Source organism: Dyella tabacisoli, assembly GCF_003350925.1.
GTDB lineage: Bacteria > Pseudomonadota > Gammaproteobacteria > Xanthomonadales > Rhodanobacteraceae > Dyella_C > Dyella_C tabacisoli.
Map to the genome: position 1 here is coordinate 130,519 of NZ_KZ857179.1, position 57,671 is coordinate 188,189.

The following is a 57,671-nucleotide window of genomic DNA, read 5'->3' on the forward strand; positions in this document are numbered from 1 at the left end:
TTGGGCTGAACGAAGTGATGCCCAACAACATTATTGGCGCCATGTTGGGGTTCGCTTCGCTCACCACCAACCTACCGGACGTTGAGGCGGTTTGGACGGCCATGCCGGCGCGGTGCGGGGTTTTGTTCAGATTAATTCGGGTAGGTGATGATTATGTGATTATCACCTAAAAATAATAAAAATTATAAATGTTGGCCGCATAACCCCCTCCTATGTCGAATATCGATGACGTTATAGTAAATAACGGAAGACTTGTTGATAGCTTCAGTAACCCGCGACTAGCGGCGATGACTGTTGGGGATCGATCGGTAACTTCTCTGCGAGGAGCAGGCCAATGCGTGCTTTAACTCGTTCTTTAGTGCTGCTTTCCACCTTCTCTTGTATCTGCTTGGCGGGCGAGCTGCCGGCACCGCCGGATGAGCTTAAATATCCCAATATCGTCAAGCCTACCTATGAATACAAATCATGGGGTTATGCAGAGGCTGATCTCAACGATCCCTACACCTGCAGGCACACGCCGCAAGGTCAATTGCTGATCTCGGATTTCGAGAACAATGCCGTCAAGATTTTCGATTTCTCGACGCATAACCTGAGCGTGAAGCATCTCTACGATGAGAAGGGCATTGCGCTATCAAAGATGCTGCCCTTCTCAGCAGCAATGAGCGACGATGGCCATATCTTCGTCGTTGATCGTCATTCGGAGCGATTGCTGGAATTCGATGCTGACGGGCATCTTCTTAAACGCTTTGGTGGCGACAAGGCCAATGAAAAGCTATTCGATGGCGGCAAAATCGCCCTTGCCGGCAATCTGATCGCGGTTGCCGATTCGGGGCATAACCGCGTACTGGTTTATCAGCGTGACGGTACATTGGAACGCATCATTGGAAAGTACGGGCGCAACGAGGGTGAGTTTGACAGCCCAGAAAGCGTTGCTTTCGCCCCCAATGGCGACCTGCTGGTACTCGATACGTATAACAATCGAGTGCAAACCTACGACAGCCATTTTGCGAAGAAGGCGGTCTGGGGATCCTGGGGGTCATTCAAGGGTTTTCTCGCCAATCCCAGTGATATCGCGGTTGGACCGGATAACACGGTATATATCACCGATCTATTGAACCATCGTATCGAGGCGTTCGGCCTCGATGGATCCTTCAAGTATCAATTCGGCCGCCACCCACCCACGGCGCACGAGGGGGCGGGGCGGGTTCATTACCCCACCAGCATCTCGATATCGCCATCCGATGGCAGTCTGGCCGTATGTGAACCTTTCGAAAGTCGTTTTCAGCGCTTTTCGCTGAGTGGCGTATCGGAAGTGCGCAACGTCAACGATTCGGCCTGGTGGGAGAAAGGCACCAAGTTCCACTATGGCTCCAAGGCATCGGCAAGCGCATCGCTTCTCGCCGTTTCCGAGCCGGACACACACGCCATTCTGCTATTTCATTTGGATGGCCAGACAACCTCACTCGCCGAGATCATCGGTGGCGAGGGGCATCTTCCCGGCCAGTTCACCCGGCCATCGGGTCTCGCGCTCGACGAAGCTGCGAACCGGCTACTGGTAAGCGATTCGGGCAATCATCGCATCCAGGAGTTCTCGATCGACACGGCGGCCGTGGACAGGGGCGCCAAGACCGCCAAGGCCAATATCAGCCCGACGGGTAACGTGCTATCGGGTACGCCGAATGCGCCGCAATCTTTGAAATTTGTGGCAAGTCATCAGATCGCCATGAAAGCGGACCCACGGATGGAGCGGATGGGGAGACCGGCGGTCGAACCGGTTATTGAACCAAGCGCTATTCGGGTCGGCCCGGACGGCCGGCTGTTTGTCGCCGATCCCGAGAACAACCGCATCTTGGCGCTCAATGCGGATTACTCGATCAATGCCGTCATCGGTGGTACCGACAAAGCCTCTGGAGGCCTGAGCAATCCGCTTGATTTCTCGTTCTCCAAGGACGGCAAAGCCATTTTTGTCGTGGACCACTACAACTACCGCGTCGTTAAATTTTCCATCGCCGGAAAATTCTTAATGCAAATCGGCGGCGCGGGAAGCACGCCAGGCAAGTTCGTATTGCCCTTCGGGATCTGCTCCGGTCATGACGGCTACCTCTACGTGTCTGATGTCGGTGGGCAGCGCATGGAGAAATTTACCGAACAAGGCCAGTTCATCAAACAATGGGGACGCTGGGGCACCGGCCCTGGTGAGTTCTACAAACCCAAGGGTGTCGCGCAGTTGGCCGATAACACGTTGGTGGTGATTGATTTCGGCAATCATCGCGCGCAGATGTTCGATCCCGAAGGCCAGTTCATTAAAACGTTCGGAATCGAGAATGCCGTCGTCAATACAGTCCGGCCATGACCTTTCGCGCCATGGTGGCGATAGGCACGATGTCGCTGTTGGCGACGACAGCAGCGACATCCATCAGTGCGCAGGCCATGCAGGTGAGTTCCAGCGATGGTGTTTGGACCGTTGGATTCGGTCCATCCACGGACTTTCGCATCGGTAGGGAAGGGGCGTTGGATGTACGGCTGACACCAAATAGCCAAGGTGCTTGCGCGCAAGTGACGGAGGCCGTTCTGGAGATGCCGCAACACGGACACGGTGCCGACTCTTCGCCTCGGGTGATGGCTAACGGACTCTGCCAGAGTCGCGTCGAGGGCATTGCGCCGACCATGCGCGGAAGGTGGCGCCTGCGACTTATTCTGGGCGCAGGTAATCAAACCAGCGTTGCCGATATCGGGATCGAGGTGCAATGACATCGTTTCGATGCCATGCCTGGCTGTTGGCGATAGGGATGTGCTTCTTCGCCGGCCAGGTGGCGGCACAAACCGCCCCGTTGAGCGACGTGCTTAATGCCCTGGGCTTGACGAAGGATAATGTGCCCGCCCTGCGGCACGATCCGGTTGCCAGAGCCGGCCCGTTCTTCGATGCGCGGTTGTCCGCAGACGCCAAGCGATCATGCGCAAGTTGTCATGAACCGGGAAAGGCGTGGACAGGGTCGGTTGTTGCGGCGGCTGCCGGCGAGCCAGACAAGCGCGCCGTGCCAAGCCTCAACGCCGCCGGCCAGGCGAGTTTCTTGTTCTGGGACGGCCGCGCCAACTCACTCGAAGCCCAGGTCATGGAGGTGCTGGAGAATCCCGTCGAAATGAATGGGTCGCGCCTGCTCGCGGTCAAGTTCAGCGCTAATCCCGATTCAGGCGTTACCGATTGCCGCCCAGATACTCGGTTGCTGAGCGAGTTGAACGATATCGGCAACGAGCAGTTGTCCAGCCGTCGCTATCGCTCCATCTATGAGCGTATGTCGCTGGACGACCGGCGCGCGGTAGATCGAAGTTTTGCTTGCGTGGCTCATGCGATCGCGCAATTCGTTCGGGCGATTCCGTACCCGGAGAATCTTTGGTCGGCGGCTACCCTGGGTCAGCGCGATCCGGCGAAGGAGAATCCCGCGGCTTTTCGTGGCGCCATCGTTTTCGCCGGTAGTGGCCGATGCGCCACCTGCCATTACGGCCCGTACATGACCGACAATCAGTTTCACAACATCGGCATCGGCGATCTGAAGGAGGCCGACATCTCCGATCCAGGCCGGTATGGCGCCGTCAAAGCCATGGCGAACAATCCCTATAACCAGTTGGCGACATCCAATTATTCACCCACCGGGGCGATTACCCGCTTTCGATTGTCCGAGGAAATGTGGGGCGCATTCAAAACCCCTTCGCTGCTGCAACTCAACGAGATCGGCCCTTATATGCATAACGGCAAGTACAAATCCATCGAAGAGGTGGTGGACTACTACGATACGTTGCGCGGCTCAGTCGCCCCTCCGCATCATTACAACGGTCTGATCGTGCCCTTGCATCTCTCGCCGACAGAGCGTGCGGATCTGATTGCATTTCTAAAGTCGCTTTAGGCGCTGGCTTGAAATAGAGGTGATGCCTCACGTGGCGCAACGTTGGGGTTCGCTTTGCTCACCCCAACCTATCTTCACCCCAATGTGTGCGCCGCGAATCCACGTCATATGCCTGGGCTATCATCGGCGGTTCACGATGTTGAGCCGATGCAAAGGGTTGTCTGATGAATCATTCGTTGCCGCTTGTGCGCCGTAGTTTGTGGGTCGCCGCTGTTGCTTTGTTGAGTGCCTGCGCCAGTCAAAGTGGTACTTCGCCGGTGGCGCGCACGGCATCTATCGATGTGCCGACTATCCAGCGACCGGGTGGCGAGACGCCGCAATGGTGGTTCCGTAATGGCGCGGCGCAGGCGGCGCTGGCATCGACGCAGGCGAATACGCATGGGCAGCAGGCGAAGAACGTGATCGTTTTTCTCGGCGATGGCATGAGCATTCCCACTATTGCGGCGGCGCATGTATTGGCCGGTCAGCGCAAGGGTGTGGATGGCGAGAGTTATCGCTTGAGCTTCGAGCAGTTTCCGTTCAGCGCGCTGAGCCGCACTTATGAAACCGATCAGCAGACGCCGGATTCGGCCGGCACGATGACGGCGATCATGACGGGTGTGAAGACGCGTGCTGGTTTTATCGGCGTATCGCAGCTACCTAAGCGTCAGGATTGTGCGGCCAGTCGCGGGCAAGAGTTGGTGACTACGCTGGAGCTGGCGGCCAATGCCGGCATGAGCACCGGCGCGATCACCACCACACGAATCACTCATGCCACACCGGCGGCCACCTATGGCCATCTGCCTGAGCGCAATTGGGAGGTGGATGCCGAATTGAGTGCGGCGGCGAAGGCGGCCGGCTGCAAGGATTTCGCCGCTCAGTTGATCGATTTCCCCTCGCGCAACGGGCTTACCGTGGCCATGGGCGGCGGCCGCACGGAGTTCATGTCGGCCGGCGAGTCCGATCCGGGCTATCCGAATAAAGTCGGACAACGTTTGGATGGCCGCGACTTGCTCGCCGAATGGAAGGCCAAACATCCCGATGGCGCTTATGTATGGAATGCGCAGCAACTGAAGGCGCTGGATCTTTCGCGCACGCCGCGCTTGCTTGGTTTGTTTAACCCATCGCATATGAGCTTCGATCATGAGCGCATCGAGAAAAAAGCGGATGAGCCCAGTCTGGCCGAAATGACGAGTAGCGCGATCGAGGTGCTTAAGCAGAATCCGAATGGTTTCTTCTTGATGGTCGAGGGCGGCCGTATCGATCACGCCCTGCACGCGGGCAATGCCTATCGCGCCCTGGATGAAACGATTGCGTTCTCGGATGCGGTGCAAGCAGCGCTGCAAAACACCGACCCGGCCAATACCTTGATCGTGGTCACCGCCGATCACAGCCACACGATGACCTTTGCCGGCTATCCGCGTCGTGGCAACGATATCCTCGGGCTGGTGCAGGGACATACCGATAGTTATGACGAGGAGGGTGGTGCGGGCCTCGCTCACGATGCCACCGGCAAGCCTTACACCACGCTGGGGTTTGCCAATGGTCCGGGCTATACCGGCGCCAGCGACAAGCAGCCAGAGGGCGCCAAGCGCTATCCGCATAGTCCCAGTGAATACCAGGAAATCGTCAAAGGCCGCCCCGATCTGCACAAACACGATACGACCGAGCCGAACTATATGCAGGAGTCCATCGTGCCACTGAAGTCGGAAACGCATGGCGGCGAAGACGTGGCGATCTTCGCTAACGGGCCGGGTGCGGCCGCGTTCCATGGCGAGCTAGAGCAAAACGCGATCTTCCACATCATCGTGCAGCATGCACCGCGCCTACGTGCCGAGTTGTGCCAGCTAGGTAGTTGCAATGCCGAGGGTGTGCCGGTGGATCGGCCGACGTATGAGGCATGGCTGCAGCGGGCGAGTGTGCCGGCGAAGCCTTGAGATTGACTCCCTCCCCTGCGAGTCCCGAAAAAGGGACTCCCTTCGGTCGCAGGGAGGGTTGGGGAGGGGTGAAGGCTTGCGGCAAGGTTGCACCCCCTCCCAGCCTCCCCCTGCAAGCAGGGGGAGGAGCACAACGCTCGCTGCTTTTGACGTTGGTTTTTGACCTTGGGGCCCCTGTGCGTCGGTGAGGGTTGGACGACAAGGCCCGCAGGGGCATCGACATGGATGTCGATGCCTTTTCGCCAGGGCAGGAAGCCCTGTCGAAAAGCCCGGCCGACCCTCACGTACCCGAAGGGCGACTCACCGGGGTGGCCTTCTCTTTGGTTACTTTCTCTTGGCCACTCAAGAGAAAGTGACTCGGACCCCGGCAGGGGTTCGAAAGCCCGCCGCAGGCGACCAACCTAGCCACACCCCCCCACAAGTTTCCAACACGAAACCAAGCCCCACACCAACCCGTAACCAAAGTGTCAAAGAAAAGACATGTGAAAATTTCATGATGCTGAGCTATCCGCACGTACTTACGCCGGATTCTCAGAGCTTCAGGAGCTTCACGTGATACAGAAAACCATGCTTGCGGCCGCGATGGCCGTGGCTTTCGCCACCATGAGCTATACGGCTGCGGCCACCGAAGTCGATGCGCCGGTCGCTGCCGATGCCGCGCCGGCCAAGACCGATGCTGCAAAAAATCTCGAAACCGTATCGGTGATCGGCCAGGGCGAAACGCGGCAGGTGCAGCGTATTACCGTGAAAGATGTCGCCGTGTTGCCGCCGGGTGCCAGCATCCAGAAAGTGCTTAACCGCATGCCCGGTGTGAACGTGCAATCCAACGATGCTTTCGGCGCGAACGAAGAGTCGCAGACGATCAGCTTGCGCGGCTTCAATGGCCAGCGCCTGGGCTACACGCTGGACGGTCTGCCGCTGGGCGACAACGCCTACGGCAACTACAACGGTCTCAATATCAGCCGTGCCTTGATTGCCGAAAACTTCGGCGGCGCCGAGCTGGCGCAGGGCATCGGCGGCCTGGGTACGGCATCGACCAGCAATCTGGGCGGCGCCATTCAGTATTACTCCGATGATCCGGCGACGACCTTCGGCGGTCGTTTCGGACAGACCTTCGGCACCGATCAAAACCGCCGCACCTATCTGCGCCTGGATAGCGGCGACTACCACGGCTTCTCGATGTATCTGTCGGCCATCCGCGCCACCGCCGATATGTGGGCGCAGCCGAATTCGCCGACGTCGACCAAGCAGTTCAACGCCAAGGGCGTGTATCAGTTCGATGGTGGCCGCATTACCGCGTTTGCCGATACCTCGCGCACCTCGCAGGCCGACTACGCTTACTTGTCCAAGAGCGGCATGTCGCGCGGCCTGGGCTGGGACTGGAATCTGTATGCGCCCGATTGGAAGCGGGCATTGTCGGCGGCTTATTGCGCGCCGGTATACACCATCAAGGGCAAGCAGGATGCTCGCTGTGGTTTTTCCGGCGGCGTCGACAATATCGATGATGCTTACTATCAGAGCCGCGCCTTGCGCAGCGATGATTTGTATTATCTCGCCGGCGATTTTTTCCCCAGCGACGGCGTCACTGTGCATGCGCAGGTGTATCACCACGAGAACGCCGGGCAGGGCCATTGGTGGTCGCCGGGACAAAAGTCGTATCCGGGCACGCCGCAGGAATTGCCGATCTCGATCCGCAGCACCAACTACAAGATCAACCGCAACGGCGCGATCGCCTCGCTGGCGTGGGAAATCGGCGGCCATCATCTGGAAGGTGGCGTGTGGTACGAGCAGAACCATCACAACGTCGAGCGCAATTTCTACTGGATCAGCAGCCCGATCAACGACGACACCTATCTGAGCGATCCCAACCGGCGCCTATTCAGCCAGGCTTATGTCATCACCACGCGCCAGGCGTATCTGCAAGACAGCTTCAAGCTGTTCGACGATAAGCTCAGTGTGGACATCGGCGTGAAGAGCCCGCACACCACGATGACCGCGCGCAATGCGGGCAACATCATGGCCGAAGCGCCGGTGGCCAATGGCACGCTCAAGGCCAGCAAGACTTTATTGCCGCAGATTGGCCTGGGCTACAAGATCGACGATAAGCAGGAGCTGTTCCTCTCCTACGCCAAGAACATCGCGGCGTTCCAGGGCGGCGGTGCCAGTGGTCCGTTGCTGGTGACCCAGGCGGCCTACGATGCGACCAAGGGCAACCTCAAGCCGGAGCAATCGCGCACGATCGAAGGCGGTTATCGCTATGTGCAGCGTGATTTCGAGGCATCGGTGGCCTTGTATGACGTGAAGTTCGACAACCGCCTACTTTCGCTCAACCCGTGCCCGAGCATTCAGCAGGGCACCACGCCGGCGTGCACCACGCGCTTCTACAACGTGGGTTCGGTGAGCAGCCATGGCGCCGAGTTCAGCTTTATCTGGAAGCCGCTTGAGCATTTCGAGTGGTACAACTCGGCCTCGTTCAACCGCTCCACGTACGACAACAACTTCACCCAGAATGGCGTGGTGATTCCGACCCAGGGCAGGGTGACGGTCGATACGCCGCGGCGCATGTTCGCCAGCGAGATCAACTGGACCTATGGCCCGTGGAACGTGAGCCTGCGCGGCAAGTACACCGGCGGTCGCTACTACACCTACACCAACGATCAGGGCTTTGGCGGCTACACCGCGTTCGATTTCGGTGCCGGCTACGATTTCGGTGCGGTCAGCTTTGCCAAGGACGTGCGTTTGTCGTTGAACATCACCAACCTGACCGACAAACGCTACGCTTCCAACCTCACTGCGTTTGCCAATATCGATCCGAACGGCCGTCAGTTGGCGTTTCATGCAAGTGCCCCACGGCAGAGCTTTCTTACGTTGGACGTGAAGTTCTAAGAGCTGACCCCTCCCCAACCCTCCCCTACAAGTAGGGGAGGGAGCTGACTGAGGCGAGCTCTGGCTTTTAGCTCCTCCCCCTGCTTGCAGGGGGAGGCTGGGAGGGGGTAAATCTTGCGGCAAGATTTGCACGTCCATCACTACGGAATCACCCGATGAAACCTTTAAGCTGGCTGGCACCACTTCTCGCGATTGGATCGCTGGCCATGGCTGCTCCCGTACACGCAACCGATCATTCCCTCGACGTCAAACCGCTGGCGCGCAAAGTGCTGGTGATCGGCCACCGTGGCGCCAGTGCGCTGCGGCCGGAGCACACGCTGGCCTCGTATGGCCGGGCGATTGCCGATGGCGCGGATTTCGTCGAGCCCGATCTGGTGATGACCAAGGATGGCGTGCCGGTGGCACGCCACGAGAACGAGATCAGCGGCACCACCGATGTCGCCAGCCACACGGAGTTCGCCGGGCGCAAGGCGACCAAGACCATTGACGGTCAAAAGGTCACCGGCTGGTTTACCGAAGACTTCACCCTGGCCGAATTGAAGACGCTGCGCGCGCGCGAGCGGTTACCGCAGTTTCGCAGCACGCAATACGACGGCGAGTTTCAGATTCCCACGCTGGAAGACATCATCGAGTTCGTCGCCACCGAGTCGGCTACGCAAGGGCGTGTCGTCGGCATCATTCCCGAGATCAAGCACGGTACCTATTTCCAGAAGATCGGCTTGCCGATGGAAGACCGCGTGCTGGCCATTCTCGCCGCCCATTCGTACACCCGCACGGCGCCGGTAGAGATTCAGTCGTTCGAGATTGCCAACTTGCGTTATCTGCGCGGCAAGCTCGGCAAGGATCATCAGAATATCCGTCTGCTGCAGCTTTACGGCGACGTCAAAGAGCAGCCCTATGACGTGACTGCCAGCGGCGGCAAGCTGACTTTCGGCGAGATGATGAAACCGGCCGGGTTGCGCGAAGTGGCGACCTATGCCGATGCGATCGGGCCGAATATCCGCTCGATCATTCCGCTCGCCGCCGACGGCACACTGGGCAAGCCGACCGCCCTGGTGCGCGATGCGCACGCGGCCAAGCTGGAGCTGCATCCGTATACCTTCCGCCCGGAGAATTACTTCCAGGCGAAGAACTTCCAGCAGGGCAGCGATCCGAAGACCTTTAACGAGGCCGGCTCGATTGCCGAGATCCGCGCTTATCTGGATGCCGGTATCGATGCGTTCTTTACCGACGACCCGGCGCTTGGACGCAAAGCGCTCGATCAGCGCTGAACCCTGGTGTCGGACCATCTTGAGGGGGAGGGGCGTCAGTTGCGGCTGGCGCTCCTCCGCCAATCATTTACAGCATGAGTAAACCTATGCGCCATTCGATGCGTCGCCTCGCCATCGCTGTTCTTGCCCTCGCTTTTGTAGCCTCGGCGAGTGCTACACCGGTGCTGCTTATCTCCATCGATGGTCTGCGCCCGGCCGATGTGCTGGAAGCAAAAAAGCATGGTTTGAAGTTGCCCAACCTGGAGCGCTTTCTCAGCCGGGGCGCTTATGCCAGCCAGGTGCGCGGTGTGCTGCCGACCCTGACCTATCCCAGCCATACCACCTTGATTACCGGTGTTTCGCCGGAGCGCCATGGTATCGGCGGCAATCTCACGTTCGACCCCACCAACAAGAATCAGCAGGGCTGGTATTGGTATAGCAGCGATATTCGCGTGCCGACCCTGTGGGACGCGGCGCATGCGGCGGGTTTGAGCACGGCGAATGTGCATTGGCCGGTGAGCGTGGGCGCGACGGTGGATTGGAACCTGCCGCAGATCTGGCGTACCGGTTTGGCCGATGACCGCAAGCTGCTCGCGGTATTGGCCACCCCCGGTTTACTGCCGGACATGGAGAAAGATCTCGGCGCGTATGCCGATGGCATGGACGAGAGCATGGCCGGCGACGAGACCCGCGCGCGTTTCGCCGTGCAATTGCTGCAAACCCATAAGCCGCAATTCATGACGGCTTATTTCACCGCGCTCGATCACGAGCAGCATATGAGCGGACCCGATACACCGGCCTCGCGCGCCGTGCTGGAGAAGATCGATGGCTTGATCGGCAACCTCGTGACCACCGCGCAGCGCGTGCATCCCGATGGCGTAGTGGCGGTGGTCTCCGATCATGGTTTCTTGCCGGTGCAGCAGGACGTGAATCTGTATATGCCTTTTATCAAGGCAGGTCTGATTACTTTGAAAGATGGCCTGGTTACCGATTGGCAGGCGATGCCGTGGAACGACGGCGGCAGCGCAGCGATTGTATTGCGCGAGCCGGACAATGCCGAGTTGAAGGCCAAGGTGTTGGCCTTGCTCTCGCAGTTGCAAGCTGATTCGGCTTACGGCATCGATCGGGTACTCGATCACACTCAATTGGTGGCGCAAGGCGGCACGGCGCAGGCGAGCTGGTTCGTGTTGTTCAAGACTGGCTACGAGATGGCTGGCAAGCCGGATACGCCGCTGCCTTCGCCCAGTCATTACCGCGGCATGCATGGTTACGATCCGGCGCTGCCGGCGATGCGTTCGACCTTCTTGCTCGCGGGCAAGGGCGTGCCTGCCGGGAAAAATCTCGGTGAGATCGACATGCGCGATATCGCGCCGACACTGGCGAGCTTGCTGGGTGTGAGCCTGCCGCAAGCACAAGGCAAAGCCCTGCTCTCGCCATGAGATGGCGGCGCGTTTCAAGCGCGTTGCGGTAAATGTGAAAAGTATGTTTACGGTTGACACACGCGAGTAAAGAAACTTTCACAAAACCCCTCCATCCTTGTGCGAATGGCCTTGGGGTGGCCTTCGATTTCTCTCACTAAATGTCGTGGCGTGCCGCGAATGCGGACGGCTGCGCGAAGGATAAGCATGTCTGCTCGTAGGATTTTCATACGTAAAACCGGCCTCGCTTTGGCGCTGCTCGCCGCGTTCAACGGCGTGGCGCTGGCTGAAGACAACGTCCCCGCTGGTGCAGTTGCTCCGGCTGGCGCCGCTGCTACAGCGGACACCGCAGATGCCGCGGCCGATAAGGCCAAGACGCTTGAATCTGTGTCGGTAATCGGCCAGGGCGAGTCGCGCCAGGTGCAGCGCATCAGCGCCGACGACGTGAAGATCTTGCCGCCGGGCACCAGTCCATTGAAGGTGTTGCAGAGCAAGCCGGGCGTGCATTTCGAGTCGGCCGATCCGTTCGGTGCTTATGAGTGGTCCACGCGCATCAGCTTGCGCGGTTTCAATCAGAGCCGCCTGGGTTTCACCCTGGACGGTATTCCGCTGGGCGATATGAGCTATGGCAATAACAACGGCCTGCATATCAGCCGCGCCTTGATCTCGGAGAACCTCGGCAGCATCGAGCTGGCCGAAGGTATCGGTGCCTTGGGCACGGCCTCCACCAGCGATCTGGGTGGCGCGGTGCAGTTCTACTCGTCGGACCCGACGCCGAACTATGGCGTCACCTTTGCGCAGGGCATCGGCAACGACAGCGCCAGGCGTACCTTTGTGCGCGTCGATACCGGCGACCACAATGGCTTCGCCATGTATGTGTCGGGTGCTTATTCCACGGTGGACAAGTGGAAAGGCGATGGCGCGCAGGAGCAGATGCAGTTCAACACCAAGGCCGTATACGACTTCGGTGATAACCGCATCGGCGCGATGCTGACCACCTCGGACCGCGACGAGACCGACTATCAAGATTTGTCGAAAGACATGCTGCATCGGCTGGGCTGGAACTGGGACAACTACGCGCCGGATTGGCAGCGCTCGGTCAATGCGGCCAAGGGCATCTACACCGGCGGCGTGAATAACCCCGACGACGCGTACTTCGCCGGCCGTGGCGTGCGTAAAGACCGCATCGGCAGTGTCTTCGGCGACTTTGCGCTGGCCGAAGGCCTGCGCTTTAAGGCCACCGGCTACTACCACACCGATCGTGGCCAGGGTCACTGGTTCACGCCGTATCAGGCGTCGTTTCCGGGCACGCCGCAGGAAGTGCCGATCTCGTTGCGCACCACCGAGTACGGCATCGACCGCGCCGGTGTCACCGCCGCGTTGAACTGGGAGATCGGCGCGCATCATGTGGAAGCCGGCGTGTGGTACGAGGACAGCAACCACAACGTGCAGCGCAACTATTACTTCGTCAACGGCCCGATCGATGATCGCAAGTTCATGACGAACCCGGACATCCGTGTGTTTTATCAGCACTACGAAACCACGACCAAGCAGTTCTACATACAAGACAACATGAAGTTCATGGATGACCGTTTGTCGGTGGATGTCGGCTTCAAGGCGCCGGACACCACGGTCAAGGCGAAAGCGCTGGGGGGCACGGTCAAGAGCTATGCCAATGGCGAGTTGACCGCCAAGAAGAACTTCCTGCCGCAGGTCGGCGCCAGCTATAAGCTCGGCGATGGCTACGAAGTGTTTGCCTCGTACGCGAAGAATATTGCCGCGTTCCAGGCCGGCGTTAACGGCCCGCTGGCAACCACCCAGGTGGCTTTCGATGCGTTCGGCAAGCAGCTCAAGCCGGAACAGTCGCGCACGATCGAAGGCGGCGTGCGTAGCGTCAGCGACTTCTACGAAGCATCGCTGGCCGTGTATGACGTGAAGTTCGACCATCGCCTGCTGACGATTTCGCAGTGCGCCGGCATTGTCGGTTGCGCCAGCGCCTACGCCAACGTGGGTTCGGTGACCAGCCGCGGCGCCGAGCTGGCGGTCAATTTCAAATTGACCCAGCAACTGCGTTGGAACAACTCGATCTCGTACAACCGCGCTCGCTATGACGACGATTATTTGAATGGTGGCGTGGTAGTGCCGACCAAGGGCAAGACCGTGGTCGACAGCCCGAAGCAGTTGTTCTTCACCGAACTGGCCTGGATGTCCGGTCCGTGGGATCTGCGCATGTCGGCCAACTTCACCGGCAAGCGCTACTACACCTATACCAATGACGCTTCGGTGCCTTCGTTCTGGACCTTCAACGCGGCGGCGGCTTACGATGTGGGCAAGATCGGTGTGCTGCAGGATCTGAAGCTCGCGCTCAACGTGACCAACCTGGCGAACAAGAAATACTTCGGTTCGATCGGTACCAATGGCTTTATCGCCAACGATCCGCAGGGCCAGTTCGCCACCTTGCAGGCCGGCGCACCACGTGCGGCGATGCTGACGGCGACGCTGCGGTTCTGAAGCATCTGAAAGCGTGGGGCGGGGCTAAAAGCACCCCTCCCCAACCCTCCCCTGCGAAGCCGGGGAGGGACCCAATGAGGCGAGCTGTTGGCCCCTCCCCCTACTTGTAGGGGGAGGTTGGGAGGGGGCGCTCTTGCCGTAGCGTTACTATGCTCGAAAGATCCTTTTTCACAGGCATCGCGCATGGCGACAACGCAAGTCACTCAATCGACCGCACAACGCCCATGGCTTGCGGCGGCCACGATCATGACAGCGGCGGGGGCCATCCTTGGCGCGCTGCTGACGAGTTCCGCTGCAGACGGTTGGCAGCTATTGCACTGGCTGTGCAAGCCACTGACCACCGCGCTGATTTTTCTGCTGGCCTGGCGAACCGTGTTGCCCATATCGGTGCGTTACCGGCGCTTTATTCTGGCGGGCATCGGCTTCTCCTTGCTCGGCGATATCTTTCTGATGCTGCCGCAAGACCTTTTTATTGCCGGCTTGCTCAGCTTTTTGCTGGCGCATGCTTGTTTCATCGCCGCCTTCGCCGGCGGTCTGCCGTTCACCACGGGGCCATGGCAAGGAGTGCTGTGCCTGGCTTATGGCGCGCTGGCGTTATGGATACTGTGGCCATCTTTGGCGACGCCGCTACGCGGGCCGGTGATCGTCTATATGGCGGTTCTATTGACCATGTTGGTGCAGGCCCTGGCGCGTGCCGTGCGATTGCGCGAACGGGGCGATCCGCTGGCGGCGCCTGCGCGACTCGCGGTTATCGGCGCGGTATTGTTCGTCATCAGTGACAGCTTGCTGGCATGGGATCGCTTTCGCGCGGCGTTGCCGTTGGCGAGTTTATGGGTGCTGAGCAGTTACTGGGCCGCGTTGTGGCTGATCGCACGCTCGGTGTCGCGGCAGAGCCAGCTTAAACCGATATGAATACACCCGAGCTCATCATTACCTTGGCAACGCCGGTGTTCTTTGCGTTGATCGCGTTGGAACTGCTGGTAGCGAAACTGCGCGGGCGCAAGGCGTATCACGGCAGCGATGCCATCAACAGCATCGGGCTGGGGGTGATTTCGCAGATCGTCGGGGTGTTCGCCAAAGTGCTTTCGCTGGGCATCTATGCATGGTGCGTGGAGCATCTGGCGCTGTTCACGTTGTCGCCCGGCAGCCTCTGGGTATGGGCAAGCGGATTGCTGCTGTATGACTTTCTTTACTACTGGCTGCATCGCTGCGGCCACGAGGTGAACATCTTGTGGGCCGCGCATGTGGTGCATCACCAGAGCGAGGACTACAACCTGTCCACCGCGTTGCGCCAGACCAGCAGCGGCGCACTGCTGGGTTGGCTGTTTTATTTGCCGATGGCGTTGCTCGGCTATCCGCTGCAAGTGTTTGTGGTCGTCGCGCTGATCGATCTGCTGTATCAGTTCTGGGTGCATACCGAGATGGTGGGGCGATTGGGCTGGTTCGACCGCGTGTTCTGCTCGCCCTCCAATCACCGCGCTCATCACGCGGTGAACGATCGCTATCTGGATCGCAACTACGGCGGCATCCTGATTCTGTGGGACCGGCTGTTCGGCAGCTTCGTCGAAGAAGACGACAATGATCCGCCGCTGTACGGCACCCGCTCGCCGCTGCGCAGTTGGAACCCGCTATGGGCCAATGCCGAGGTTTACTGGGCCACCCTGCAAGACTGCTGGCATGCGCGGCGTTGGCGCGACAAGCTGTTGGTGTGGCTGAAGCCACCCGGCTGGCGGCCGGCCGATGTGGCCGAGCGCTATCCGAAACCGGCATTCGATCTTCGCCGCAAGCGCTTCGAGCCACCGATATCGCGCGCGCTGATAGGGTATTGCCTGGTGCAATTTGCGCTATTGCTGGCAATGGCGACGCAGTTTCTGCAGATGGCCGGCAGTGCGGGCATGCCTACGTTATTGGCCTATGCGGGCTATCTGGTATTTAGCCTGTGCGTGCTTGGTGCGTTGATGGAAGGGCGCCGGCAAGCGTTCTGGCTGGAAGGCGTACGCGTGCTGGCAACAGCTATCGTGCCGCTGGCCAGCGGGCGCTGGTTCGGGTTGGAGCACCTGGCGATGCCGCTGGCTGTCGCTTTGCTTCTCGTGTTTGCGCTAAGCGCAACAGCGTTACCGTGGCTTCGTAGGTTGGGGTGAGCAAAGCGAACCCCAACGTTGCGCGACGTTGGGAATCACCGTGATTCCCAATGTTGGCCGTGTTGGGAGTCATGGCGAGTCTCAATGTTGGCCGTGTTGGGTATCACCGCGAACCTCAACGTTGGCCATGTTCGACGTCGCCGCGAACCTCAAGGTCTCGCAACGTTGGGGTTCGCTTTGCTCACCCCAACCTACCGCTTGTTTGTGCTCAACGCGGGGGCGTTGCGCATGTCACGTTGTTGATCGAGCGATGCCGGGAGTGTTTTAAAACTTGGCGCGTAGCTCGATGCCCCACATTCGCGGTGGGGTGATGTTTTCCGCATAAGGCGTACCGAGCAGGGCGGTGACGTTGTTGATGGTGCCGACATAGCGTTGGTTGAACAGATTGTTGACGTAGGCGCCGACACCCCAGCGGTCGTTATTAGACGTCCAATCGAGTCTAAGATCGGTGCGTCGGCTGGCCTCGCCCAGATCGAACGCCGTCGTCGGCACCGCGCATTTGCCTTGATAGATCGAATCGGCATTGCAGCGTGTGCGGCCGCGATAGCCATATTGCGCATCGAAGGCCAGGTTGCCGCCGATCACGCCATGCCAGGTAAAGCCTGCACTGAGCGTGTAAGAGATCTTCGGCTCATCCACCGGCTGGCCGGAAATATCGATGCCGCTGGCGGCGATGGCATGACGATATTTGGAGTCGATGTAGGTGCCGTTGAAGCCTAGCCGCAGGTCGTCCAATGGATGCCATTGGGCTTCCAGTTCCAGGCCTTTCGCTTCCTGGTTGGTATTGCTGACCCGGTATTGCGGAATGCCGGCACCACCGGTGTGCGGCACCAGTTGCAGGGTCTGGCGGTTGTTGTAGCGGTAGTAGTAGATCGATGCGTTGAGCAGCAGATGCTGGTCCGGGAACACGCTCTTTACGCCGGTCTCCAGGTTCCACACTTTCTCTGGCGAAAACTCGGAATTGACTTGCACGCCGTTATAGCCGCCGGCCTTGTAGCCTTTGGCCAGCGAGGCGTAACCCATCACGTCGGGGGTGAATTTGTAGTCCAGCACCAGTCGCGGACTGACATCGCTCCAGCGATTGCGGCGCTGTACTTGTTGGCCGATGGCGTCGGTAAAGACCAGGTTCTGCGACAGGCCTGCGCGCAATCGCTGCGGCGTGGTGCCAGCCAATTGCGCCGCGAGTGCCAGCACACCGGCCTGGTCGAGCTGGTCTAGCGTGTGGTCCAGCGCCGGTGCGTAGCGCGACGGGGTGTACCAGTCGAACGATTTCTGATCGCGGGTGTAGCGCAGGCCGGTGGTGAGGTTCAGACGGTCGCTGAGATGCCAGATCACATCGCCATAAGCGGCATAGGACTTGAAGTTGCCGTGGTTATAGACGCTTTCGGTCCACGGGTCGCCGAGTAGCCGGTATGGCAGGCCGAACGAGCGCAGCAATGAGTCGAAATAACCGAACACACTGCCGTCCGGCGTACCTGTAGGCAGGCCGCTATGGATAGCCAGCGTATCGACCGTGTCGGTGGTGGCGCGCGCCAAACTGGTTTGCCGCGCTTGCTCCTGGTAGTAGCTGACGCCGCTGACCCAGTCGAGCAGATCGTTGTTGCCGGTCAGTTTGAACTCCTGGTACCAGGTATGGCCGCTGCCGAGTACGCCGGTATCGAGATGGCTGACGATGTGGTCGGTGCCGTCGCCGTCTTCGATGTGCGACATCCGGTAGCCGGTCCAGTTGGTGGTGGAGGTAAGGCTGCCCCAACCGAAACTGTGATCGATGCTGAGCGTGCCGGAGTTGAGTTGCCGCGCCTCGCGGCCGTCGCCGCTGTCGTTGTAGAACGGAGCATGCAGCGGATCGAGAAAATTGGCCGGGTTGGCGGGAAAGGGCGGACGCTGATGAGTATCGCGCGACAGCGGGATCAGCCCCATATCGATGCGCGAGGGCTGTTTGAGCCGGTCGTGGTCCCATGACAGCAGCACGCGCGTATCGGGCGTCAGGTTCCAGCGCCATACCGCACGGGCGCCCCATTCGTCGTCTTTGCCATAGTGCCGGCCGGTCGCGGCGTCGCGCAGCCAGCCGTTGCTCTGGTTATCGAGCACGCTCAGGCGAAAGGCCATGTCCTTGCCCATCGGGGCGTTGAGCAGCGCGTCGGCGTAGCGCCGCCCGTACTCGCCGAAGCGAATCCGTGCCTTGCCTTCGAGTTTGTCGGTGGGCTCGTTAGTGATGATCGAAATGGCACCGGAGGCGGTGTTGCGGCCGAACAGCGTGCCTTGCGGGCCTTTCAATACCTCTACCCGTGCCACGTCGTTGAGCGCCATCAGCGCGCCACCGGCGCGGGTTTGATACACGCCGTTGACGTAGATGCCGACGGCCGAATCGGTGCCGATGCCGAAGTCATTGGTTTCGATGCCGCGCAGGCGGTAAGTCGGCTGGGTGGGGTCGGTGGCATCGACCACCAGGCCCGGCACGAACAGGTTCAGACGGCTGAGATCGGTGGCCGCGACGGTGTCGATGTTTTGGGCGGTGAGGATGTTCAGCGCGATCGGCACCTGCTGCATTTCCTGCGTGCGGTTTTGTGCGGTCACGGTGATCTTGCCCAGCTCGGTCGGCTTGGCCGGTGTCGCTGAGGTAGTGGGTTGCGTACCGGGTTGTGCGGTGTCTTGCGCGGTGCCATGGGCCACGGCATGACTGGACCATGCGCTGGCACATGCCAAGCCGATGCAGGCGGCAAGCCTGCCCGTAGGAAACTTGCTCACGAGAATAGTCATCTTGTGCTGCTCCTCCTTAGCTAGCGATGTCTGAGTGGCGCTCTTATGCCGGGCGCCAACGCACCTGACCGCGACCGCCGTTTCCCCTGCCGCGCATGGTGCGGCATGCATACGCGCGCGTCTTGGCGCGCTGCACAAGCGGCCATCGCGGCACGCCGCGCTGCATTCGCTATGATCGCGGCTCGTTTCTCGGGGATTACTCAATGACTTTGCTGAGCAGGCTGATACGCCACAAGTCGGTCGAACAGTTGCAATCGGAGGTGGGCCGGCGCGGCGATTTTCGTCGAGTGCTTGGTTTGTGGCAGCTCACGGCCATCGGCATCGGCGGCATTATCGGTGTGGGTGTGTTCGTGTTGGCCGGTCAGCAAGCGGCGTTGAACGCCGGCCCGGCGGTGGCGTTGTCGTTTCTGATCGCCGGTATCGCCAGTGCGGCGGCGGCTTTGTGCTATGCCGAGTTCGCCGGGTTGATCCCGGTGACCGGCAGTGCCTACACCTATGGTTATGCGGTGCTGGGCGAACTGGCGGCCTGGTTGATCGGCTGGGATCTGTTGCTGGAATACGCACTCATCGTGGCGGTAGTGGCGATTGGCTGGTCGGGTTATGTGCAGTCGCTACTGGCGGCGGCGGGCATCACCTTGCCGGTGTGGGCGCAGGGTGCCCCACACACGGGTGAGGGGCGCGTGTTCAATGTCATCGCGGCACTTATCACGCTGGCGGTGGCCACCTTGCTCACCATGCGCACCGAATGGGGTGCGCGCCTGAATACCTTGATCGTCACCGTCAAAGTGATCGCCGTGGTGCTGGTGATCGGCGTGGGCGTGTTCTATATCGATCCGGCCAACTGGCATCCCTTTATTCCCGCACGAGTGGTCGGCCCGGATGGCGTGGGTCATTTCGGATTCAAAGGCGTCACCACCGCTGCCGCCGTGGTGTTTTTTGCCGTGTTTGGCTACGACACCCTGACGACGGCCGCCGAAGAGGCGAAGGACCCGCAGCGCGACTTGCCGCGTGCGGTGCTGTTGTCGCTGGGTGTGGCGATGGTGTTGTATCTGGCGGTATCGCTGGTGCTTACCGGCATCGCGCACTATCCGACGCTTAACTCCGATGCGCCGGTGGCCGATGCGTTCAAGGCATTGAACCTGCACTGGGTGGCGGTGGCGATTTCAATATCGGCGGTGATCGGCATCGCCAGCGTGTTGTTTGCTTTCATGCTGGGCGCGGCGCGTATCTGGTTTGCGCTGTCGCGCGACGGATTGTTGCCGGGCTGGTTCGCCAAGGTGCATCCGCGCTACGGCACACCGCATCGCCCGACCATCGCGCTGGGTGTGTTTACCGCCTTGGTGGCGGGTTCGCTGCCGTTGGGCGAGGTGGCGAAGCTGGTGAATATCGGCGTGCTGTCGGCCTTCATCGTGATCTGCAGCTCGGTGATTATGCTGCGTATCCGCAAGCCCGAATTGCCGCGCTCATTCCGCACGCCGTGGGTGCCGTGGGTGCCGTTGATCGGTATCGGTTTTTCGATCTGGCTGTTGTCTGAGCTGGCGCTGGTTACCTGGGGTGTATTCGTGGTCTGGGTGGGCCTGGGGCTGTTGGTTTACTTCGGCTACGGCATCCGGCACAGCAAGCTGGAAAAGCAGGGCTGAAAAGACGCATGGAAATGATGAGGCCGTGGACGCGACGGGCCATACGATGGATGTCGGCAGTCCTGTTTTCCTGCCTGCCGGTCTTGGCGGCCCATGCCAAAGAAGATGCCGCTGACTTCATCGGCATCTTCGCCCCCAACGATGAGATCGAACCGATCTTTAAAGTCGTCAGGGAAAATGGACGGCTGCTGGTATCCATCGAAAAAGACGACGAGTCTTGCGGCTGGCTTCCGCTCATCGATGCCGATGGCAACGTCGAGCAGGCCCGGCTGGCTGATCGTGCTGAGTTGAGCAAGCTGCTTGGCCGGTCGGCCCCCGAGCAAGTGCAGGCGATCGTCATTGATGGTTGGGGGGTGATCTATCACGCGCCGAAAGGCTGGCGGCTCAATGGAAATTTCGCCACGCAGACCGGCTTCTTTCTCACGTTCAAATCCAGTGGCGAAGGTATGTCCAGCCCCGGCGATTTCCACAAAGTGAGCCCGGAATCGGTCTGCCCATAGCGATGCCCCATCGATAGGGCCTGAAAAAACAACGGCCGCACAAGGCGGCCGTTGTCGATCATTGCTATGAAGCGTGCAGCTTAGAAGCGGTATTCCACCGAAGCGGAGTACGTTGCCACGTTGACGTTGTCCTGCGGCAGGTTGGCGCCGCCGCGGCCGTACTTGACGTGGTAATTGTCGTAGTTGATACCGAGGCTGACGTCTTTGGTCAGGTTGTAACCGACGCCCACGCCTGCGTACCAGCCGTTGTTCCAGCTCTTCTCGCTGATGCTGGAACCGCCGGAGACGAGCTTGGCGTCGATGTGCGAACGCAGGTAGCCGCCGTGACCGGTGACATACCAATTCTGATAGAAGTCGTACTTAGCGTTGACGCCGATGGTGGCAGCCTGGGTCTTGGCCGAGAGCGTGGTGATGCCGTCCGAGGACTTCGGGCGGCCGAGGTAGGCGTAGCCCACTTCCGCGCCGACGATACCGTTCCAGCGCCAGCCGAAACGCACGTTCTGGAACACGCTGTTCTTGTGGTCGAAGCTGGTGCGGAAGTCCGACTTACCAAGGTTGCCGGCAACGAAGAAGTTGTCGAGCTGGTTGTTTTCGCTCGCCGCAGCGGCAAACGAAGAAACGCTAGCAACGGCCAAAGCGGCCGCAATCAGGGTCTTTTTCATGGATAGCTCCATTTCTTATTTGGGGTTGCCTGGCGCGACACCATGGGGATGGCAAGGTCGCGGCGGCCCGCGTCGGGGGAACGCGGAATGCCTAGGATAATGGCAATTGTCTTGCGATGGTCTTTCTGCGCCTAGCACAAGATTGTTGCGGTTCAGTGAGCATCTGTATGCGTTAGTACTGCTCCATGACCTCTGGCATGGTGTGATGCGCGGCACGGCGTTCTAGCATCATGTGGTCAGCTCCCGTACAGCGAAGCAGCGTTGCACGGCATATTCCACAGGAGACCGCTTTGAAAGTTTCGCGCCTTGCTTCCGCCATGTTCGTTTCGGCCTTAGGGTTGAGCAGCTTTGCCGCCATCGCCGATGTACCGGCGCCGCAGGATGTGCCTTTCGATGGCACTCTGAAAATCAACGTCGACGCCACCGACCTCGCCCGCCGCGTGTTTCGCGTGCACGAAGTGGTACCGGCACAGCCGGGCACGTTGACTTTGCTGTATCCGCAGTGGTTGCCGGGTAATCACTCGCCCAGCGGTCCGATCGACAAGATGGCTGGCCTTAAGGTGAGCGCGAACGGCAAGACGCTGGCGTGGAAGCGCGATCCGCTGAACGTCTATGCGTTTCATGTCGAGGTGCCGCAAGGCGCGAGCAGCGTGGAAGTGGAGTTCCAGTTTCTGTCGGCGCAAGACCCCCGCCAGGGCCGTGTGGTGATGACGCCGGAGATGCTCAATCTGCAGTGGAACACGGTGACGATGTATCCGGCCGGTTACTACACCAGCCGCATCAAGGCCGAGGCCAGCGTGAAGTTGCCTGCCGGCTGGCAGTTCGGCAGCGCGCTTGAGGTGGCTACGCGCGAGGGCGACACGGTGCATTTCAAGTCGATCGACTATGACGATCTGGTCGATTCGCCGATCTATGCCGGTCAGTATTTCAAGCGCGTCGATCTGGATCCGGGTGCGAAGACGCCGGTGTTTCTTAACATCGTCGCCGACGAAGCGAAGTACCTGGAGATCAAGCCCGAACAGTTGAAGCTGCATCAGAATCTGGTGCAGCAGATGTACAAGCTGTACGGCGCGCATCACTACGACCATTACGATTTCCTGCTCTCGCTGAGTGACAAGATGAGCGGCAATGGTCTGGAGCATCACCGCTCCAGCGAAAACGGCGTCAGCCCCGGTTACTTCACCGAATGGGAGAAGGGTGCGCTCGGCCGCGATCTGCTGCCGCATGAGTTCAACCATTCGTGGGACGGTAAATACCGTCGTGGCGCCGATCTGGCCACGCCCAGTTTCAACGTGCCGATGCAAGACAGCTTGTTGTGGGTGTATGAGGGCCAGACTCAGTTCTGGGGCAATGTGATGGCGGCACGCTCGGGTCTGGTCAAGCCCGAAGAAGCACGCGACATGCTTGCCTTCGTCGCCGCCAGCTACGACAAAGGTCGTCCGGGCTTGCAGCAGTGGCGCAATATTCAAGACACCACCAACGATCCGATCATCGCCCAGCGCCGGCCGCTGCCCTACAGCAACTACCAGATGAGCGAGGACTATTACTCCGGCGGCCAGATGATCTGGCTCGATGTCGACGGCAAGCTGCGTCAGCTCAGCGGCAACAAACGCACGATTGACGATTTCGCCAAAGCCTTCTTCGGCATGGAGAACGGCAAATGGGACGTCAACCCCTACACCTTCGACGACGTGGTCAAGACCCTCAACGATATCCAGCCCTATGACTGGGCCAACTATCTGCGCGAGCGTTTGGACGGCCATGGTCCGCTGACCGGCGGTATCGACGCCAGCGGCTGGAAGCTGGTCTATACCGACAAGCCGTCCGATGCGATCAAGGCGATCGAAATGCGCCGCGGCTTTACCAGCCTGACCTATTCGCTGGGCATATCGATAGCCAAGGCCGGTGAAATCTCCGACGTGTTGTGGGACGGCCCGGCCTTCAAGGCCGGTGTGTCGCCAGGCATGAAGTTGATCGCCGTCAATGGCAAGGAGTTCTCCGGCGACGCGATCAAGGACGCCGTGACCGCCGCCGCGAAAGACAAGAACAAGCCAGTCGAGCTGCTGGTGAAAAACTTCGACGAGTACAAGACCCTGCGCATCGACTATCACGATGGCTTGAAGTACCCGCACCTGGAGCGCGACAGCAGCAAGCCGGATCGTTTGGCCGAGTTGCTCAAGGCACGTTGATCCCCAGCACCGCCCTCTCCAGAAGCGCTTTCTCAAGGACTCACCCCTCCCCTGCCAGCAGGGGAGGGAGCGAACCACACCAGTGAGCTATGGAATGTCTAGAGACGCTCAGTGCGCCGGCACGAGAATTTTTTGCCCCGCACTGAGTGTCGGCCAGGCGTAGGACGCATCGGTGGGTATATCCGGGTTCGCGCGCACCAGCGCCACCTCGGTTACGCCATTTTGCGCAGCGATGTTGGCGCGGGTCTCGCCGGCAACGACCCAGTGTTCGCGGCAACCGGTGAGTACGGCGGTTGCCGGCAAGGCATCGGTGATACCTGCGTTATCTCGCTCGATCGTTGCGCGCGGGACGCCACTGCGGCTCGCCAGATCGTCGAGGCCTGCCATGCCCGGTCGTATGCGCGTCTGCACGGGAGCACCCGCCGCCGGCAGTGTGGCGAGCGGAGTACCCGCTGGCGCCAGGCCCAGATATTCAACATGGCCCTCGAAGAACGCCGCACGTACCGCCGACTCGCCGACGCCGCTATGCGCCGGGCCACCGGGCGGAGTACCGCCGTCGCGGATGCGCTCGGCTTCAGCGCGTGGCTCGGCATACTGCGATGGACTGACTCGGTCGGTAATCAGGGTCGCGTCGGGAGCGGGCGTCGATTGCGCGCCTTCGACGGTGCGCCGCAGCGGCTCGACACTGCCGGAGCGCACGCGGGGCAGTACATCGGTATTGAGTGTCGAGACGGTGAACATCTCGGTGAAACCTTCTTGCATGGAGCCACGCCCTTGTATGGCGTCAGTGAAGGCCGGGTGCGTGCGCAAATGCAGGCTCTCGTGAGTGGCGGATTTGAAGACCTGCCACCGTTGTTGAAGCTCCGAGGTGCTCGGATTGGCGCCAGGAGTAAACCCTGATTGCAAGGTGATGCCGCGTTGTCCCTCTTCGCTCCACCCCGTCATCCGATAATCGATGAGCATGCGTTGATTATTGGGATGGCCGATGGTCTGGGCTGCGGTATAGGCGTTCGATACCGCCCAACGGAACGTGTTGCCAGGATCGTCTTGCGGTGTGTAATGGTGTGAGGCGAGGATATCCGTAGCGAAATGCCGCGAACCGGCGGCGCCGGCCGTGCCACCGGGAAGATCATGCTCGAACAACCAATAGGGGACGCCATGGGCCAGATTCGCATCGCCCACGAGGGTGCTGCGATCCGCTTCGCTTGATGCATCGAAGAGGTTTTGTCCTGGCCCTGGGGTAGTCACGCGGGCGCTACGCTTACTTACTTGTGCGGGGCTGGACGTCGCCGCGTCCATCGACGTGCCATAGCGTGTTTCAAGTACCGCACGGGCCTGATTCGCGATATCGACGACACCGGTGCCCGCAGGGGCTCCAGCGGCGGCTCCGGGTGCTGGGGCTGGGGTGTTGAAGGAGACGTGCTGCTGGGATAGTGCAGCGACTGTCTGCGGGCGAAAAGCAGTTATATAGGCATCGAAGGCGTGGAATAGCTGGCTCTGCAACGTCGCGCGTGCCGCTGCTTCATTGGGCGCGCCGGCCTTGCCGTCCCATACGACAGGAGCCGGCGGCGCTGCGGCGGCCGGTGCCGGTGGTGCAGCCCCGCCCGCTGGCGCCGCGGGTGCGGCCGGTGCCGCAGGCGGTGCGGGTGCCGGGCGGCTATTGGGCTCCAATTCGTAGCCGATCTGCTGCGCGGTCGGGGCGTCGGGCAGTGCCGCCACCGGGCCGGGAGCTATCGCGCGTTGATCCGCGCCAGCCGGTCGTGAGGCGGTCACAAAGTTATTCATGGTGAGCTGGTCGGCGGCAGGCAGGCCAGAAGCCGTGATGGTTGCCTGGGCCGTGCTGAGGTTAGGCATCTGCCGCACGACCTGCATCGCCGTGACCAGTCGAGTCTGGTTGAAAGCCCTGGCCGCGCCGGCATTTGTGATGAGTGATTCGAGCTGGAGGCGGCTGCTCAGCTCGGCCAATGTGGTCATCAGTTCGTTAACCGACAAACCATCGAGAATGCGAAAGGCTGCCGTATAGTCGCCAACCCCGGCGACGGGGCTGACCACCGCGAGCGCTTGCATCACTTGCTCTACGGCCGCGCTGGCGGGTAGCCCTTGCCGCTGGATGACTCCGCTTGCAGTAAGCGGAGCGGTACTCGCGCCGACGAAGCTTTCGGCATGGTCGCCGGATGTGTTTATCGCCCGCCTGCCGAACGCATCGGCCTCCCGCTCCAGAGCCGGGTCGTTATTGAGTCCGCTGCCGCCGAGTTGCGATGTCGCGCTGACGCGGCCGCTGCGTTGTTGCAGCACATGCCCGAGTTCGTGCCCAAGCAATTGCTGTCCTTTTGACGTATCGGGCGCCCAATAGCCCGGCGCCATATGAATGTCGCGTCCTTCGGTGAAGGCTTCTGCCTGCAGATGCGATGCGCGGGTGGAGTTTGCGTGCAATCGCACGTCGGAGAAATCGGCGTCCAGCGCGTACTCCATCTTGGCGCGCAGGTTGCGTGGTATGCCGGTGGCATCGGGCAGACGGAACGAAAGTGAGTGCGCCGTCGCGAGCGACGGCTCGGCCAGCTCGTGCTCATGTTCTGCTGTGGGCGGAGCGGCGGTCGCGCAGGCTTGATGAAACAAGGGTATCCGGCTGAAATCGTGAGCCATGCCCGGCGAGCGCGGCGGCGCTGTATTTCCCGCTGCCGGTCTTGCCTGGGCTTCATGGCTGGTCGGCTTCGATGAGGTATGCGCGGCGGATACAGGCTCAGTCTGCGCCTGCGGCTTCTGGGCGAAAGTGCGCATGCTCATGCTCCTCCCCTCTGACCGGCGCAGCCTACACCCAGGACTTGGCAAAATCTGGTCGTGAGCCGGCCGGGGAGCGTGAACGGGTTCTTCGCCTTTCATGCCTGGGGTGGCGCCTGCGGGAAGCTCCGCTATACTGCGCGTCCGCCGTCGCCTTACACCGCACGGCCGGCACGCATCATGCGCCCGTAGCTCAGCCGGATAGAGTAGTGGCTTCCGAAGCCATTGGTCGGGGGTTCGAATCCCTCCGGGCGCGCCACTCAAGCCTTAAATAACCGTCAATGTGCGTTGATAAGGCGCGCGTGGCCATGCCTTGTTGCCCGCAGGGCGGCGTTCCATACTGACCCGGCATGAGGGAGCCTGGTTGCGGGGTCAGGACAGTCGCACCGGCGGCGTTGTGTAACTCGGCGAAAGGGGAGTTCGACGTGGACCATATATCTGCCTTCGGCTCGCTGCTCAAATACGGATTGCCTGGATTGGCACTGGGCCTGTTTCTCGGTGCGATCGCCGGCATCGTTGCCAAGAACCTCACTTCTTTGACGGTCGATGCGCTCAAGGTCTGCTTTAAATACGCCACGATTCTGTTCGCGCTGACGTGTGTGGCCAATGTCGTTCCGCTGTTTCTGGATTACCTGTCCGGGCAAAGAAATTCGCGCATGACGATCGCGGTCAACGTCGAGCCTTCATTTGGCGAGAAGTATCCGCAAGCCGTTGCGCATATGAAAACAGACCTGACGCCGCACCCCGCCGACAATCATGTGGATGTGTCGACGCACGGAACGAACAGCACGGTGTATGTCGACGTGACGGCGATGGGCGATGTCATGGATCAGTTATTGCACAACAATGTTGATCTCAAGACGCAGGTTTCCATGTTGCAGAAGGGCAACGATGAGCGAGCGAAACTTTACGCCGCCATCGTGCCGGCGCCACAAGCCGTACGAGACACCGTCGACAAGGTCATGAACGCCGCCGACAGTTCGGCGGTGGCAACCGACACCTGCCGCAAATCCAATGCTGCGTTATGCGGATGGGCTCACCTGGCGGCGGGCAACGCCCAGGCCGCGCAGGTGTCCTTTACGGCGGCCGCCGGAGACCCGGCGGTGCCGAAGGAGCAGGCCGCCTCGGCGCAAAACGGGCTCGGATATACCTATCTGACCGAAGGGCGGACCGTTGAGGCGATCCAGCAGACCAAGAGCGCGGCGGTCGCTGGAGACCACGGCGCGTCAGTGCAGTTACAGGCGATCAAGCGAACCGTCAAAGGAATCTGATAGTGCGGCCTCGCGGCTAGAAGTGATCCAGGTCATCATTCTGAACAGGTGCAGCCATGCTTGCTCCGTCTGTCGAAAAGCGAAAGTCAGCGCCGCCACAACGCTTGGTTATTGCGGAACAACGGCCCAGGCCGGCTATGGTGCCCCTTCGAAGCGGTGACCATCGGGCGACGCTCCAGGAAGCGGCGCCACCCTGGGACTTGAGCAGGATCCCGGTATTTTCGCCTGACCGGGCAACGCCAGGCCAAGCGCAACCCGCGCTCAACGCGCTGCTGCCTGGTGTTTCGCAGCCGAAGCTCGCAGGCACCGATGTCAACGATCCGCTTGAGCATAAGGCGGACCATGTGGCAGACCAAGCGGTCAACGGCGGATCGAACGTTCCCGATGCTATGCGGCGACCGCTTGAGGCAAGGCTCGGCCACGACTTTGCAGATATCCGGGTGCATGCCGATGAACATGCGCACCGATTCACCGAGCGGCTGGACGCGCATGCGATCGCTCTGCCGGGCCACGTATTCGTCAACCAAGCAGATCTCGCGCGCGATACGCCGGCTGGGCGCTGGGTGATGGCCCATGAGCTTTCTCACATCGCGCAAATGCGCAACGGATCGGCTGGCCAGACGCAGCAAGTCGCGAGCCTAGAAAAAGAAGCATCGAAGAATGCAACGCTTGTGTCGCTGGGAATTCCGGCTCCTGTCCGGCTTGCATCGCGCCCGCAGGCACTGGCGCTCGGTAAAGCAGAAGCCATCACGGTCGGCGCCATCGGCGGCTTGGCCGTCGCTGGGGTTGGGTTGACGATTGCGGCGCTGGCGGGCGCCGTCCCCGGACTCGGCATCGTTGTCGGTGCCTTGGTGGGGGCGGGCGCACTAGGTGCCTTGATTGGAGGTCTCGCGGCGAGCCCCGATATCCCGAAAGAGCCGAAGGAGCGATATGCCTATTTTTTGCGCGATGGGGCGGAGCGACTGGCAAGCGCGCAGTTCGGTCAGCCGTTGGGCTCGGATTTCGAGGACAAATTCGATCACGAATACTGGGAGTGGGACAACGATCCCAAGTTCTCGCGGCGCCTCAAGCTCAAAGAGGGAAAGAAGCCTTCAGCAGCCATCAACGCGCTGTTTTCTCACCTGAGCAAATGGCGTGTCGACTGCGATCACCTCGTGCAGATCGCGCATCTGTGGGCCCAGCTCAACACCTTGGGAGAGAGCGAATTCGACCAGCGCAATACGCCAACGCTGGAGCTTCGTCCTCGCGAGTCATCGACGCTGAAGACGAAGGAGCATTACGGCCGCGTGGGCCCGAACGACTATTGGAAGGTCATCGTGGAATGGCGGCCACCCAATAACCCGCAATTCGATCCGCGCGACACCAAAAAGACGACAGAAGAGCTAGTGCAAACAGCGCCTGTCGGGAGTCGGGTACGTTTTACCAACCGTCATGCACAAGCATGGCATCCGTTCTGTCATGAAAACACCCTCAAAGTAGGCAACGACCTTTTTGCGGCGGGTGGGATGACGACGATGTTGGGCCGTAATACCTTCTCTCAGCTTGAGGTCGAAACGAACCTCGCGAAATATACGAATCCAGACGCCAATCCGGCCTATATCCGCGAAGCTATCTATATCGACGAAATCGAGATATTCGATACGCCGGATGCGGCATCGCGCCCCTCTGACAAGCATTGATAGGCGAGGTGGTGTGCGCTGGGGCTGCGCTGTAGGTAGTGATAGTCCAGGCATAAAAAAAGGCGCCCGGAAGGCGCCTTTTTTGTATCGAGGGCGAAAGACGATCAGCCCTTCTTGATCTCGAAATTCTGCGTGGTGATCGACTTGCCGTCGAGCGAAATCTCGACCTTGTACTTGCCTTCCGGCCACGGGTTCGGGTTCACCACTTTGAAGGTGGTGGTTGCGGCACCTTCGGTGGCGATCGACTGGCTGGTGTTGGTAATCAACTGGCTTTTATCCAGGTAGGTCCACTTGGCGCTGAGGGTGGCGCTGCTGGTGCTGCCTTCGGTGCCGACGCTGGCGTAGATGGTTTTTTCGTTCGGCGCGAAGCTGTTCTTGGCCTTGCTCACTTTGTGCTCGGCGTTGACGGCATTGCCGAGAACCACGCCGGCGATCTTGAAGCTGGTGTCGGCGGCGGCGGGTGTTGCCGGTGCCGGTGCGGCAGGCGCCACGTTGGCGGCGGCAGGTGCCGCTGCAGTGCTGGCAGTGGCCGGGTGAGCCGCGGTGCTGGCCGGTGCCGGCGCCACGGGTGCGGTGGATGCGGGTGCGGGTGTCGGTGCGGTGCTGGCGGCAGCCGGTGCATTGGCCGGCGGCTCGTTCTTGCCGCAGGCACTGAGCATCAGCAGGCCGGCGAAGGTGGCGCTGTACAGGGCGGCGGAGCGTGCGGAAAGTTTCATGATCGGAATCCGTTATCGGCGATGTAGTTCGGTGTGATGCAGTTCGGCGCATAGCGCAAGGTGCAAAGCCTAGCGCTATTGTCATGAAGCGTCGATTACTGGAACACGGTTTGGCGGCGATTTGGCCGCTTTATTGCCGCGCGCCGCGCGGGTTGTCGGGGGTGGCCGGCAAGTTGCTGCGAAATGGATTGATATCGAGTCCGCCACGGCGTGTGTAGCGTGCGTATACGCTTAGTTGCGTGGGCGCGCAGCGATTCATGATGTCGACGTAAATGCGTTCCACGCATTGTTCGTGGAATTCGTTGTGGTTACGGAACGAGACCAGATAGCGCAGCAAGCCGGCGTGGTCGATCGCAGCGCCACGATACGCAATCTGCACGCTGCCCCAATCGGGCTGGCCGGTCACTGGGCAGTTGGAGCGCAGCAGATTGGACACCAAGGTTTCATCGACCGTATCGGCGAGGCTGCGGACCGACAAATAATCGGCCTTGGGCGGGCCGTAGTCGTCGATGTCCAGCTCCAAGCTGTCGATCAGCGTGCCGGATAAATCACTCACGGCGTGGCCGCGCGCGCTGGCTTCACTGAGCTGCACTTGTATCGGCGCACCGGCGGCTGCGGATAGATCGCGGGTCAGCAGCGCCGACAGCGTGGCCGCATCGGCATAACGTTCTTGCGCAAAGCCGTTCAAGTACAGCTTGAAGGATTTGGATTCGATGATGGCCGGCGAGGTCGCCGGCACGCGGAATTCAGCCAGCGCCACCATCGGCTTGCCGCGCGTATCCAGCCAGGACAGCTCGTAGGCATTCCAGATGTCTACGCCGTGGAACGGCAACACCTCGCCCACGCCGATTTCCGCGCGCTTTTCGGCACGCGGAATCGGAAACAGCAGGCTGGGGTCGTAGCGGTCGGCGTAAAGGGTGGTCTTGCCGAGTGGGGAATGTTCTGGGGTATGCATGGATGCATTTTACCCCTATGCGTTTAGGCATTAAGCATTTGCGCCGGTAGTCCGCCCCTGGCGGCAGGGGCGGACCAGGCATCAGGCGTTGACCATATGCATCACCGCACCTGGATAGCGCAAGCCCGCGACGGCATCGGCGGGGAAAACGGCGGCTATCTCAGCCAGATCGGCGGTGCTCAGCGTGACATCGAGCGCGGCGAGATTCTGCTCCAGATACTTGCGCCGCTTGGTGCCGGGAATCGCCACGATGTCCTTGCCTTGTGCGAGCACCCAGGCCAGGGCTAATTGCGCTGCCGTGCAGCCTTTGTGTATGGCCAATGCTTTCACTTTGTCGACCAGGGCGAGGTTACGGGCGAAGTTTTCACCCTGAAAACGCGGGCTGTGGCGGCGGTAGTCGTCTTCGGCGAAATCCTCCGGTCGGGTGATTTCGCCGGTGAGAAAGCCGCGACCCAGCGGCGAATAGGCGACCAGGCCGATGCCCAGTCGACGGCAAGTGCTGAGCGTGTCGTTCTGTTCGGGGTCTCGCGTCCACAGCGAGTACTCACTTTGCAGGGCGCTGATCGGATGTACCGCGTGTGCGCGTTCCAGCGTGTGCGCGGACGCTTCGGACAAGCCCAGGTAACGCACCTTGCCGGCGCGTACCAAGTCGGCCATCGCGCCCACGGTTTCCTCGATCGGCACAGTCGGGTCGACCCGGTGCTGGTAATACAGGTCGATATGCTCCACCCCAAGCCGCTTGAGGCTGGCCTCGCAGGCGGCGCGTACATACTCGGGACGGCCGTTGATACTGCGTCGTTGCGTATCGGCCTCATCGCGCACGATACCGAACTTGGTCGCCAGCACCACGCGATCGCGGCGATCGTGAATGGCCTTGCCGACCAGTTCCTCATTGATGAACGGGCCGTACATGTCGGCGGTGTCGAGCAAGGTCACGCCCAGCTCCAGCGCATGATGGATGGTGGCGATGGATTCGATGTCGTCGCGTTCGCCGTAGAAATCGCTCATACCCATGCAGCCCAGGCCAAGCGCCGAGACTTTCAGGCCCTGGCTGCCGAGGGCGCGGGTATCGAGTTGCCGTGTTTGCATGTCCTGATTCATCGGATCGGTCTCAGCGGTGGGAAGGTGAGCGCATTCTTCGCCTATGCGTCTTAGCGATAAATACTCAATAATCAACATCTCTATTTCATTGAGATAAACAATCGCCATGGATCGACTGCAGGCCATGCGAGTCTTCACGCGCATCGTTGAGCTGGGCAGCTTTACCCGTGCCGCCGACGATTTGAATCTGCCGCGCGCCACCCTGACCCACACGATCAAGCGGCTGGAAGCACAGTTGGGTACGCAGTTGCTGCAACGGACGACGCGCCGTGTGGCGATCACCCCCGATGGCCAGACGTACTATGGCCATTGCATGCGACTGCTGGCCGATCTGGACGAGGTCGAGGGCCACTTTCGCGATGCTGCCGTGCAAGTCAAAGGTCGCGTGCGGGTGGATTTGCCCGCTACGTTCGCGCGATTGAAGGTGATACCGGCGCTGCCGGCTTTTTGCGCGCGTTATCCGCAGATCGAGCTGCATATCAGCACCGGTGACCGTTATGTAAACCTGGTGCAGGAAGGCGTCGATTGTGTGCTGCGCGCGGGCGAGCTGGCGGATTCGGGCCTGGTCGGCCGCCGCGTGGCGATCTTGCCGCAGGCCACTGTCGCCAGCGCCGCTTATATACGTGAGCATGGCCTGCCGGAGACGCTGGCGGCATTGCAAAAAAGCCATCTGGCGGTGAATTGGGCCTCGCCGACTACGCGCCGGTCCGAGCCTTTGGATTTTATGGTGAACCGCAAACTGCGCCAGGTGGACATGCCCAGCCGCGTCACCGTCAACGGCACCGAGGCCTACCTGGCCTGCTGCGAGGCCGGCATGGGCATTGCCCAGTTTCCGCGTTATCGCATCGCCGAGGCATTGGCCAAGGGTGAGCTATGCGAGATCTTGCCGGCTTATCCGCCGCCGCCGTTGCCGGTGACGGTGCTGTATCCACCGCAGCGCCAGTTGCCGGCGCGATTGCGTGTATTTATCGACTGGCTGGCCGAGCTGATGGCCGACATGTAGGTTGGGCTGAACGAAGTGATGCCCAACGTTGCGCAACGTTGGGATGTACGTTGGAGACCAATGTTGGGGTTCGCTTCGCTCACCACCAACCTACCGCGTCATTACGGCGTAACTGCTATTTCCAACATGGCGGGCACACTTGTCGGCGTGCCGTTGGAGTCGAGCGCAATCATCACAAAGCGGCCGGTGGTGCAGACGCGGCGGTCGCCGCTGAGCAGATCCTCGGCGATCATTTCCACTTCCACCTGCATCGAGCTGCGGCCGACTTCGACGATGCGCGCGGTCAGCTCCACCAATTGGCCCTTGCGTACCGGTACGCGGAAGTCCACCTGCTCCGAGCGTGCGGTGACCACGGTGCGCCGCGCGTAGCGCGAAGCGACGATAAAAGCGGCCTTATCCATCCATGCAAGTGCCTGACCGCCGAACAATGTGTTGAGATGATTGGTGTGGTCCGGGAAAACCATTTCCAGCAGACGGGCTTCGAGCGGGGCGGTGGTCATGGCGGTGTTCTTATGCGTGGCGGCGGGCGAGGCGTACGTTGGCGTATTTTGCCGCGGCGCACAACAGTCAGTCGGTTTGCCGCAAGCCTTGCCTGCGTCCATGTCACGGCGGCGATATAGGGACCTTTGGCAGGGGTGCCGGCACGGGTTTGGCCGCTAGGATCGAGGGTTGGACTATTTTCGCCATGGTCGGCGTTCGCAGTGATTCATAGTGCAAGGGGAGTCAGCATGGGGGCAGTGAGCATGGGGTCGATGATGGGTAAGTCGTGCCTGTTGGGTGCGCTGGTGGTGGGGGCGTTGTCGACGGGAGTAGCCGCGCAGACCAAGGCCGAAAGCATCAAGGCATTGAGTACCGACGATTACGCGCGCGCGGAACGTTTCGTTGGCTACAACGCCAGCCCGTTGGTCGACCATGCCGTGCAGAGCGCGACCTGGCTCGATGACGGCCATTTCTGGTACCGCGACCACGACGTCAACGGCGATCGCTACCTGCGCATGGATGCGGCTACTGGTAAGGCCGAGCCGGCATTCGATCACGTCAAGCTCGCCGCCGCCTTGAGCAAGCTCACCGGTAAGACGGTGGATGCGAAAAAGCTGGCCATCGTCGACTACAGCATCGCTGCCGATGGGCGCTACAACATCGGTACCCGCAGCAAGCACTATGTGTGCGATCTCAAGAGCGCAGGCGTTTGCGTCGCCAAAGGTGGCTCAGACAAAGACCCGGCGATGAAACACGGCGATGAGCCCGGTGTGTTGTCGCCCGATAAACACAGCGAAGCTTTTATCCGTCACTGGAACTTGTGGCTGCGCGATGTCACCAGCGGCAAGGAAACCCAGCTCACCACCGATGGCGTGGAAAACTACGGCTACGCCACCGACAACGCCGGTTGGAAACATACCGACGAAGCGATTCTGGTGTGGTCGCCAGACTCCAGCAAAATCGCCACCTTCCAGCAGGATCAGCGCAAGACCAGCGACATGTATCTGGTCAGCACCAACGTCGGTCGCCCCAAGCTGGAGCAGTGGAAATACCCGCTGGTCGGCGATGAAAACATCACGATGATCGAGCGGGTCATCATCGATGTAGCCGACAAACATGTATTGCGTTTGCAGATGCCGCCGGATCAGCACCGTTCCAGTCTGTGCGACGACGTCAGTTGCGGCCGCAACGGCGGTTGGGACGATGTGAAGTGGGCACCTGACAATAAGAGCCTGGCCTTCGTCTCTACCTCGCGCGATCACAAGCAAGAGTGGTTTCGCATTGCCGATCCAGCCACCGGCGCCGTGCGTACCGTATTCGATGAAAAAGTCGCGACCTATTTCGAGAGCGGCAACGGTGAGGTGAATTGGCAGTATCTGCCTGCTACCGATGAGGCGATCTGGTTCAGCGAGCGCGACGGCTGGGGCCAGCTTTATCTTTACGACCTGCGCAGCGGCAAGCTTAAACAGCAGATCACGCAGGGCGAAGGCAATGTCAGCGAAGTGCTGCGAGTGGACGCGGCAAGCCGCACGATCTGGTTCCGTGGCGTAGGCAAAGAGCCCGGTCGCGATCCCTACTACCAGCACTTCTACAAGATCGGTATGGACGGCCAGGGCCTGACCTTGCTCACCCCCGAAGACGCCGACCATACCGTGTCGCTATCGCCCGACGGTCGTCATTTTGTCGATGCGTATTCCACCCCGACGACGGCGCCGGTTACCGTGCTGCGCAGTGCGGACGATGGCCGCGTGGTCGCGCCGATCGCCAAGGCCGACATCAGCCGTCTGACGGCCACGGGCTGGGTGCCGCCGCAGCCGTTCACGGTGAAAGGGCGTGATGGCAAGACCGATCTGTACGGCATGATGTTCAAGCCGACGCATTTCGATCCGAATAAAAAATATCCCATCGTCGATTACGTCTACCCCGGCCCGCAGACCGGTTCGGTGGGCAGCCGCAGCTTCAGCGCCGCGCGTGTCGATCATCAGGCCCTGGCTGAGCTTGGTTTCATCGTGGTCGCTATCGACGGCATGGGTACGCCGTGGCGCTCCAAGGCATTTCACGATGCCTACTTCGGCAACATCATCGACAACACCATGCCCGACCAGGTCGCCGGCCTGAAAGAGCTCGGCAAGCGTTATCCGTGGATCGATCTGGACCGCGTCGGCATGTGGGGCCACTCCGGCGGCGGCAACGCGACCGTCAGCGCACTGTTTCTGTACCCGGATTTCTTCAAGGTCGGCATCGCCGAGAGCGGTAACCACGACAACCGCAACTACGAAGACGACTGGGCCGAGAAATGGCAGGGCCTGTTGGTGAAAGACAAAGACGGCAAGAGCAATTACGACAAACAGGCCAATCAACTGTTTGCCGGCAACCTCAAAGGCCATCTGCTGCTTGCCCACGGCACCATGGACGACAACGTACCGCCGTATCAGACCTTGCTGGTAGTCGATGCGCTGATTAAAGCCAACAAAGATTTCGATCTGCTGTTGATCCCCAATGTTCATCATGGTTACGGCGAAGCCAGCGCGTACATGATGCGCAAGCGCTGGGATTACTTCGTGCGCAACCTGATGGGTGCCGAGCCGCCGCAGGGCTATGCGATGAAGCCGCCGAAGATCTGAAGATGCGCCACCTCTCTCCCCTCGCCGGGAGAGAGGTGGCATCGCATTATTGAGTGTTAGCCGCTTGTGCTACACCTTTAGCGATCGCCTCATCGAGTACTTTGTCCATCTGCTTCTCGGCGCGGTCAGACTCTGCGCTCTGCCGTTTGGACAGTTCGGCCTGCTGCTTGCTTAGTTCGGCCTGTTGTTTAGCCAATGGCTGTTGCGCGCCATTGAGCTTGGTCTGTTCATTGCGCAACGCTTCCAATTCGCTTTTGCGCTGAAACACATAAGCATCAGTAGCCGGCGTTACTTGTCTGGAGTCGATCTCGGCATCGCGTCTTTGCATCTCGCCCTGCCGTCTCGCCAGCTCGCCTTCGCGCATGGCCAGGCCACTCTCCTGCGCGGCGAGTTTGCTCTGCTCGCTGGCCAGGTGACTTTGCTCCAGCTCTAATTTGTTGACCGGTGCGTAGGCGTCGCGGGCGCGTTGAACCAGGGTTGCATCGTGAATCACATAAGCCTTGCCGTCGCGGCGAAACCACACCATCGGATCGCCGGTTCGGTGCAGGCGCTTTACGCTGTCCAGATCGAGATTGGTACCGCTGATGATGGTCAATTCACCGTCGAATAACGCAAAGCCGCGGCTGGCATTGGAATGGAGATTGATATCCGTGACGCCTCTGAACCGATTGCCGGCATAGTCTCTGGGTAGCGACGGCGGTTCGGGCGGCGGCGGTGGCGGGAGCGGGGCCACGGGTTCCGGCGGTGGCGGTGGCGGGGCTGGTGGTGGGTACTTGTCAGTGTTTTGCACGCTGATGCCGGCCGCGTTTGTATCAGCAGGGTCTGCATGCGCTGCGGTTACCCGGTATGGCAGCACGCCAGCCAGCGCGACTAGTGCGACCAGCAGCCAACTGCCGCTGCGTGGCTTTGTATCGTTGACCGTCTGTTGCAGCATCATCAATCGCCTTTTCAGGTTCTGAAACGTGGGGGAGGCGCCAGCCAGGCCGGAGTGCATCGGTTGCACCACGCCAAGGCGCAGCAATAGACGGCCATAGTCCTGCGGTACCGCGCATTGCTTTTGCAGCACCTGGGCATCGCAAGCGGCCTCGCGGTTGAGCGCGTATTCGCGCATCGCCCAGGCCACCAGCGGATGAAAAAAGAACAGGCGCTGCGCGATGGCCGGCACCCAGCCCAGCCACAGGTCGCCGCGTTGCAGATGCGCCAACTCATGGGTCAGCGCCATCGCCGATTCCGCGGCCGTCAGTGCCTGGCCGGCCGGGAGCAATACGGTCGGCCGCCATAAACCCATCACCTGCGGCGATGCGATAGCGTGCGATACGCGCAGCCGCGGACAGCGGCGTAGAGCCAGCACCTGGGCTTGCTGTTTGCACGATGCCTGCAAGCTCTCGTCATCCAGCGGTACCGACTCGCGCAGCACGGTGCGCGCAAGCCGCCATTGCCTTGTCGCCAGCGGCAGTTGCACCAGCACACCGAGCATCCACAAGCCGACAATGAGTCCGCGCCAATGGCTTGGCTGGGGCGCTATGGGTGCCTGCTGCACGGTCGCGGATATCGGCGACAGCGTGGTCGGTTCGGCCATCCAACTGACATGGTTCTCGGTGGATGTAATGACCGTGGCAACGTCTGCGCTGGGCGACAGCAAGGGCAGTTCTAGCGGTGTGCTGACGACCAGGCCGACGATGAGTTGCGCGGCAACCAGCCACCATAGCGTGCTGCGGATCGCAGGCGACAATCGCGGCAACCAGCGGCCCAGCAGCCATAGCGCGCCAATCAACAGCGCCGCCTGGGCGGAGGTCCAGATCAAACGGATAAGCAGGGTATCGGCCAAGGTATCGAGCGTGTTCATCTCACGTCTCCTTGCGCCGGGATTGCAGTTGCGACACCAGGGCTTCGAGTTCGGCCAGCTCGACGTCGCTGACTTGGGCGCGCTCCGACATCCAGGCGACGAAGGGCGATACCGAGCCGCTCAAGGTGTTCTCGACAAAATTGCCGACCGCGCTGCGCATGACCTCGCCGGGACCGGCGGTAGCGCTATAGCGATACATGCCATCTTGCTGTTTGCGCTCAAGATAGCCCTTGCTGCGCAGCCGCTCCATCATGGTGAGCACGGTGGAGCGGGCCAAGCCTCGCGCATGACCGAAGATGGACGCCACTTGGCCGACCGAGGCATGTTGGTGGTCGGCGAGATACTGCAGGAGCGCCAGCTCCTGATCGCCAATCGAGGGTTTGGACATGATCTGGCATCTCTTGACTACAGGTGTAGTCAAAAGCTACGCCTTAACTACAGATGTAGTCAATAGGCCGTCCGACCGATCGCCGAAGAGGGGCCGCCGTGACGGCCCATCGCTTCAGAACGCCATATCGAAAGCTACTTCGCCCTGCACGCCGACCTGGTAGGCCGACACTCGGCGCTCGAAGAAATTGGTCAGTTCTTGCACGTCTTGCAGATCCATAAAGTCGAATGGATTCTTCGCGCCGTACTTTTTCGGCATGTCGAGCTGAGCCAGCCGCTGGTCGGCGCAGTATTCGAGGTACTGGCGCATTTCCTTGGCCGACAAACCGGCGACGCCACCAGACAGCACGTCTTCGGCGAACTGGGTTTCGCAGGCAATGGCTTCTTCCATCATCTGCTCGACCTTGGCGCGCATGCCGTCGTCGAACAATTCCGGTTCTTGCTCGCGCACGGTGCGCACCACTTCAAAAGCGAACGCCATGTGGCCGCTCTCGTCGCGAAACACCCAGTTAGTACCGGATGCCAGGCCATGCAGCAGGCCACGCGAGCGCAGAAAGTAGACATACGCAAAGGCGGCATAGAAGAACAAGCCTTCGATGCAGGCGGCGAAACAGATCAGGTTGAGCAAAAACTGCTGGCGATGCTCGCGCGTTTCCAGTCGGCGCAGGCCCTGGATGGAGTCGATCCACTTGAAGCAGAACTCGCCTTTCTGACGAATCGAGGGAATGTTCTCGATGGCGTCGAAGGCCTTGTTGCGCTCGGTCGGATCGGGGATATAGGTGTCGAGCAAGGTGAGGTAGAACTGCACATGCAGCGCTTCTTCGTACAACTGGCGCGACAGGTACATGCGCGCTTCGGGCGCATTGATGTGCTGGTACAGGTTCAGCACCAGATTGTTGGAGACGATGGTGTCGCCGGTGGCGAAGAAGGCGACCAGGCGATGAATCAAATGGCGATCGGCGTCGGACATCTTCGACTTGAGGTCGGTGACGTCGAGCGAAAAATCCACCTCGTCCACTGTCCACGTGTTCTTGATGGCATTGCGATACATCTCGTAGAACTCGGGGTAACGCATCGGTCGCAGCGTCAGCTCGAAGCCAGGGTCGAGAATATGCGAGTCGCGAGTCGTGGTGGACATAGGTAATCCTAAGCAAAGATGGAGCGGCTATCTCCCTCCCCTGCGTGCAGCAGGGGAGGGCCGGGGTGGGGTGAAGCACGGCACCATGCGATGTCGTCGCAAGGGTTTACCCCCTCCCAGCCTCCCCCTGCGAGCAGGGGGAGGGGCGGTGTCGGTGTCGGTGTTACTGGCAGGCTTCGCAGTACTCGGGATTTTCCAGTGAGCAAAACACGGCGGCGTTGGCCTGGTCCTGCTCGACGGCAGCCTGATCGACCACCGGGGCGCTGGCCTTTGCCGGTGCCGTGACCGTGGTCTTGGTGATGCGGGTGGCCGGGCGCGAGCGCAGGTAATAGGTGGTTTTGACACCGGCCTTCCATGCGTACATGTACATCGAGCTGAGCTGGCCGATGTTCGGGTTTTCCATGAACAAATTCAGCGACTGGCTTTGATCGATATACGCACCGCGCGCGGCGGCAAGTTCGATCAAGGCTTTCTGCGGCAGCTCCCACACGGTGCGGTAAATGGTGCGCAGTCGTTCGGGGATCGCCGCAATGGATTGAATCGAGCCTTCGTCCAACTTGATCGCGTCGCGAATTTCGGACGTCCACAGGCCCAGTGTCTTCAACTCGTCGACCAGGTAGCGGTTGACCACCAGGAAATCGCCGGACAGGGTTTCGCGTTTGAACAGATTGCTGACTTGCGGCTCGATGCATTCGTAGCAGCCGGCGATCGAGGCGATCGTCGCGGTCGGTGCGATGGCAATCAGCAGCGAGTTGCGCAAGCCGTGTGCCTTGATTTTCGCGCGCAAGGCATCCCAGCGTGCGCTGTCATGCGGCTGTGCCTGCGGCCAGTAGTCGAACTGCAACTCGCCGTTGGCCGCGCGACTTTCGGCAAAGCCCGGATGCGCACCGGTCTGTTCGGCCATCTCGTTCGACATCGACAAGGCGTTGAAATAAATCTCCTCGGCGATGCGTGTCGACAGCGCCAATGCTTCGGCGGAATCGAACGGCAGGCGCAGTTTGAAGAACACATCCTGCAGGCCCATCACACCGAGGCCGACCGGGCGCCATTTGCGGTTAGCGGTGGCGGCGGTGTCGATGGGATAGAAATTGAGGTCGATCACCCGGTCGAGCTGGCGCACAGCCGTGCGCGCGGTGGCGGCGAGTTTTTCAAAGTCGAACACGCCGTCAACGATATGCCGTGCCAGATTGATCGAGCCGAGGTTGCATACGGCCGTCTCGCCTTCGGAGGTGACTTCGAGAATTTCGGTGCACAGGTTGGACAGGTGGATGACGTTTTCGGGTTTGGCGGTCTGATTGCTGGTCGCGTTGCTGCGATCCTTGAAGGTGATCCAGCCGTTGCCGGTCTGCGCCAGCGTGCGCAGCATGCGTGCATACAATTCGCGCGCCTTGACCTTTTTCGCGGCCATGCCATTGGCTTCGGCTTCGCGATAAGCGCGTTCGAAGGTCTCGCCCCAACTGTCGACGAAGTGCGGCACCAGCTTGGGATCGAACAGCGACCAGTCGCCATCGCTCTCGACCCGGCGCATGAATTCGTCGGGAATCCAGTTGGCCAGATTGAGGTTATGTGTACGGCGCGCTTCGTCGCCGGTGTTGTCGCGCAGTTCGAGAAACTCCTCAATGTCCGCGTGCCACGGCTCCAGGTAAACGCAGGCTGCGCCTTTACGCTTGCCGCCCTGGTTCACCGCAGCCACCGAGGCGTCCAGGGTCTTCAGCCACGGCACCAAACCATTGGAGTGGCCGTTGGTGCCCTTAATCAGCGAACCGCGCGAACGCACGCGCGAGTAAGCCAGGCCAATACCGCCGGCGAACTTGCTGAGCTTGGCCACATCGGCGTACTTGTCGTAGATCGACTCCAGCGAGTCGGTCGGCGAGTCGAGCAAGAAGCAGGAGCTGAGCTGTTCGTGCGTGGTGCCGGCATTGAACAGTGTCGGCGAGCTGGCGATGTATTCCAGCGACGACAGCAGGCGGTATAGCTCCAGCGTCTCACCGATTTCATTGCCGCCCAGGGCGCAGGCGATACGCATGAAGAAATACTGCGGCGTCTCGATGACCTTGCGCTGTTGCGGATGACGCAGCAGATAACGGTCGTACACCGTACGCAGGCCGAAGTACTCGAAACGGCGGGTAGCCAGCGGATCGATCGCGTCGTTGAGCTTGCGTGCATTGGCCGCCACGAAATCACGCAGGCGCGCATTGAGAATGCCCAGCTCCGCACCGCGTGCGATCGACTGCGAATAACTCTGAATTTCCTGGCCGCTGACTTCTTTGTCGATAAACGCGCCCAGCAGGCGCGCGGCAAGCTGGCCGTACTCGGGTTCTTCGGCCGTCAGTGCGGCCGAGGTGCGGATGGACAACTCGTCCAGCTCTTGCGTGCTGGCGCCGTCATACAGGCCGCCGATGGTCTTCAGTGCCACGCGCAGCGGATCGACGCCGTGCAGGCCTTCGCCGCTGCGGGTGACCGCGCGGACGATCTTGTTGACGTCGACGATTTCGTGACCGCCGTTGCGCTTGGTCACGCGCATCTGGCCGGGGTTATGGGGAGGAGTCAAAGCGAAAGGAGCTTCCATGGCCTGGGCTGGTTTGGTTTCGGGCATCGTCGCGTCGGCGACAACGGCGGATGCGTCCACACGAGCGGCAGTGCGTTCGCGCGTAGTGGTATCAAGAGGTTGCATGGCGGCATCGCTCCGAGAATGGTCAAACGCCTGCTCCCGCGGGCAGGGCTGAAGCGGTGACGGCAATCAGGGACGGTCGGTCGGCAGGGCCTGCGCCCTGCATCACGACGCGCCTCCCCGCGGAAGCCGCCACCACTCATCGCAACGCTGCAAGGCTGCGATGTGTCGGCAGGTCTTCGGACTCGCGGACATGAGCCTTTCGGCTCGCCTACTTGCCCCCGCTTCCCAGCCGTTGCAGACCAGTGCTATGGGGGCTTTCGTTTCCACTTACCGCTGCGGGGCAGTCCCGGATTTACACCGGATTCCCTTTTAAGCCGATCCGACCGTAGGTCTGAGAAGGGCACCGACGGGGCACAACATATCGGGTGCCAGAGGCCGGGTCAACCCAATAAGTTGTGGATATGTCGGTGGATAAGCCGTGCCAGACAAGCTGCGGTAAGGGGTGCGGGGCAAGTGAAGATCGTGAGAAAAATTATCTCTGGGCGCAGGCGCTCACGGCACGATGCTGATGTCGATCTCGATGGGGTAGGGCGCGGGCTTTTCCGGCGGGGCGGGCAAGGTCCAGGTCGCGAACTGGCCGACGAAGCAGTTCGCCACCGGCGTGGCCGGGAACACTTCAATACGTGCCGGCTTGCCGTCGGCCTGCACATCGCTAATCAGGGTGAACGGCGCTTTGTTGGCCGGCGCATTGCTGGCGATGCAGCCCTTGAGGGCGTCGGTGGATGGGTTGCCGATCTTGGCCCATAGCTTTGCCTGATAAGTCGGACCGGTAGCGCTGGCTTCAGCCAGCTTGCCTTGGGTGACGCGTGAGGCGAAGTCGTTATTGGATGCATCGGTTGCGGCAAACAAGAGTGCGGCGGCGAGCAAGATCGACATGGGGGTTATCCATCGGGTGGCCTGGATACGTTAGCAGTTCTGCGGGAGTTACCCCCTCCCAACCAACAGCTCGCCTCAGTCAGCTCCCTCCCCTGCTCGCAGGGGAGGTTGGGGAGGGGTACACGCCTCAGTCCGCCCGATGCTCCAACGCCAGGTACTCCTCACTTTGCATTTCGATCAAGCGCGATTCGGTACGGCCGAATTCGGCACGCAGGCGCTCGCCGTCGTACAGCTCGGTAATCGGCGCGGCGGCGGACAGCACCAGTTTCACGTGGCGGTCGTAGAACTCGTCCACCAGCAGCACAAAGCGCTTGGCGGCGTCTTCGCTGTACACGCTGAACTGCGGCACGTTGGAGACGATGATGGCCGGGCCGGCCTTGGCCAGTTCGATGTAGTCGGCGACCGCGCGTGGGCCTTCGCACAGGGCGGGGAAGTCGAACCACAGAATGTTGTCGGCGCGTTTGCGCAGCGGAATGGGGCGATCGTTAAGGGTAATGTCGCCGCCGTCGCGCACTTCGCCCTGGGCTTGGCTGGCGAAAATTCGCGCCAGCGCGCGCTCGGCTTCGGCACCCGGCGGCGTGTGGTAGACCGGCGCCTGCGATAGCGCGCGCAAGCGCCAGTCGTGCGCCGAAATCATCTCGACGACGTGGCATTGCTTTTCGATCAAGGCGATGGCCGGCAGAAAACGTGCGCGCTGCAAGCCGTCTTTGTAAAGGTTGGCCGGCGCGGTATTGGAGGTGGTAACCAGGCTCACGCCGCGCTCGGATAGCGCTTGCAGCAGTGTGGCGAGAATCATCGCATCGCCGATATCGTTGACCAGGAATTCGTCCAGGCACAGTACGCGGCAGCGTGCGGCAATATCGGTGGCCACGTCGAGCAGGGGATCTTGTCGTTCGCCCAGCGCGCGAAGACTCTCGTGCACCTCGCCCATAAAGCGGTGATAGTGACGGCGCAGGGCGATGCCGTGCGGTAGGCTGGAAACGAACAAATCCATCAGAAAGGTTTTGCCGCGGCCGACGCTGCCCCACAGATAAAGGCCGGGTACGAAAACGGCCGAGTCATTGCTGAGCAGAGATTTCAGCCGTCCAAACAAACCGGGGCTTTCGGGGGCAACGCTCAATGCGGCGTACATGCGGTCGAACTCGGGCAGCAGAGCCTGCTGAGCCGGGTCGGCCTCCCAGCGGTGTGCGGCAATGCCTTCCTGATAACGCGCGCTGGGCGCGATGGATAGGTTTTCACTCATGGGGTCTTGTTGCTCTACAGCTCAGGCGGGCGCGGTGCTTGCGCTTACGGCATCCGGTCGATGGGGAGGTTCTTGTCGTTGTCGTCGTGCCAGCGCTGGATCGTCTTGGGTACGCGTTTTTTCCAGTCCGGTACATTGGTGTAATAGCGCATGCGCACCTGATTCTCGGCGTCGAACACCAGCAGGCCGATCCACAACTGCTCGCCATGGCTCATCACGATGGCCGCGTTGGTGTTGGCGATACCGCGAACGAAATAGCTGGTCACCTGTGCGCCGAGCCCGTCGAGATCGGCGGTGCTGCCCTGTACATGTATGGTGTCGACCAGGGTCTGGTAGTCCTCCTTGCCCAGCAGCTTGTGCGCGGCGCTGTTCTGCGCTGGGCTGGCGAGCACGTTGAGGCTCAGCAGGTCGGGTTCGGGCTTGAGCGCGGCCTGGCTGGCGGTCAGATACTTGCCTGCGAAATACACACCAGCCCCAGCGCCGCAATCGAAGTCAGTGCCTTTTTGCGTGATGGCAAGATGATTGCCGTCGCGGGAGAAGTCGAGCCGGCAGTGATCGCTGCGGTAGCTGCCGTGGTCGCCTTGCAGTAGCAGGTCGCCTTCGATGCTGCCCAGTTGCGCACCGTCATGCGTTTCGATCGTGAAATGCAGATGGGGTGGGGTGCCGGTGAAGGTCAGTTCGCCGCCGACACTGTTGTTGTCGCTATCCAGCTCCCAGGTCTGTACCCAGCCACTATGGACGGCGGTCGACGGGCGGGCGGCGCCAAGTGCCTGCTGGCGCCGGCGATAGCTGTCGCCGAGGCAGCGAGTGTCGCTGCCGCAGGTATCGCGTTGTTTGAGCCAGTCGCGCTGGGAGGTTTTCAGTGCGGCGGTATCGCCGCCTCGCGCCAGGGCTTGCTTCCATGCGGCAGCCAGGTCGCTGTCTTGCTGCGATAGCGTGGCATCGGCACAGATGGCTTTTTCCGCGGCGGAAGCCGCCTTGCCGCAATCGAAGCTGGCTGCGTAAGCCGACAACGGCAACGCGAACAGGGCAAACAGAGGCAGCAGGCGCATGTTCAACTCCGTGAGGGGGGAAGCCATTCGCGTACGGCGTGCTTTACGGCGCCGCGCAAATCCATCAGGCGGCGGTGGAAAAAATGGCTGGTTTCCGGCATGCGTATCAGCTCGGGCGGATCCTGCATGCTGTCGATCCAGTCGAAGACGGCCTGCGGCTCGACGACTTCGTCCTCCTCGCCTTGCACCACCAGCCACGGACTGGTGGGGAGTTCGATGGTTTCAAACGGCCAGCGTCCGGCGGGTGGCGCGATGCTGATAAGTGCGTCGGCGCGCAGTCGCACCGCGCTGCGGATCGTCACGTAGCTGCCGAACGAAAAGCCGGCCAGCCACACGGCATCGCCTGGACGCACCCGGCGGACCCAGTCGACCACGGCGGCCAGATCGTCGCTTTCGCCGTTGCCGTTGTCATAGCTGCCTTCGGAGGCGCCGGTGCCGCGAAAATTGAAACGCACGGTGTCCAGGCCCGATTCGCGCAATGCGCGTTCGACCATGGTCACCACTTTGTTATGCATCGTGCCGCCCTGCAGCGGGTGCGGGTGGCAGATAACGGCCACGCCGCGCCGGGCAAGCGTGGGCTCGGCGACATCACTGATGGCTTCGAGCTTGCCGGATGGGCCGCTGAGCGTGAAGCTGGCAGCCTGTTCGGGGAAACCGGCAGGGTCGGCGGAGAGCGCGATGAGGTTCATGCAGCGGATGATAACCGCGACATTCAAATGGTGGGGTGCCGCGTGAATTATCTGGCGCACACCTTGCTGGCCGGCGATGACGAGCTGCTGCAACTAGGCGGTTTGATGGGCGATTTCGTGCATGGACAGCCGGACCCCGCCCTGCCGCCGCGCTTGATTGCCGGCATCCGCCTGCATCGTGCGATCGACATGTATACCGATAGTCATCCTGAGGTGCGGGCGGCGCGCGCATGGCTGCTGCCGCCCTATCGCCGCTATGCGGGCATCTTGCTGGATATGTGGTTCGATCACTGCCTGGCGCGCGACTTTGTGCGCTGGAGCAAGCAGCCGTTGGATGCGTTCTCGACCAACTTGCGCGAGTTGTTGCACCGTCACGATGCGCTATTACCCCCCGAGCTGCGGCAATTTCGCGGTTACATGGATGCGCATGGGTTGCCGGCGGGCTATGCCGATCGAGAGGAAATCGGCCGCGCCCTGATCGGTATTTCGCACCGGCTGAGCCGGGCCAATCCGCTGGCGACCGCGCTGCCGGCGCTGGTCGAGCAGGCGGTGCCGCTGCAGGCGCATTTCGAGGCGTTTTTTCCCCAATTGCATGCGTTTGCGCAACGCTGGATAGCCGAAGCTGCTGAGTAAGGCATGCCCCGCATACAACAACGCCGCCCGTAGGCGGCGTTGCGAGACATCGGTTGACGGTGCTTACTTAGATTGGTCGGTCATCCAATGCACGGCGTTCTTCACCTGTTCGTCGGTCAGCGACGGCATGCCACCCTTGGCCGGCATGGTGTTGCCGTCCGGGCCGTGATAGCCGTCGATGGCGTGCTTGACCAGGGTTTCCAGGCCCTCGGCGATGCGCGGAGCCCAGTTGCCCTTGTCGCCGACCTTCGGCGCACCGGCGACGCCGGCGGTATGGCAGCTATGGCAGAGGCCGTCGTAGATGGTCTTGCCGTCGGTGCTGCCGCCAAAGGCGACCTGCGAAGCGGCGAGCTTGGCCGCAGCATCTTGCGCCGCCTGCATGGCTGCGCGGCCGGTGTTGCCGGCGTAAACGGCGCCCGCCGGAGCGATCCGCTCGGCGATCCGCTTGGGCGTTTCCGGGTTGATCTCTTTCGGCTCGTGGTCATAAATCAACCAGGCCATGCCGATCAGCATCATGGTCAACACACTCAGGCCTGCGATCAGCATCGAGAAGCTGCGCATGAAGCTCTGGTCGGATTTGGTCAAGGAACCGCTCACGCAAATACTCCAGTTAGTGGGTACGCCGAGCATCAAAAGCAGGCATGCTGGATGCCGTTGCGTCGACGCCGCGTTTGCCGCATCCCCCTCCAATGAGGCTGGCGTTGGCAACAAGCGGCGGATTATAGACGAAGCGAGCGACAAGTTTCAGGCAGATCGTGGGGCTGCCGATAAAGATAGATGTCATAAAAAGCAGCAACTATTCAGGTCAAATGGCGGTCTGACGCGGCCAACCCTGCCATCGGTCATGTGGGGACCATGTCAACCGGCATTGTCAAATCTCGTTGGTCTCACCCTATCCTTGCGGCCAACGTACAGTCAGGCGTAAGCCGCGCTGGCAGGGTCAACTGACCCGCCGTCATCATCCGGGAGTTCTACATGTCGCGTTTTTGGAAGGTCGCGCTGATCGTTATCGCCGTGATCGTGGTGGGGGCAGTCGGCTTCCGGCTACTGCACAAGCCTTCGGGCGATACCGCGCAGCAAAACGGCCAGGGGCAGGGCAAGGATCAGGGCAAGGGCAATGACACGCCAGTGCCGGTCACGGCCGAGCTGGTGGTCAAGCAGGATGTGCCGGTCTATCTGACCGCGCTCGGCACCGTGCAGGCGCTCAATACCGTCACGGTCAATCCGCAGATCAGCGGCCAGCTCCTCAGCATCAACTTCAAGGAAGGCCAGGAAGTGAAGAAGGGCGACCTGCTGGCGCAGATCGACCCGCGCAGCTTCCAGGCCGCCTACGATCAGGCATCGGCCAAGCAGCAGCAGGACGAGGCCCAACTGGCCACCGCGCAGAGCACGCTCAAGCGCAACACGGCACTGGTGGAGAAGGGTTACGTGGCCGCCCTGGACATGGATACCTTCCGCAACAACGTCGGTCAGTTGAGCGCGACCGTCGCCGCCGACCGGGCCAGTGTGCGTTCCAGCAAGGTGCAACTGGACTACACCCGCATTATTTCGCCGATCGACGGTGTGGCCGGTATCCGCAATGTCGATCCGGGCAATGTCGTCACGACGACTACGGCGGTGGTCACCCTGACCCAGATCCATCCGGTCTACGTGCAATTCAACCTGCCCGAGCAGAACCTGGAAATCGTGCGCGCGGCCGCCGCCGGCGACAGTACGGCGCTGGAAGTGATCGCGCTGGATCGTGCCGATGCGCACACCATCGCCGATGACGGCGTGCTCAAGGTGATCGACAACCAGATCGATACCACCACCGGCACGTTCAAGCTGCGTTCGCAGTTCAGCAACGCCAAGAGCGATTTGTGGCCGGGCCAGTTCGTCAACGTGCGGCTGAAAGTACACACGGTCAACGGTGGTCTGGTGATTCCTGCCCAGGCCGTGCAGCGCGGTCCCGATGGCGACTATGTTTATCTGGTGCAGGCCGACCAGACGGTGAAGATGCAGTCGGTGAAAATCACTGGTGAGGTGGGCGACAGCCACGTCATGATCGGCAGCGGCTTGAGCCTGAACCAGCAAGTGGTTACCGAAGGCCAGTTCCGCTTGAAGCCAGGCAGCAAGGTCAAAACGCTCAAGCCCGGCGAGGTGCCGACGGTGCCGACAACGGCTGAACTCGATCAGGCGAAGAAGCAAGGCGGCGGTCGTCGCGGCGGACATTAATCATGCTGCGCTAATCATGCCGCGCTAATCATGCTGTAGATGCGCACTGAAATCGGTGCGCACCTACAACAGCAACCATCACAGCAGCATGGATACCCATGGGATTCTCGACCCTTTTTATTCGCCGGCCGATCGCTACATCGCTACTGATGGTGGCGGTGATGTTGCTCGGCATTCTTGGCTATCGCCAGCTACCCGTTTCGGCGCTGCCCGAGATCGATGCGCCCAGCCTGGTGGTGACCACGCAATATCCGGGCGCCAGTGCGGCGACCATGGCCTCGCTGGTCACGACGCCGCTGGAGCGCAACCTGGGCCAGATCTCCGGCCTGAGCATGATGACCTCCGATTCGTCGGCGGGCCTGTCTACCATCGTGCTGCAGTTCGCCATGGATCGCGACATCGATATCGCGGCGCAGGATGTGCAGGCGGCGATCAGCCAGGCGCGCGGCACCTTGCCCAGCACGCTGCCGTATCCGCCGGTGTACAACCGCGTCAATCCGGCGGATGCGCCGATTCTCACGCTCAAGCTCACCTCCGACAGCCTGCCGCTGCGCGACGTGAACAACTACGCCGACTCGATCCTGGCGCAGAAGCTGTCGCAAGTGCAGGGCGTCGGCCTGGTGTCCATCGCCGGCAACGTACGCCCGGCGGTGCGTGTACAGGTGAATCCGGCGCAGCTCGCCAACCTTGGCCTGACCATGGAGGACGTGCGCAGCGCGCTCACCCAGGCCAATGTGAATGCGCCCAAGGGCACATTGAATGGCGCCACTCAGTCTTACAGCATCGGCACCAACGACCAGTTGGCGGATGCGGCGGACTACAAGAAAACCATCATCTCCTACAAGAACAATGCGCCGGTGCGTCTGTCCGATGTCGCCTCGGTGATCGATGGCGTAGAAAACGATCAGCTCGCCGCATGGGCCAACGGCAAGCCCGCGGTATTGCTGGATATTCGCCGCCAGCCGGGCGCGAACATCGTGCAGACGGTGCAGCAGATCCGCAACGTGCTGCCGCAATTGCAAAGCGTGCTGCCGGCCGACGTGCATCTGGACGTCTTCGCCGACCGCACCATTACCATCCGCGCCTCCGTGGAGGATGTGCAGTTCACCTTGATCCTCACCATCTTCCTGGTGGTGGCGGTGATCTTTGTGTTCCTGCGCCGCTTGTGGGCGACCATCATTCCCTCGGTGGCCGTACCGCTGTCGCTGATGGGTACGTTCGGCGTGATGGCCTTCACCGGCATGTCGCTGGATAACCTCTCGCTGATGGCGTTGACGGTGGCGACCGGCTTCGTGGTCGACGATGCGATCGTGATGATCGAAAACATCGTGCGCTATATCGAGCAAGGCAAGGACGGCAAAGAGGCCGCCGAAACCGGCGCCAAGGAAATCGGCTTTACCGTGCTGTCATTGACGGTATCGCTGGTGGCGGTGTTCCTGCCGCTGCTGTTGATGCCCGGTGTCACCGGCCGCTTGTTCCATGAGTTCGCCTGGGTGTTGACCATCGCGGTGACGATTTCGATGCTGGTGTCGCTGACGCTGACACCGATGATGTGCGCCTACCTGCTCAAGCCCGATTCGCTGCCCGAGGGCGACGATATTCACGAGCGGCATGCGGCGGCCGGCAAACAGAATCTGTGGACGCGTACCGTCGGTCTTTACGAGCGCACGCTGGACTGGGTGCTCGACCACCAACGCCTCACCATCACGGTGGCTGCGATCACGGTGGTGGTCACGGTGTTCCTCTACATCACGATTCCAAAGGGGCTGCTGCCAGAACAGGACACCGGCCTGGTTACCGGTGTGGTTCAGGCCGACCAGAACGTGGCTTTCCCGCAGATGGAGCAGCGCACCAAGGCGGTGGCGGATGCCTTGCAAAAGGATCCAGCCGTTACCGGTGTGGCGGCCTTTATTGGTGCCGGCTCGATCAATCCGACCTTGAACCAGGGCCAGCTCAGCATCGTCTTGAAAGCGCGCGGCGAACGCGGCGGTCTCGACGAAGTGTTGCCGCGCTTGCAGCATGCCGTGGCCGGGATTCCCGGTGTGGCGCTGTATCTGAAGCCGGTGCAGGACGTGACACTCGATAGCCGCGTCTCCGCCACCGAATACCAGTACTCGATGTCGGACGTGAACTCGGCCGAGCTGAGCCAGTACGCGAATCAGATGACCCAGGCGCTGCGTCAGCGTCCCGAGCTGGCCGACGTCGACAATAACCTCGCCGATCAGGGCACCGCGCTCAAGCTGACCATCGATCGCGAGAAAGCCAGCCGCCTCGGCGTGCCGGTGCAAACCATCGACGACACGCTATACGACTCGTTCGGTCAGCGGCAGATTTCCACCATCTTCACCCAGCTCAACCAGTACCGCGTGGTGCTGGAAGTGGCGCCGCAATTTCGCACCAGCTCGGCGCTGCTGAACCAGCTTACGGTGAAGAGCAACGGCAGCGGCGCGCTCACCGGCAGCAACGCCACCAGCTTCGGTCAGGCCGCTTCGAGCAATTCCTCCACCAGCACCGGCCTCAGTGTCGCCAATACCGGCATTGTGCTTGGCGCCGGCGGCACGATTCCGCTGGCTTCGCTGGCGACGGCGGAGATCACCAATGCACCGCTGGTGGTCAGTCATCAGCAGCAACTGCCGGCGGTGACCTTGTCGTTCAATCTGGCGCAGGGCTATTCGCTGTCGGATGCGGTGAAGGCGGTTCATGAGGTGGAAGCGCAGGTCAACTTCCCACCGCAGGTGCGCGGCCAGTTTGTCGGCAAGGCGGCGGAGTTCTCGTCCTCGCTGGGCGATGAGGTACTGCTGTTGCTCGCCGCCATCGTCGTCATCTACATCGTGCTGGGCGTGTTGTACGAGAGCTATATTCACCCGCTGACCATCATCTCCACCCTGCCGCCGGCCGGCGTGGGCGCGTTGTTGGCGCTGATTCTCTGCGGCATGAGCCTATCGGTGGATGGCATCGTCGGCATCGTGTTGCTGATCGGTATCGTCAAGAAGAACGCGATCATGATGATCGACTTCGCGATCGAGGCGCAGCGCAACGGCATGAAACCGCGCGAAGCGATTCACCGCGCCTGCTTGCTGCGCTTCCGTCCGATCATGATGACCACCGCGGCGGCCATGCTGGGCGCATTGCCGCTGGCTTTGGGCAACGGTATCGGCGCCGAGTTGCGGCGTCCGCTAGGTGTTTCGATCGTCGGCGGCCTGCTGCTTTCGCAGTTGGTGACGTTGTACACGACGCCGGTGATTTACCTCTATATGGAGCGGTTCTCGGACTGGCTGCGATTGCGCCGCGAACGTCGCGAGGTAACTCGCGACGCGGCGCGAGGCATGGCGTGACCGAACGGTTTCGAGGATGGATGGCTGAACGAATGAAAGGGGCGCGGCTGAACAGCCGCGCCCCTTTCGGCGTAGTAGAGAATCAACCGTTTCCATCGACGCCCGTTGAGTGGATCATGGGTCCCGGATCCGTTTGTCCCGGCCATCGCACTAGCGATGCCGGCCGCTTCAAGTCATCGCCATGCCGGCTCTGCTGGGTCGGTTCTTGTCTGACCGGGCCAACCATGCCGGCGGCTCTCGCGTAATGTTGATCGCATGAATATTTCCGGCCCCTTCATCCGCCGTCCGATCGGAACCTCGCTGCTGGCGATCGGTATCTTTGTCGTCGGCTTGATCTGTTACACGCTGTTGCCGGTGGCCGCGTTGCCGAACATGCAGTTTCCGGTGATCTTCGTGCAGGCCAGTCAGCCGGGCGCCAGTGCCGAAAACATGGCATCCACCGTGGCCGCGCCGCTGGAGCGTCACCTGGGCCAGGTGGCGGGTATCGACACCATGCGCTCCAACAGTTCGCTGGGCAGCACGCAGGTGTTCTTGATGTTCAACACGGCGCGCAACCTCGATGCCGCCGCGCGCGACGTGCAGGCGGCGATCAATGCTTCCGCGCCGGATTTGCCGCCCGGCCTGAACACGCTGCCGAGCTATCAGAAAGCCAATCCGAACGACGACCCGATCATCGCCTTCGCGCTGACCTCCGAGACGCAGTCGGCGCGCGATCTCTATGACGTGGCCGACTCCTTGCTGGCGCAGCGCCTGCGGCAGCTCAACGGGGTCTCCTCGGTGGACATTCTCGGTGCGGCGACGCCGGCGATTCGCGTCGATGTCAACCTGCGCGCGCTCAATGCGATGGGCTTGTCGCCGGACCAGTTGCGCAACGCGCTCACCGCCGCCAATGTCACTTCGCCACAGGGCTTTTTGTCCAACGGCGTGACCACCATGGCGGTCACTGCCAACGATGCCCTGCATACCGCGGATGACTTCGCCAAGCTGGTGGTCGCGTCGAGCAAGGGCATCCCGGTGCGTCTGTCCGATGTGGCGAATGTCTACGAAGGGCAGCAAGATGCGTATCAGGTCGCCTGGTTCCACGGTAAACCGGCGATCCTGATGTACGTCTATCGTCAGTCGAACGCGAATATGATCGAGACGGTGGACCGGGTGAAGGCCGAGGTGCCCCTATTGCGCGGCTACTTGCAGCCCGGTACCACGCTGACGCCGTATTTCGACGGCACGCCGACCATCCGCGCGTCGCTGAGCGAAGTACAGATGACGCTGCTTATCAGTCTGCTGATGGTGATGCTGACCATGGCGCTGTTCCTGCGTCGTCTCGCACCTACGCTGATCGCTACCGCCGCGGTGCCGCTGTCGCTGGCCGGCGCGGCGATGATTATGTACATCCTCGGCTTCACCCTTAACAACCTGACCTTGCTGGCCTTGCTGATCTCGATCGGTTTCGTGGTCGACGATGCCATCGTGGTGATCGAAAACATCGTTCGCCATATCGATCAGGGCATGACGCGCATGCAGGCCGCGCTGGTCGGTGCGCGCGAGATCGGCTTCACCATCGTGTCGATCACTGCCTCGCTGATTGCCGTGTTCATCCCGTTGCTTTTCATGGGCGGCATCATCGGCCTGTTCTTCAAGGAGTTCACGATCACCCTGGTAGCGGCCATCGCCGTATCCGCGGTGGTGTCGCTCACGCTCACCTCGTCGCTGTGCGGACATTTTCTTGAGGGCCATCTGGACGACAAGCCCACGTCGCGTCTCGGCATGGCATTGGAATCGTTTCAGGCCGGCATGTTGAAGGTGTATTCGACCGCGCTGAATTTTTCGTTGCGCCACGCGCTGGCCTTCGCGTTGACGCCGTTGGTGCTGATCGCGCTGACGATTGCCTTGTTCTTTACGGTCAAGACCGGCCTGTTTCCGCCGCAAGACACTGGTTTGATCCGTGGTCGCGCCACCTCCGGTGCCACCGTGTCGTTCCAGAATTCGGTCGAGCGCCAGCAGCGGCTTATCAATATGCTGCTGCTGGATCACGACGTTGCCAATGTGGGTTCACGCCTCGGCAGCAGCCGCCAAGGCGCGTCGGGTACGTTCGACATCGAACTCAAGACCCATGCACAAGGCCGCAAGGACGATACCTTCACTGTGTTGGCGCGGCTGAGCGCCAAAGCGGCGCGTTACCCCGACCTCAACGTGCGCTTGCGACCGATCCAGGATCTGCCCAGCTTTGGCGGCGGCGGCTCCGGCCAGGGCGCGCAGTATCAGGTGTCGCTGCAGGGCGATGACGCGGCCCAATTGCAGGAGTGGCTGCCCAAGCTCGTCGCCGAGGTGAAGAAGAATCCCAAGCTGCAAGATGTGGGCAGCGATGTCGATGATGCCGGCATGCAGCAGAACATCGTGATCGACCGCGATAAGGCAGCGCGCCTGGGCGTTTCGATCGGCGCTGTCGATGCCGCGCTGTACGACGCCTTTGGCCAGCGCTCCGTCGGTACGATTTATTCCGATCTCAATCAATACAAAGTGGTGGTGAACGCGCTGCCCAACCAGACCGCGACACCCGAGGCGCTCGATCGCATCTACGTGGCGAACAGCAAAGGCAAGATGGTGCCGATTTCTTCATTCGCACAGCAGCAGCCGGGCCTCGCACCGACACAGATCGCGCACGAAAACCAATACACCACGATGAGCATGAGCTTCAATCTCGCACCGAATGTCAGCATGGGCGAGGCACTGCAAATCATCCAGGCCACGGCTTCAAGTATGCGCATGCCCGGCGGTATCAGGGTTAATGTCGGCGGTGATTTTCGTCGCTTCCAGCAATCGCAGAGCGGCATGCTGTGGCTGCTGCTTGGCGCTATCGTCACCGTCTATATCGTGCTGGGCATCTTGTACGAGAGCCTGATCCATCCGGTAACCATTCTCTCCACCTTGCCCGCCGCCGGCGTCGGTGCGCTGCTGGCGCTGTGGGTCACCCATACCGAATTGTCGATGGTTGCGCAGATCGCGCTGGTGCTGTTGATCGGCATCGTCAAGAAGAACGCGATCATGATGATCGACTTCGCCCTGGTGGCCCAGCGCGAGCACGGCATGCCGGCGCTGGAGGCCGTGCGCGAAGCCTGCGTGGTGCGCTTCCGTCCGATCATGATGACCACCATGGTGGCGATTCTCGCCGCCTTGCCGATCGCGATCGGCCTGGGCGAGGGCTCCGAATTGCGCCGGCCGCTAGGTATCGCGCTGATCGGCGGCCTGATTATTTCGCAAAGCCTGACCCTTCTCAGCACCCCGGCGCTTTATGTGATCTTCTCGTGCCTGGCCGAGCGCATGAAAAGCTGGCGTGCCCGTCGCCGCGGGCACAGGCTGGCGCTGGCACGGCCTTCTTAAGAGCCTGTCAAAGTCTCCCCGGCCCGAAGGGTTGAGCCGCTGTGGCCGCCACGCGCCAGCGCGCGGCTTGACCTGACAGCCACAGGCGCTGCGCCACGCACTACCACCTGACGGCCACAGTGGCTCAACGCGGGCTACGGGGAGATTTTGAACAGGCTCTTTAAGGTCCACGTCACGTATCGTTAACGATAGTCCCGGTATCTGTGTAGGTTCATACGGGATGGAGGAGCGTGCGATGGGCAACGAGACCGAGAAACCCGATTTTTCCAATGTGCAGGGCGGTGCGGAATCAGCGCCGGCAGCGGCACCGGATTTCAGCAATGTGCAGGGTGGCTCGGCGTCCGCGCCCGCCGCTGGAGTGCAAACCTATACCGTTGTCCCCGGCGACAGCCTCTCCAAGATAGCCAAGCAGGTCTACGGCAATGCCAACGACTGGAAGCGCATCTTCGAGGCCAACCGCGATCAGCTCAGCGACCCCGACCGGATCAAACCCGGCCAGATACTGACAATTCCCACCGACCAGTGAACAGGAGGAATGCTATGAAGCTTGTCCGCCAACCCTTGATATATGCCGTGTCATTGGTCGCGGTGCTCGCCTTGAGCGCATGCGGCAAGAAAGAAGCAGAAACAACCCCTGCACCGACACCGCCCGCCGCAGCACATACCGCGCCGGCACCAGCCGCCGCACCCGCCGCCGCACCCGCCGCCGCCGCACCAGCCCCCATCAGCGTAGCCTCGGTCGAGCTGGGCAGCGGTGTCGACATCAATCAGAAGGTCACTACGCCGTCGAGCACCTTCTCGCCGAAAGACACCATCTACGCTTCGGTCGCCACCACGGGTAGCGGCAGCGGCAAGCTGGATGCCAAGTGGACCTTCCAAGGTGGCCAGACGGTGCACGAGGAAAGCTCAAACTTCACCGCACCTGCCAACACCTCCTTTCGTATCAACAAGCCGGACGGTTGGCCGGCGGGCAACTACAAGCTTGAGATTTCGTTGAACGGCCAGTCCGCCGCCAGCAAGGATTTCTCGGTTAAATAAAGCGGCCTGTCGTAAATAAAAAAGAGCGCGGCCATGCCGCGCTCTTTTTTTATGAGGGCTTCAAGTACGGCCTTATACCAGTGCCGGCTCCAGGTAGAGCGACATGCCGGTGCTGTGCCGAAAGCGTTCGGCCAGCCGGACCCGCTCTATCCCCAGCTCGACTGGTTCATGCCCGATGCCGCGTAGTTCCACATAGCGCAGCACGGCCTGGCTGGCCAGATGCACACCAGGCACTTCGGAGCGCCGACGGCTGTCGCCCTGCCAGAACACGGCGACCCAGCCTTCCTCCTGCTCGGCATGCGATTCGTCGAGCGGCATGATGAGGCTACCGTCGATCAGCGATAGCGCGCATTCGTATCCATCGGCATGCTGATAGGTATACAGCGGCTGCAACTGCGCGATGAAATCGACGATGCGTTGGCTCAATCCGCTCATGGGCATGTTGTATTCGTAGCTACCGTGGGGACGGTGGGGGGCGGCAGCATAAGCGAAAGGATGGTGAGCATCGCGTGCACAGGGCACGTTTTTGCGGGCACGCCGGGTCTCAATTCAACCCTTTGGCTTCCCAACCCTCGCTGGTCAGCTTCACGCCATGGGATTGTTCTTTGCTGTTTGCGCCTTCGATGATCGGCCCGACATAGGGGAAACCTGCCAGGAACTCCGGTTTCTTCGCCCAGTCGGCCAGGTCGTCGATCTTGTACAGATACTTCACGTTGGCTTCCTGGTAGTCGCCGAGCTTCATCGGGCCTTCCCACTTCACGATGTTGGCCAGCGCTTTTTTGCCGT

At 61.1% G+C, this 57,671-nt stretch carries 41 protein-coding genes, 1 tRNA gene and 1 riboswitch (1 of these 43 running past the window's edge); of the genes, 24 read left to right on the forward strand and 18 right to left on the reverse strand.

Annotated features, from left to right (window positions below; genetic code table 11):
- The first annotated feature begins 334 nt into the window (after positions 1 to 334).
- From DVJ77_RS15595 to DVJ77_RS15640, 10 genes are all read left to right on the forward strand, one after another.
- Positions 335 to 2,353, forward strand: coding sequence for an NHL repeat-containing protein (locus DVJ77_RS15595; protein ID WP_114846443.1), 2,019 nt, complete (start codon positions 335 to 337; stop codon positions 2,351 to 2,353).
- Positions 2,350 to 2,751 (forward strand): hypothetical protein, encoded by a 402-nt coding sequence (locus tag DVJ77_RS15600; protein WP_114846444.1) that lies wholly within the window; start codon positions 2,350 to 2,352, stop codon positions 2,749 to 2,751. The genes DVJ77_RS15595 and DVJ77_RS15600 overlap by 4 nt, the downstream gene beginning before the upstream one ends.
- Positions 2,748 to 3,902: a cytochrome-c peroxidase gene (locus tag DVJ77_RS15605; protein WP_114846445.1), complete on the forward strand. Its 1,155-nt coding sequence runs from the start codon at positions 2,748 to 2,750 to the stop codon at positions 3,900 to 3,902. The genes DVJ77_RS15600 and DVJ77_RS15605 overlap by 4 nt, the downstream gene beginning before the upstream one ends.
- A gap of 164 nt (positions 3,903 to 4,066) precedes the next feature.
- Positions 4,067 to 5,818 carry an alkaline phosphatase family protein gene (locus tag DVJ77_RS15610; protein ID WP_114846446.1) on the forward strand — a complete coding sequence of 584 codons (1,752 nt, stop codon included), beginning with the start codon at positions 4,067 to 4,069 and terminating at the stop codon, positions 5,816 to 5,818.
- Between the two features lie 603 nt (positions 5,819 to 6,421).
- Entirely contained in the window at positions 6,422 to 8,704 is a 2,283-nt protein-coding gene (locus DVJ77_RS15615) for a TonB-dependent receptor (protein WP_114846567.1), read from the forward strand.
- Between the two features lie 206 nt (positions 8,705 to 8,910).
- Positions 8,911 to 9,975, forward strand: a complete 1,065-nt coding sequence (locus DVJ77_RS15620) for a glycerophosphodiester phosphodiesterase (protein WP_114846568.1) — start codon at positions 8,911 to 8,913, stop codon at positions 9,973 to 9,975.
- Positions 9,976 to 10,049: 74 nt separating this feature from the next.
- Positions 10,050 to 11,393 (forward strand): alkaline phosphatase family protein, encoded by a 1,344-nt coding sequence (locus tag DVJ77_RS15625; protein ID WP_225428035.1) that lies wholly within the window; start codon positions 10,050 to 10,052, stop codon positions 11,391 to 11,393.
- 186 nt (positions 11,394 to 11,579) lie between these two features.
- Positions 11,580 to 13,883 (forward strand): TonB-dependent receptor, encoded by a 2,304-nt coding sequence (locus DVJ77_RS15630; RefSeq protein WP_114846447.1) that lies wholly within the window; start codon positions 11,580 to 11,582, stop codon positions 13,881 to 13,883.
- Between the two features lie 183 nt (positions 13,884 to 14,066).
- Complete coding sequence (locus tag DVJ77_RS15635) at positions 14,067 to 14,795, forward strand: lysoplasmalogenase (RefSeq protein WP_114846448.1); 729 nt, start codon at positions 14,067 to 14,069, stop codon at positions 14,793 to 14,795.
- Positions 14,792 to 16,024, forward strand: a complete 1,233-nt coding sequence (locus tag DVJ77_RS15640) for a sterol desaturase family protein (RefSeq protein ID WP_114846449.1) — start codon at positions 14,792 to 14,794, stop codon at positions 16,022 to 16,024. The genes DVJ77_RS15635 and DVJ77_RS15640 overlap by 4 nt, the downstream gene beginning before the upstream one ends.
- Before the next feature lie 264 nt (positions 16,025 to 16,288).
- Here the strand turns inward: DVJ77_RS15640 and DVJ77_RS15645 are convergent, their stop codons facing one another.
- Positions 16,289 to 18,784 carry a TonB-dependent receptor gene (locus DVJ77_RS15645; RefSeq protein WP_114846450.1) on the reverse strand — a complete coding sequence of 832 codons (2,496 nt, stop codon included), beginning with the start codon at positions 18,782 to 18,784 and terminating at the stop codon, positions 16,289 to 16,291.
- Between the two features lie 203 nt (positions 18,785 to 18,987).
- Between DVJ77_RS15645 and DVJ77_RS15650 the strand changes: the two genes are divergently transcribed.
- The gene (locus DVJ77_RS15650; protein WP_114846451.1) at positions 18,988 to 20,424 is read left to right on the forward strand and encodes an amino acid permease; all 1,437 of its coding nucleotides are present in this window, start codon (positions 18,988 to 18,990) and stop codon (positions 20,422 to 20,424) included.
- A 50-nt stretch (positions 20,425 to 20,474) separates the two neighbouring features.
- The gene (locus DVJ77_RS15655) at positions 20,475 to 20,924 is read left to right on the forward strand and encodes a hypothetical protein (protein WP_114846452.1); all 450 of its coding nucleotides are present in this window, start codon (positions 20,475 to 20,477) and stop codon (positions 20,922 to 20,924) included.
- Positions 20,925 to 21,004: 80 nt separating this feature from the next.
- Here DVJ77_RS15655 and DVJ77_RS15660 read toward each other — a convergent pair whose 3' ends face one another.
- Entirely contained in the window at positions 21,005 to 21,586 is a 582-nt protein-coding gene (locus DVJ77_RS15660) for an outer membrane protein (protein WP_162791517.1), read from the reverse strand.
- Positions 21,587 to 21,903: 317 nt separating this feature from the next.
- On the opposite strand from DVJ77_RS15660, the gene DVJ77_RS15665 reads away from it, so the two are divergent.
- Complete coding sequence (locus DVJ77_RS15665; protein ID WP_191983710.1) at positions 21,904 to 23,775, forward strand: M61 family metallopeptidase; 1,872 nt, start codon at positions 21,904 to 21,906, stop codon at positions 23,773 to 23,775.
- A gap of 108 nt (positions 23,776 to 23,883) precedes the next feature.
- Here the strand turns inward: DVJ77_RS15665 and DVJ77_RS15670 are convergent, their stop codons facing one another.
- Positions 23,884 to 26,553: an eCIS core domain-containing protein gene (locus tag DVJ77_RS15670; RefSeq protein WP_162791518.1), complete on the reverse strand. Its 2,670-nt coding sequence runs from the start codon at positions 26,551 to 26,553 to the stop codon at positions 23,884 to 23,886.
- A gap of 182 nt (positions 26,554 to 26,735) precedes the next feature.
- On the opposite strand from DVJ77_RS15670, the gene DVJ77_RS15675 reads away from it, so the two are divergent.
- From DVJ77_RS15675 to DVJ77_RS15685, 3 genes are all read left to right on the forward strand, one after another.
- Positions 26,736 to 26,812, forward strand: a tRNA-Arg gene (locus DVJ77_RS15675).
- 217 nt (positions 26,813 to 27,029) lie between these two features.
- Positions 27,030 to 27,824, forward strand: a complete 795-nt coding sequence (locus DVJ77_RS15680) for a hypothetical protein (RefSeq protein ID WP_162791519.1) — start codon at positions 27,030 to 27,032, stop codon at positions 27,822 to 27,824.
- A 200-nt stretch (positions 27,825 to 28,024) separates the two neighbouring features.
- Positions 28,025 to 29,503 (forward strand): eCIS core domain-containing protein, encoded by a 1,479-nt coding sequence (locus DVJ77_RS15685; RefSeq protein ID WP_162791520.1) that lies wholly within the window; start codon positions 28,025 to 28,027, stop codon positions 29,501 to 29,503.
- A gap of 104 nt (positions 29,504 to 29,607) precedes the next feature.
- On the opposite strand, the gene DVJ77_RS15690 is transcribed toward DVJ77_RS15685, so the two are convergent.
- The 3 genes from DVJ77_RS15690 to DVJ77_RS15700 form a co-directional block, all read right to left on the reverse strand.
- On the reverse strand, positions 29,608 to 30,219 hold the full coding sequence (locus DVJ77_RS15690) for a hypothetical protein (RefSeq protein ID WP_114846458.1): 612 nt from the start codon (positions 30,217 to 30,219) through the stop codon (positions 29,608 to 29,610).
- A gap of 130 nt (positions 30,220 to 30,349) precedes the next feature.
- Positions 30,350 to 31,174: an NADPH-dependent 7-cyano-7-deazaguanine reductase QueF gene (gene queF, locus DVJ77_RS15695; protein WP_114846459.1), complete on the reverse strand. Its 825-nt coding sequence runs from the start codon at positions 31,172 to 31,174 to the stop codon at positions 30,350 to 30,352.
- Between the two features lie 81 nt (positions 31,175 to 31,255).
- Positions 31,256 to 32,263, reverse strand: coding sequence for an aldo/keto reductase (locus tag DVJ77_RS15700; protein WP_114846570.1), 1,008 nt, complete (start codon positions 32,261 to 32,263; stop codon positions 31,256 to 31,258).
- A gap of 118 nt (positions 32,264 to 32,381) precedes the next feature.
- Between DVJ77_RS15700 and DVJ77_RS15705 the strand changes: the two genes are divergently transcribed.
- Positions 32,382 to 33,278, forward strand: a complete 897-nt coding sequence (locus DVJ77_RS15705; protein ID WP_114846460.1) for a LysR family transcriptional regulator — start codon at positions 32,382 to 32,384, stop codon at positions 33,276 to 33,278.
- Positions 33,279 to 33,379: 101 nt separating this feature from the next.
- Here the strand turns inward: DVJ77_RS15705 and DVJ77_RS15710 are convergent, their stop codons facing one another.
- On the reverse strand, positions 33,380 to 33,778 hold the full coding sequence (locus tag DVJ77_RS15710; protein ID WP_114846461.1) for an acyl-CoA thioesterase: 399 nt from the start codon (positions 33,776 to 33,778) through the stop codon (positions 33,380 to 33,382).
- A 228-nt stretch (positions 33,779 to 34,006) separates the two neighbouring features.
- Here DVJ77_RS15710 and DVJ77_RS15715 point away from each other — a divergent pair, with 228 nt between their 5' ends.
- Positions 34,007 to 36,382: a S9 family peptidase gene (locus tag DVJ77_RS15715; protein WP_380038056.1), complete on the forward strand. Its 2,376-nt coding sequence runs from the start codon at positions 34,007 to 34,009 to the stop codon at positions 36,380 to 36,382.
- A 46-nt stretch (positions 36,383 to 36,428) separates the two neighbouring features.
- On the opposite strand, the gene DVJ77_RS15720 is transcribed toward DVJ77_RS15715, so the two are convergent.
- From DVJ77_RS15720 to DVJ77_RS15755, 8 genes are all read right to left on the reverse strand, one after another.
- Positions 36,429 to 38,228, reverse strand: a complete 1,800-nt coding sequence (locus DVJ77_RS15720; RefSeq protein ID WP_114846463.1) for a M56 family metallopeptidase — start codon at positions 38,226 to 38,228, stop codon at positions 36,429 to 36,431.
- A gap of 1 nt (position 38,229) precedes the next feature.
- On the reverse strand, positions 38,230 to 38,616 hold the full coding sequence (locus DVJ77_RS15725) for a BlaI/MecI/CopY family transcriptional regulator (RefSeq protein ID WP_114846464.1): 387 nt from the start codon (positions 38,614 to 38,616) through the stop codon (positions 38,230 to 38,232).
- A gap of 114 nt (positions 38,617 to 38,730) precedes the next feature.
- Positions 38,731 to 39,753: a ribonucleotide-diphosphate reductase subunit beta gene (locus tag DVJ77_RS15730; protein WP_114846465.1), complete on the reverse strand. Its 1,023-nt coding sequence runs from the start codon at positions 39,751 to 39,753 to the stop codon at positions 38,731 to 38,733.
- A gap of 163 nt (positions 39,754 to 39,916) precedes the next feature.
- Positions 39,917 to 42,349: a ribonucleoside-diphosphate reductase subunit alpha gene (locus DVJ77_RS15735; RefSeq protein WP_380038126.1), complete on the reverse strand. Its 2,433-nt coding sequence runs from the start codon at positions 42,347 to 42,349 to the stop codon at positions 39,917 to 39,919.
- Between the two features lie 228 nt (positions 42,350 to 42,577).
- A riboswitch (cobalamin riboswitch) is annotated at positions 42,578 to 42,790 on the reverse strand.
- A gap of 129 nt (positions 42,791 to 42,919) precedes the next feature.
- Complete coding sequence (locus DVJ77_RS15740; protein ID WP_114846467.1) at positions 42,920 to 43,303, reverse strand: peptidase C13; 384 nt, start codon at positions 43,301 to 43,303, stop codon at positions 42,920 to 42,922.
- Between the two features lie 127 nt (positions 43,304 to 43,430).
- Positions 43,431 to 44,546, reverse strand: a complete 1,116-nt coding sequence (zapE, locus tag DVJ77_RS15745) for a cell division protein ZapE (protein WP_114846468.1) — start codon at positions 44,544 to 44,546, stop codon at positions 43,431 to 43,433.
- Positions 44,547 to 44,590: 44 nt separating this feature from the next.
- Complete coding sequence (locus DVJ77_RS15750) at positions 44,591 to 45,598, reverse strand: lysozyme inhibitor LprI family protein (RefSeq protein ID WP_114846469.1); 1,008 nt, start codon at positions 45,596 to 45,598, stop codon at positions 44,591 to 44,593.
- 2 nt (positions 45,599 to 45,600) lie between these two features.
- On the reverse strand, positions 45,601 to 46,287 hold the full coding sequence (locus tag DVJ77_RS15755) for an alpha/beta hydrolase (protein ID WP_114846470.1): 687 nt from the start codon (positions 46,285 to 46,287) through the stop codon (positions 45,601 to 45,603).
- A gap of 42 nt (positions 46,288 to 46,329) precedes the next feature.
- On the opposite strand from DVJ77_RS15755, the gene DVJ77_RS15760 reads away from it, so the two are divergent.
- The gene (locus DVJ77_RS15760) at positions 46,330 to 46,920 is read left to right on the forward strand and encodes an acyl carrier protein phosphodiesterase (RefSeq protein WP_114846571.1); all 591 of its coding nucleotides are present in this window, start codon (positions 46,330 to 46,332) and stop codon (positions 46,918 to 46,920) included.
- Between the two features lie 63 nt (positions 46,921 to 46,983).
- On the opposite strand, the gene DVJ77_RS15765 is transcribed toward DVJ77_RS15760, so the two are convergent.
- Positions 46,984 to 47,505 (reverse strand): c-type cytochrome, encoded by a 522-nt coding sequence (locus tag DVJ77_RS15765; RefSeq protein WP_162791527.1) that lies wholly within the window; start codon positions 47,503 to 47,505, stop codon positions 46,984 to 46,986.
- 390 nt (positions 47,506 to 47,895) lie between these two features.
- Here DVJ77_RS15765 and DVJ77_RS15770 point away from each other — a divergent pair, with 390 nt between their 5' ends.
- The 5 genes from DVJ77_RS15770 (at position 47,896) to DVJ77_RS21180 (ending at position 56,885) form a co-directional block, all read left to right on the forward strand.
- Entirely contained in the window at positions 47,896 to 49,134 is a 1,239-nt protein-coding gene (locus DVJ77_RS15770; RefSeq protein ID WP_114846472.1) for an efflux RND transporter periplasmic adaptor subunit, read from the forward strand.
- Positions 49,135 to 49,232: 98 nt separating this feature from the next.
- On the forward strand, positions 49,233 to 52,469 hold the full coding sequence (locus tag DVJ77_RS15775; RefSeq protein ID WP_114846473.1) for an efflux RND transporter permease subunit: 3,237 nt from the start codon (positions 49,233 to 49,235) through the stop codon (positions 52,467 to 52,469).
- A 255-nt stretch (positions 52,470 to 52,724) separates the two neighbouring features.
- Positions 52,725 to 55,847 (forward strand): efflux RND transporter permease subunit, encoded by a 3,123-nt coding sequence (locus DVJ77_RS15780; RefSeq protein ID WP_114846474.1) that lies wholly within the window; start codon positions 52,725 to 52,727, stop codon positions 55,845 to 55,847.
- A 235-nt stretch (positions 55,848 to 56,082) separates the two neighbouring features.
- Entirely contained in the window at positions 56,083 to 56,373 is a 291-nt protein-coding gene (locus DVJ77_RS15785; RefSeq protein ID WP_114846475.1) for a LysM peptidoglycan-binding domain-containing protein, read from the forward strand.
- A gap of 14 nt (positions 56,374 to 56,387) precedes the next feature.
- The gene (locus tag DVJ77_RS21180; protein WP_162791521.1) at positions 56,388 to 56,885 is read left to right on the forward strand and encodes a hypothetical protein; all 498 of its coding nucleotides are present in this window, start codon (positions 56,388 to 56,390) and stop codon (positions 56,883 to 56,885) included.
- Between the two features lie 72 nt (positions 56,886 to 56,957).
- Here DVJ77_RS21180 and DVJ77_RS15795 read toward each other — a convergent pair whose 3' ends face one another.
- Positions 56,958 to 57,320: a hypothetical protein gene (locus tag DVJ77_RS15795; RefSeq protein WP_225428036.1), complete on the reverse strand. Its 363-nt coding sequence runs from the start codon at positions 57,318 to 57,320 to the stop codon at positions 56,958 to 56,960.
- A 109-nt stretch (positions 57,321 to 57,429) separates the two neighbouring features.
- A protein-coding gene (locus DVJ77_RS15800; protein WP_114846477.1) for a hypothetical protein crosses the window boundary here: on the reverse strand, positions 57,430 to 57,671 show its 3' end. 427 nt of this gene lie beyond the right edge of the window; 242 of the gene's 669 nt are visible here — the last part of the coding sequence; its start codon lies beyond the right edge, outside the window — the gene reads right to left on this strand; it ends in the stop codon at positions 57,430 to 57,432.

Coding starts and splice junctions, on each gene's coding strand:
- DVJ77_RS15770 (WP_114846472.1), top strand. CDS start 47,896: ATGTCGCGTTTTTGGAAGGTCGCGCTGATCGTTATCGCCGTGATCGTG.
- DVJ77_RS15735 (WP_380038126.1), bottom strand. CDS start 42,349: ATGCCCGAAACCAAACCAGCCCAGGCCATGGAAGCTCCTTTCGCTTTG.
- DVJ77_RS15595 (WP_114846443.1), top strand. CDS start 335: ATGCGTGCTTTAACTCGTTCTTTAGTGCTGCTTTCCACCTTCTCTTGT.
- DVJ77_RS15610 (WP_114846446.1), top strand. CDS start 4,067: ATGAATCATTCGTTGCCGCTTGTGCGCCGTAGTTTGTGGGTCGCCGCT.
- DVJ77_RS15670 (WP_162791518.1), bottom strand. CDS start 26,553: ATGCGCACTTTCGCCCAGAAGCCGCAGGCGCAGACTGAGCCTGTATCC.
- DVJ77_RS15720 (WP_114846463.1), bottom strand. CDS start 38,228: ATGAACACGCTCGATACCTTGGCCGATACCCTGCTTATCCGTTTGATC.
- DVJ77_RS15740 (WP_114846467.1), bottom strand. CDS start 43,303: ATGTCGATCTTGCTCGCCGCCGCACTCTTGTTTGCCGCAACCGATGCA.
- DVJ77_RS15795 (WP_225428036.1), bottom strand. CDS start 57,320: ATGAGCGGATTGAGCCAACGCATCGTCGATTTCATCGCGCAGTTGCAG.
- DVJ77_RS15625 (WP_225428035.1), top strand. CDS start 10,050: ATGAGTAAACCTATGCGCCATTCGATGCGTCGCCTCGCCATCGCTGTT.
- DVJ77_RS15690 (WP_114846458.1), bottom strand. CDS start 30,219: ATGAAACTTTCCGCACGCTCCGCCGCCCTGTACAGCGCCACCTTCGCC.
- queF (WP_114846459.1), bottom strand. CDS start 31,174: ATGCATACCCCAGAACATTCCCCACTCGGCAAGACCACCCTTTACGCC.
- DVJ77_RS15785 (WP_114846475.1), top strand. CDS start 56,083: ATGGGCAACGAGACCGAGAAACCCGATTTTTCCAATGTGCAGGGCGGT.
- DVJ77_RS15650 (WP_114846451.1), top strand. CDS start 18,988: ATGACTTTGCTGAGCAGGCTGATACGCCACAAGTCGGTCGAACAGTTG.
- DVJ77_RS15655 (WP_114846452.1), top strand. CDS start 20,475: ATGTCGGCAGTCCTGTTTTCCTGCCTGCCGGTCTTGGCGGCCCATGCC.
- zapE (WP_114846468.1), bottom strand. CDS start 44,546: ATGAGTGAAAACCTATCCATCGCGCCCAGCGCGCGTTATCAGGAAGGC.
- DVJ77_RS15665 (WP_191983710.1), top strand. CDS start 21,904: ATGTTCGTTTCGGCCTTAGGGTTGAGCAGCTTTGCCGCCATCGCCGAT.
- DVJ77_RS15630 (WP_114846447.1), top strand. CDS start 11,580: ATGTCTGCTCGTAGGATTTTCATACGTAAAACCGGCCTCGCTTTGGCG.
- DVJ77_RS15640 (WP_114846449.1), top strand. CDS start 14,792: ATGAATACACCCGAGCTCATCATTACCTTGGCAACGCCGGTGTTCTTT.
- DVJ77_RS15700 (WP_114846570.1), bottom strand. CDS start 32,263: ATGCAAACACGGCAACTCGATACCCGCGCCCTCGGCAGCCAGGGCCTG.
- DVJ77_RS15780 (WP_114846474.1), top strand. CDS start 52,725: ATGAATATTTCCGGCCCCTTCATCCGCCGTCCGATCGGAACCTCGCTG.
- DVJ77_RS15715 (WP_380038056.1), top strand. CDS start 34,007: ATGGGGGCAGTGAGCATGGGGTCGATGATGGGTAAGTCGTGCCTGTTG.
- DVJ77_RS15755 (WP_114846470.1), bottom strand. CDS start 46,287: ATGAACCTCATCGCGCTCTCCGCCGACCCTGCCGGTTTCCCCGAACAG.
- DVJ77_RS15635 (WP_114846448.1), top strand. CDS start 14,067: ATGGCGACAACGCAAGTCACTCAATCGACCGCACAACGCCCATGGCTT.
- DVJ77_RS15750 (WP_114846469.1), bottom strand. CDS start 45,598: ATGCGCCTGCTGCCTCTGTTTGCCCTGTTCGCGTTGCCGTTGTCGGCT.
- DVJ77_RS15775 (WP_114846473.1), top strand. CDS start 49,233: ATGGGATTCTCGACCCTTTTTATTCGCCGGCCGATCGCTACATCGCTA.
- DVJ77_RS15645 (WP_114846450.1), bottom strand. CDS start 18,784: ATGACTATTCTCGTGAGCAAGTTTCCTACGGGCAGGCTTGCCGCCTGC.
- DVJ77_RS15620 (WP_114846568.1), top strand. CDS start 8,911: ATGGCTGCTCCCGTACACGCAACCGATCATTCCCTCGACGTCAAACCG.
- DVJ77_RS15725 (WP_114846464.1), bottom strand. CDS start 38,616: ATGTCCAAACCCTCGATTGGCGATCAGGAGCTGGCGCTCCTGCAGTAT.
- DVJ77_RS15600 (WP_114846444.1), top strand. CDS start 2,350: ATGACCTTTCGCGCCATGGTGGCGATAGGCACGATGTCGCTGTTGGCG.
- DVJ77_RS15730 (WP_114846465.1), bottom strand. CDS start 39,753: ATGTCCACCACGACTCGCGACTCGCATATTCTCGACCCTGGCTTCGAG.
- DVJ77_RS15605 (WP_114846445.1), top strand. CDS start 2,748: ATGACATCGTTTCGATGCCATGCCTGGCTGTTGGCGATAGGGATGTGC.
- DVJ77_RS15615 (WP_114846567.1), top strand. CDS start 6,422: ATGAGCTATACGGCTGCGGCCACCGAAGTCGATGCGCCGGTCGCTGCC.
- DVJ77_RS15660 (WP_162791517.1), bottom strand. CDS start 21,586: ATGAAAAAGACCCTGATTGCGGCCGCTTTGGCCGTTGCTAGCGTTTCT.
- DVJ77_RS15705 (WP_114846460.1), top strand. CDS start 32,382: ATGGATCGACTGCAGGCCATGCGAGTCTTCACGCGCATCGTTGAGCTG.
- DVJ77_RS15710 (WP_114846461.1), bottom strand. CDS start 33,778: ATGACCACCGCCCCGCTCGAAGCCCGTCTGCTGGAAATGGTTTTCCCG.
- DVJ77_RS21180 (WP_162791521.1), top strand. CDS start 56,388: ATGAAGCTTGTCCGCCAACCCTTGATATATGCCGTGTCATTGGTCGCG.